The following is a 57,671-nucleotide window of genomic DNA, read 5'->3' on the forward strand; positions in this document are numbered from 1 at the left end:
GTGGACGGATTAAAGATGGTGCTTATAGAAGAAGCTAGCATCTTATCAAAAGATCGAGAAATCGGCTTATTGCTGGAAAATCTCACGAGGCAATCCAGGCACTTTAACACTTCTGTAGTTATAGTTTCCCAGAGCATAAACGATGTAAAAGAAAGATACGCTATATTTGAAAATAGCGTTCACAGCTTTATGTTTAGGACAAAGATAAAGCCCACTGCGAATACTGTCTTGTCTTCTGAAGATTATGATCTTTCCAAATTGGCTGGTGGCAAAGGTATGTCTTATTCAGAGTGCATCTACGTTTTTGGTGGGGCTTCTAAGAAGATATTGGTACCGAAAAGAGAACATCAACTTTATTAGTTCACAAAGCCCATATAAATAAGTTCGTTTGTCAGCTCTCCTGTTTTGTTGGTTTTCGTAAGAAATTCAGGACGCAGTTGATTCTTCATCCTTTACTGTTGTTAGCATTATACCAAGTATACCAAAAACTACAAGCACTATTGTGAACGAGTAAAGACCTATGTCGAACCAAGTGTCATACATAATCGACCAGCCTAAATAAAAGGCTACTCCTATAAAAAGCATTGCAAAACCAAGTACACGAATGAAATTTGGCATTAAGTTTCAAATCATAATCATAAATATATAGTTAAGCATCTCATTGTCCATTTTATTGACAATGTGCCATAAACCCCTATATTAGATCAGAAATTTTTCATTCGGGTATTTTTTCTATACTTATGTGGTTTCCATGTGGTATTTCGCCGTGTTAATCGAATTAAAGTTTAAATCATGTACAATGTTATTAAAGCAGAAGTTAAGGTGATCCCTTGGTTGTAATAGGATTAGATGTTGGATATGGAGACACTAAAGTAATTGGTATTGATGGAAAAAGAATAATATTCCCATCAAGGTGGGCAGTAACAGAAACTGAAAGCTGGGGAATAGGTGGCAAGATACCTGTACTGAGCACAGATGGTGGTCAAACCAAATTTATATACGGCAGGTATGCAAGTGGAAATAACATAAGAGTTCCGCAGGGAGATGGGCGATTAGCCAGTAAAGAGGCTTTTCCGCTCATAGCAGCTGCACTATGGGAATCAGGAATACACAACGACGGTAGTCCTGTTGACCTAGTGATAGGGAGCGGTACTCCGCTTGGTACCTTCGATCTTGAAGTTAAGGCAGCTAAGGAAGCTTTAGAGAATAAGATCCTAACAGTGACAGGTCCAGAGGGTGAAGTAAGGCAATACAACGTAACCAGATTGATAATGAGACCTCAGGGAGTTGGAGCTGCCCTTTACCTGTTAAACCAGGGAATAATAGAACAGCAGCCTGGATATGGTGTAGTGATCGATGTAGGTTCTAGGACAACAGATGTGCTCACCATAAACCTGATGGATATGGAACCAGTAGTAGAACTTTCGTTCAGCCTGCAGATAGGTGTAGGTGATGCTATATCTAACTTGTCAAGGAAAATTGCAAAGGAGACTGGCTTCGTTGTGCCGTTTGATCTAGCTCAGGAGGCCCTAAGCAAGCCGGTTATGTTCAGGCAGAAACAAGTTGGAGGCCCGGAAGTGGCAGGTCCAATTTTGGAGGATTTGGCTAACAGGATAATCGAGAACATAAGGTTGAACCTCCGGGGCGAAGTTGATAGGATAACATCTTTGATTCCTGTTGGAGGAGGTGCCAATCTTATAGGAGACAGGTTCGATGAGATAGCTCCTGGAACGACAGTAAGAATAAAGCCCGAAGACCTTCAGTTTGCCAATGCATTGGGATACAGAGATGCTGCCGAAAGATCGATGTAAGATAATGTATGACCGTAAGAATAGTACTGGATCTCTCCGATGATGAGAAAAGGATTATAGATCTTATTAGGGTACAGGGTGAAACATACGTAGACACAATAAAAAGAATAATAAATAATTATTTTGAATATCAACTGGTTAAGGAAGCTGTTGATAAATTATATGATAAATTAGGTGTGAACGAAAAAGAAAACAGAAAAAATGATGGGGATGAAAAACAAGTTTCTAAGGAAAAGGCTCAGGTGAAGATTCCAGTAAAGACCGGAAATCCGGTTGATGCTGATAAACTCGCAGAATTCAAGAAAAATTTAGAAAGCAGATGGCGTTAAAATCATACGCTAGAATACAGGTTAATAGACAATTATCTTCATTATTGTAGTTTAATGTCATATTTAATTCGGCTTTATAATTAACAATTTAAATAAGTATAAGATTCATTTTATCGTTTTTTAATAATTTCTGAAATCTTTTGCAGCCCAGCCGATTAGGCAGAATACGCATACTCCTTAGCTCAACCCAGTCAGTTATGTATAATGTAGATTAAGGTACGCTCTTTGAAATTCCCTTTTAAATCGTTTTGCTAAGGAATATCTTAAGCTCTGATATGCTGCAGTCGGGTGTTAATGTAAAAAACTAAGAAACACACAGAAACGATGATTAAACTATACTGCAGAATAACCTGTTGCAAGTACGTGAACTTTCGACTATGCTTTCAACGTAGTACGTCTGATCCATCATGAAAATTAGAAAACTCCTAGATATTAGTGTAGTGTTTTTTCGAAATACCAGTCGTAACAACAAAAGTTCTAAAAGTATTATAGCTAAGGAATCAAGCTGTAAAGAACTATTCTTAACTTTTGCATACCTTAATTAAGTTTAATAACTAGATTGTAATTAGGTCGATTAGTCATAAATATGTCTATAAAATCACATATGTGATTAAAATAAGAGAAAGATGCAGAATATTGGTGAGGTGGAAACATGGCAAAGATGTTGGTAATGGTAATAACTGGAAAGGAAAATATAAACACAGAGATGGTTGCATTCAATTTTGCAATTAACTCTGTTCAAAATGCGAAAGCCACAGTTGAGATGTTATTTCTCGGACGCGGTGTCGAAGCTATACTAAAGAATCAGAATAACTCTGATACATTTCTAGCTCAGATAAACAAGGCCAGGAGCCTTGGTATAAGGCTGACTGTTTGCAGTGTCAGTATGAAATCCCTTGGAATTGAAGATTCAATGATATTCGAAAACATAGAAAAGGTAATGGGTGGAGTCGAAACAAATGCGAAAATAGAAGAGGGCTATTCCGTCATTACCTTTTAGGTAGATAAAAATGGATATTACATTGCTACAATACATTTATTCAATAATTTCTGGAGTCTTGGTTGGATTCTCTTTGGGCCTTATAGGTGGAGGGGGATCTATACTCGCCATACCTCTACTAATATATTTTGTAGGAATAAGGGATCCTCATCTCGTAATAGGTACAACTGCACTTGCTGTTGGAATAAACGCATTAATAAATGTGTATAGTCATTTAAGGAAAAAGAATGTAAACTTCAAGATAGGCACTGCCTTTACCGTTTTCGGAGTAATTGGCGTCCTGATAGGAACTACCTTAGGACTCATAACGCCAGGGGGAGAACTTCTTTTCCTGTTCTCATTCTTAATGATAGCCATCGGATTGTACATGTTTCTTACAAAATGCAGGACATGCAAGAATTTTGATGCCTTGCCGAAGGATGATCCCCCTGATCCTCCCGATGATCCTGTCCACTTTTCAAATATCAGAAAGAAATTCGGACAGTTTAAGGTATATATATTCGGGCTGTTAGCGGGTTTTGCCTCAGGATACTTTGGTATAGGTGGGGGATTCCTTATAGTTCCTGCTCTCCTATATTCAGCTGATATAACTATGAATATAGCCGTAGGTACATCCCTTTTATCCGTTGGTACTTTCGGATTAGTTACAGCACTTAGGTATGGCATAGCTGGTGAGGTTCTTGTCCCTATTGCATTGCTCTATGTACTTGGTGGAATTTTCGGAGGATTTGCGGGTGCCCGTGTATCAACTTCGATGAAAAGATCTACGCTACGCAGGTTTTTCTCAATAATAATAGTTGTTGTGGGCATTTATATGGCAATCGAGTCCTATTCGGCAGCCATATAATTGTCCGGACATCTTTATTTTTCGTTATAATTTAGCGGGCTAACTTTATATAAGATTAGTGCCTATGGATAAGACTATAAAAAATGGAAACTGAAGATCATGCGTTTAGGATAGAGGACATATTTCCATTTCTAGATCCTTACGTATCCAAATGGTTTGACATTAACTATAGATCACTCACCGAACCTCAAAAATATGCTATTCCATTTATACACGAGGGCAGAAATGTACTGGTATCAAGCCCTACTGGCACTGGAAAGACATTGACTGCCTTTTTATCCATCATAAATGAGTTATTTATGCTAGCTAGGTCTGGAAAATTGGAGGACAAAATATACTGCGTATATATAAGTCCATTAAAAGCTCTAGCTAACGATGTTAATAAAAACCTTAGGGCGCCGCTAGAAGGCATATATAAAATTGCAGACGAAGACGGAATTAATTTACCAAAAATAAGGGTATCCGTTAGATCCGGTGATACCTCGGAGGGAGAGAGGCAAAAGATGGCAAGAAAGCCTCCCCACATACTCATTACCACGCCAGAATCATTTTCACTTACTCTATCCTCACCGAGAATGAGGGAAAATTTACGAGACGTTAAGTACGTAATAATTGACGAGATACACGAAATATCTTCTACAAAGAGAGGGAGCCTACTCTCCGCGAATATGGAAAGATTGGAGGCCCTGAGACCAGGCATACTTAGAATAGGGCTGTCGGCAACTCAATCGCCGATAGAAGAAATAGCGAAGTATCTTGTTGGATTTTCTGGTACGAGTTCGAGACCGTGTGAAATAGTAGAAGTTAAGGGGGAGAAATATCTAGACTTAAAGACAATTACCCCAGTACCAGATCTAACCAAGGTCAGCTATGAAGTAGCAAATGATCGGATGTACGATATAATAGCAGATCTTGTGAAGCAGTATAGAACAACACTCATATTTACCAACACTAGGAGTGGGACAGAACATGTAGCTTTAAGGCTCCGTAGCAGAGGAATTGAAAGCCTTGAAGCACACCATTCGTCTATGGGCAAAGAACAGAGAGTTGAAGTTGAAAATAAACTTAAAAATGGAGAACTTAAATGCGTCATAACATCTACCTCCTTGGAGCTAGGAGTAGACATAGGATACATAGATCTTGTTATACAGATAGGCAGTCCGAAATCAGTAAGCAAGGGCCTTCAGAGAATAGGCAGATCTGGCCACGGAATTAATGAGCTTTCTAAGGGCATATTTATCGTATTCAACTTAGACGATCTGGTTGAGTGCGCGGTTCTAACAAGAGCTGCCTATGATAGACATATAGATCGCGTTGATATACCTAAAAATCCTCTTGATGTACTGGCGCAGGTACTCGTAGGCATGGCAGTTGAAAGAGTATGGGATGCAAAAGAAGCCTATGAAGTGTTAAGGTCTTCTTATACCTTCCACACTCTATCATGGGATGATTACGTCCTAACACTTGAGTATCTCTCAGGAGAACTTGAAAATCTTGAGATCTATCCAAAAATATGGTTTGATAAGGAACAGAATTCGTTCGGAAAGAAAAAAAGTACAAGAATGATCTATTTCATGAACGTTGGTACAATTCCGGACGAGGCTAACTACAAGGCCATAAATGAAAAAGGTAAAAGTGTTGGAGAACTAAGCGATAAATTCGTTGAGAGACTAAAGCCCGGAGATGTTTTCGTATTGGGCGCAAGGACATACATATTTGAGAGAACAGTCAGGAACAGGGTGTATGTACGTTCAGTAACGGGAATGAAGCCCACCGTTCCATCTTGGACCGGCGAGATGCTCCCAAGAAGCTATGACCTTGGTGTGTTGATAGGGGAATTCAGGAAAACAGTCTCTAATATGTTAGAAAACGGTGAAGATCCGACTAGGATGTTGATTGAGAGATACCATGTTGATGAAAACGGTGCAAGAAGCATAATATCTTATATCAAAGCGCAGAAGCAGTTTTCAATTCCAACTGAAGATCACCTTTTTGTGGAAGGCCTGGAAGAACCAGATGGGGTATTCGGAGCAGTCTTTCACGTACCACTTGGGCGAAAGGTAAACGACGCGCTTTCCAGATCCTATGCTCTAGCTATATCCAATAAATATCAGACCAATACAAGGATAACGGTAACAGACGACGGCTTCATAATATACTCAGAAAATAAGATCCCGTTGGGCGAGGCTGTAAAATTAATAAACTCAGAAAATTTAGAGGATTACGTACGTAGGGCTATATCAAACACCGAGCTCTTCAAGCAGCGTTTCAGGCATTGCGCTGCAAGGTCATTGATGATACTTCGATCTTATAAGGGTTACGATATATCGGTTGCAAGGCAACAGCTTAGGAGTGATAAGCTGTTAAACGAACTTCAAAAGCATCAGGATTTCTCAATAATAAAGGAAACGTATAGAGAAATAATGGAAGATATTATGGATGTCCCAAGGGCCATAGAATACGTCAAGGACGTCATTGATCGCGGTGCTTATACGATAAGGCCTTATTCTCGTGAAACAAGTCCATTTTCTTATGGAATGATAATGGCCGGTTCCTCAGATATCGTTATGATGGAAGACCGTTCTAAAATGCTCAAGGAACTTCAGGGGCGCATGTTAGAAAAGATATATGGTACTACATCTATTGCCTTTCTTTTTGATAACCAGAAGAACGTCGATGAGTACTTCAAGAGGAAGATACCTAGAGTATACGATTTAGAATCGCTCGTAAGGTTTGCGAATCATTTCCCATATATTGATGTATTAAAGGAACGATTCAACTCACCTTATTCTTATGCTAATACCGATATTAAGAATATCGTTGAGAACGCAATTAATCTTGGACTAATTAAGTCTGTATACGTGAGGGGCGTACAGTGGTGTTCATTCGAAAATTATCCATACTTACGTTCGCTCTTCCGCAGGTCGTTGCAGCTGGAAAAGTCTGATTCTGAGGTGCTTTCGAAGATAGATGGCCAATCGTTTTCTGAGTTGAGAGACTTAACGAAGATGGGTGAAGAGGAACTTCGAAAAGTAATTGGGAGGCTTGAATCTGCGTTCCTCATTGAGAGGAAATTCAGGAATGGAATGACTATTTACGTAAAAAATGAGGACGATAGATACGTTTCACAAGAGGAAGCGCTCAGCAGGCTTTTAATTAAACTCCTGGGATCTTACGGGCCAAGCACGCTTGAGGAAATCGAAATAAAGATACCTTTCGATGAGGATACTATTAAATCCGCTCTAGACGCTTTAATCTCCTCAGGTCAAGTGGTTTATGATTACATAACTCCAGTTTACAGCAAACAGTACATGCTTTCGTCCGACATTGAGGCAATGACGAAAACAAAAGATGTAGTTCCATGGCGCTTCTCAAAAATAACGAAAAAAGTACAGAACATCGAACAATACTTTGATCTTTACGGATTCGCATTTGATGAGGGAAATATTATATCAAGGCTCCAAGAAAAAGGTGAAGTTTTCCTCGATCCAATGGTAAGAGCAGGCTATATCCTAAAAGGACATTTCATTAAGTCTAAAGTTACGTATATTTCGAGATGGTTGATCGATGTTCTCTATACTCTACGTGATCACGAAGTCAGCCAAAACGAAGAAGCGGTTCTCGAAGCCATAAAGTCTGGTTATACGGAGGAAAAAATATCAGAAAAACTAAACATGGAGAAGAGGATAGTAAGGCAAATTATACGATCATTAGAATATAAAATGATGGTTGGCAAATCAGATTCAGAATTAGTTATTACAGATGCAAGAGATATAGGCCGTGGAAAAGCCTTAGAAAAATTGATAGAGGCCTACGGCCCAATTACGCTTGAAGAGTTAAGAAAGTTTTTCTGGTTCAATCCAGATATTTCTTCTGTGGACAAAGAAAAAGTAAAGAGCATATTTTACAATGGGCAAAATTATTATTTTTCAGGAGAGAAACCAGATGACCAATGGGACGCAGTTTTGACGTTGAACGATCCAGTGAATATGTATATGCAAATATATACGGATAATATAGACTACAACAGGATACTACTAAGCAAAGGCAGGGAACTCGCCACTTTCTATTTAGAAGAAAGGGACGGGGTTTATTGGATCAGCAGCCTTTCTATGTATGGAGACGATGGCTTGGAGACTACAAGCGCTTTAAGACGATACTTTAATTCGAATCCGATTGTACTGCTGGATAGTTCATCGATCAAGAGTTATTCTCCCGATTTTTCTCCCCGTGGTAACGTTTTGTTGTTACCTGAAGGCGAAACGATAGCCTTGGACGAAAAAGAGATATTAAAATATTCATTTGAAAAGGTGAGAAAGCAGAACCGGAGCCATAGTACGTTATATGAGGCATTTTCATCCATTATATTCGGTCTCAGGGAATTTATTGAGGCCTTGAGATACGGACTGACCGAAACAAATGTGGAAAATTACTTTGATTCATCTCTGCTATACCTATTTAATGGGCCATACGACAAACAGGCATACGCTACAAGGGAATCGATATCAATTTACAGAAGCCTAAGATCATACCAACTGACGAAGGAAGAGCAGCAGGTAATAAAATTCATAATGGGCGTAGATTCAGCTACAGAACGGGAGATAGAACGTGGATGCGGTCTTGAATCTGCAGTTGTTAAGGCTGCAACTGATAGGCTCTTCAAATATCGGATCCTTGCCAGGAACTTTGAAAGGAAGTATTTCTATGTACAGGAAAGATATTCAACAAGGGACGCACTGAAAATAATAATAGACTATTCTATCAGATATTTTGGTTTCATAACGCCATCGCGGATGTCTACAATGATCGGCGTTCCAGAATCTGAGATCTATTCTATTGCTTCTTCTTTAAAAAATATAAAAAGGTTCTACAATGTCATCACCAGAGAGCTTTATTTCTCTTACTGGGATATAAGCGAACCATCAGAACACAGTAGCGAGGCGGTTCAGGAGGTAGTATCCGGAAAGGATATATTCGTCCTATTCTATTCCGATTATTTCAGGATGATCTTCGGCGGTTCCTTTGACCTCTTCCTGTACTCGGAAGGCGAATTTAGGCTAGCTGCAAACGTATCTAAGGTTGGGCATTACATGAAAATTAAGAAATATTACGGGAATGAGGATCATCTTAAATTACTTTCCACGAAATTGAAGGCGATGGGATATTCTCTAATCTCAAGAAAGGAGGGGGTCGATAGTGAAAGACAATATTCACAAAAACTCTAAATATCTAAATCAACGTTAAATTTATATATAGACTCCAAGTAACATAATGATGAAAGCTTTAATTGCATATGATGGCAGCGAAACAGCTGATTGTGCACTAGAATACGCTTTAAATTTCAGAAAGTCTATAGATAAATATTTTGTTATATATATAATTCCACAGATAATAGGAACGACACCAACGTACGATACATACGTTCCAGAATCAATGTTCGAAGATCAGAGGAAGAAAGGGGAAGAAATAATAGAAAGAGCTAAGAAACTAGTATCGAATGAGTCCGTTGACTTGGAATTTGAAATAGTCGATTCTGGTACCAAGACGGTAGCCCATAAGGCTGTAGAGGTTGCTGAAGAAAAAGGTGTCGATATTATAATAACCGGTTCTAGAAATCTTAAAGGATTATCTAAGATCATACTGGGTTCAGTCAGCTCTGAAATAATAAAGCTTAGCAGTGTTCCTGTACTGGTCTGCAGTACGAATGCTTGTAAGCTCAAATAACCTTTGTTTTGTTAGACAAAGCCATTCATTCTTAGTGAGAACTTTTTATATATCTATTTTATCAAGGTTCATGGGAAGCATTAGGCCGTTTAACGTTAAAAGAACAGCTGAGGAGATAGCAGAAAAATACCCAAGCCTCTTTACGGAGAAGTTTGAAGAAAATAAGCGTAAGCTTGAAAAAATGATGCCGGACGTTTCAAAGAGGACAATAAACATAATATCTGGATACTTAACCAGGTACGTAGTAAAGAAGAAGGAAAAAGCTGAGAGAGAAATTGAAGAAAACGCTGCAAGTTAAAAATGGGTAGACTTGAAAGCGAGAGTTTAAAAAAATTCATAGCTGAACATAGTAAAATTTTAGAAACAGACAATCTGAACGATATTATAGATAGGCTCGATAATGGCACTTTTTATATCGATCCAAGTCAAATCGCCAGTGATGGATTATACTCTTTTATATCAGAAATAAAGGATATACTCGCAGAACGTGAAATTTTGAAAGACAATCGGACTATTAAATATATGAAAATTGGCCTATCCTTTGAAATGACTCTGACCCTATGGAATGAAGAAATTTGCTACTATCGTTCCATGATAAAAGTAGGCAAGAAGATAAAATTTGTCAATTGCAGGGTAAATTTTACAAGGTATGGTGTAGAGGTAAGCCTGGGCGATAGGGGATTTATTGTCGATTAGGAAATAGGGCGTTTAATACAACACGTATAATCTTCATGAAAATGAGTAGGTGAAAATGTATTAATCGAATTGTAATTAAAGTATATGAATGATGTTTACATAGTTTCTGCAAAGAGGACGGCAATAGGTAAATTTGGCCGAAGTTTTTCAAAGATCCCCGCACCGCAACTAGGTGGTGCTGCTATTAAAGCCGTTATTGAAGATAGTGGCATTGATAAATCCGCGATCCAAGAGGTAATAATGGGAAATGTCATCCAAGCGGGTGTTGGGCAAAATCCTGCGGGGCAAGCAGCCCGTGCTGCCGGCCTTGCCGATGAAATAACGAAATATACTGTAAATGTTGTGTGTGCATCAGGCATGCTTGCTGTTGAAAGTGCTGCAAGGGAAATTAAGCTTGGGGAGCGAGAGATTGTGATTGCCGGTGGCATGGAGAACATGAGTAATGCTCCTTTTCTATTACCGTCAGATCTAAGATGGGGACCGAAGCATCTACTCCATAAAAATTATAAAATTGATGACGCAATGCTCGTAGACGGCTTGACAGACGCTTTCTATTTCGAGCATATGGGGGTGTCCGCTGAGAGGACAGCCAAGAAGTATGGAATAACAAGAGAAATGGCGGATGAATATTCTGTACAAAGTTACGAGAGAGCTATAAGGGCAACCAACACAGGGGAATTTTCCAAGGAGATAACCGTCTTTTCAAATCTGTCACAAGACGAAGGTATAAGGAAAACAACGATGGAGGATCTGGCTAAGCTGCCTCCAGCGTTTGATAAGAATGGCATACTTACTGCAGGAAACTCTGCGCAGCTATCCGATGGTGGTTCTGCTTTACTACTTGCATCTGAAAAGGCAATAAATGAATACGGTCTAAAACCAATAGCAAAGATTACAGGATACGAATCGGCATCGCTTGCTCCCCTTGACTTTGTTGAGGCGCCGATACCTGCTACTCGCAAGTTATTAGAGAGACAGGGCAAGTCCATAGATTATTATGACATAGTTGAGCATAACGAAGCATTCTCAATAGCATCCATAATAGTGAGGGATCAGTTGCATATAGACAACGAAAGGTTCAACGTCAACGGTGGTGCTGTAGCTATCGGGCATCCTATAGGGAACAGCGGTTCCAGGATAATTGTTACTCTTATAAATGCTCTAAAGGAAAGGCACATGAAGACTGGATTGGCTACCCTTTGCCATGGCGGCGGCGGGGCCCACACTTTAACACTAGAACTTGTAGACTGATATTTACTAGGTTTTATTCTTTTAATGAATTTAGAATAGAATAAACGTTTATTTCTCCTTGTCATAATCTTATATGCGGTATGACGTTGCAATAATCGGTGCTGGCATAGTCGGACTTTCTGCAGCTTTCCACCTATCAGAGGAAAATCCTGATCTGAAGATTTTGGTTTTAGACAAGTTCCATACATATGCCCAGGGAAACACTGGGAAAAGTGCAGCAGGCTTCAGAGACGTCTTTTCTTCCGACATAAGCTATAAACTCTCATCTTCTTCTATTAAGTTTTACGACCATGTACAAAATGCCCTCGGAATAGATCTTGGCATGCATTACGTTGGTTACCTGTTTCTTCTTGATGACGAAAAAAATGCCGGGGTACTGGAAAAGATCGGCAAGAAGACTTCTATATCGGAGGTAGATCTGGATTCTCTTAATGACATGGGCATATCTATAAAAGTGGATGAAGAGACAAAGAAAGTCATGGGTATAAGTGACATAAAGAGCGCGTACATTGGAAAGAATTGTGGTATAATGGAACCAGATAAGATTGCCGCGTTCTACTACAAGGAATGCCTAAAGAGGGGTGTAGAATTTCATTTCGATACGAACGTACAAAAGCTCAACCTTGAGCCAAAGGAACCACTTAACTTCCCAGGGGAGCCATTCATATGGCAGGACAAGTACATTAAGTCTGTGACGACTGACAAAGGTGATATTGAGGCCGATACCTTCGTACTTGCAACAGATGTCTGGACAAATTTTCTTACCGATAGGATAGGCGTAGACAGCCATATCAGGCCCAAGAAACGGCAGCTTTTCAAGATAAAGAACGAATTTATTGCTTCCGTAGTATCAAAAAGTTTCATCGGTACAGAATCATTCCCGTTCACCGTATTTCCGAAGGGAGTGTACATAAGACCAGCACCTTCGGAAAAGACTTTCTGGGCAGGAGTCGCAGATGACATTGGAAGAGATTTCAGCTTCTCAGAAGACCCAGAGGCAGAAGAACAGTTCTATACGTATAATGTATACCAGGTACTACAAGCCTACATGAAGCAGCTAAGCTCATCTTCTATTTCAGGTATGTGGGCAGGATACTATTCTTACAATACGATAGATGGAAATCCATACATTTTTAGATCATTAAACATGATCATCGCTACTGGAACCAGTGGGAGCGGAATAATGAAGGGAGATGCTATAGGACGTGTAGTCTCTTCTCTGTACAGGGGCAAGGATTTCACATATTTATATGGCGGGCATGGGATCAAGACCGAAGACCTAGGAGTTCATGCAAGACACGTAGATATGGAGGAGCTTGTGCTCTAAATCTATATAACATCTTTCTATAGAGTAATATCTTCTAATTTTGCTTTATACGAATATTTCATAAAATAAGGTTGGGAATAAGGTAAAATACATAAATATACATGCAGATGTACAAAAGAATAATTAGAGGTTTCCTATGGGTATCTCTGTGGCAAGCTCCAACAAACCAAACAACTATGACAGATATTTCAATATATACGGTGTTGTCATTGCAGCTGTGCTTGCAGCAATTGCGGCAATTGAAATCTTTGAAATTTTTGAACTTCCATTCGAAAAATATTTTGCTGGTATAGACATTGCATCCATATTTTCATTTACAACAAAAGTTGTATCAGATTCCAGTTATGTAGGCATATTTATACTAATGACTCTGGAAAGTATGTTTATACCAATACCAAGTGAGGTTATACTTCCTCTCTCAGGATTCCTTGTATACCAAGGCAGTTTCAATTTTGCAGTCGTTTTGGCTGACACTATAATAGCATCGATGGTTGGATCATTCATTGACTACTTTTTAGGATTATATCTCGGTCGGCCTATAATAGTAAAGATACTTTCTTACTTTTCCATCAGCGAGGATTCTCTCTCAAGGGCAGAAACATGGATAGATAAGATGGGATCTTTTTCTGTATTCCTGGCAAGGTTTATACCAGGCATAAGGAGCCTCATATCTTTGCCAGCAGGTATGTTGAAGATGAAGATGTGGTTGTTCGCACTTATGACTTTCCTGGGGTCATTTATATGGTCATTTTCTCTGATTTATTTGGGATATAGTGCCGGCCCATACTGGTCTGTGGCTGTCAAAAACTTCAGCGCGCTTTTGGATCAAATAATAATCGATGTAGTATTTCTGGCCTCACTTGCATACATTTTCTATTATATCTTCTTAAAAATTAAGAGACGCCAGCATGCTTTAGATTGACGTCTCATTCATGAATATCCTGTTTTTTGGCGTATCCTCAAGTATTGATTTCCCATAATCTGTAGTCTCCTTAAAAGGACGGCTGGCAATGAAATTCTTGAAGCTTTCAAGGCTCTCCCATTCCGTGAATATCATATATTGCTGTTTGTCATTAACATCTTGATACAACTTTACGTCTTTTATTCCGGAGCTTGAAGTTTTTAACATCTGCATTACCTGATTAAAGGTTCTCTCAAACTCCTCTTCGTGCCCTTTCTTTACCTTGTAGTAAAGCCCTACGTTTATCATACATAAGCATAGATTTATTATACTTTATTTTTTCTCGTTTTCGAATTTTTCTAATTATAATACCCCTATATTTGTAAAGGATGTAACATATTAATTGTTAGCATTATTCAGCATTGCAAAATAATATGTATATCAATGAGATATTGCATACATGCCATTTGAAAATGAGAATACTTATCTCCGTATGTCGGAGGCAGGAAAAGAGGCGGAGTTTCATAGGTTATACGAAGAAAGCCTGAAAGAAATAGAGGCGTATTTCAATAAGGAGTATCCAAACATAATAGATGGCGATGTTATAGAGTCTAAGAAAATAAAGGATATAAGCCCAATTGATGGGAAGGAGATAGCCACTTTCCAACTAGCATCGGATTCATCCGTAGATAAAGCTGTTGATATGCTGTACAAATCTTACAAGGCATGGTACAGCCTGGGGTATATGAAAAGGGCCTTGATATTCCTAAAGGCCGCAGATATGCTAAGTGAACAGAAGTTTAAGTTTGCAGCTATACTTACTTATGAAAACGGGAAGAACAGATACGAAGCTATTGGAGATGTGGATGAAGCAATAGACTTTATGAGATATTATGCCATGAATTTGATAGAAAACCAGGGTTTCATAAGGTTCACAGGAAAAGCCTATAGGAATGAAGAATCCATAAGCATTATGAAGCCGTACGGGGTATTTGGCGTTATCTCTCCATTCAACTTCTTTTCCATCGGAGTAGGCATGAGCTCAGCTCCCTTGGTGACCGGCAACGCCGTTATACTGAAACCTTCAAGTGATATACCTCTCTCCCTCTATCTCTGGGTTAGATTGATGCATGAGGCAGGCGTCCCGAAGAATGTGTTAGCGTTTGTATCAGGTTCAGGCGGCCTAGTAGGAAGGCATATAGTTGAGAACAAGAAGGTTGCAGGCATCGTGTTTACTGGGTCGAGGGATGTGGGTCTGGACATCCAGAGGAAATCCATAGACAACGGCCCGAAGGTAGTCATAACTGAAATGGGGGGAAAAGATGCTATAATAGTTTCCAACAAAGCCGATATGGACAAGGCTGTGGAAGGTGTTGTTAGAGCCGCATTTGGGTTTGCTGGGCAAAAGTGCAGTGCTTGTTCACTACTTTACGTACATAAGGACATATATGATGAATTTATGAAGAGGCTCAAGGCAAGGACAGAGGCCATTAAGCCAGACGATCCAAGGAAGAAGGATACATTCCTCAATCCTATAATAAATAAGGAAGCTTACGATAAGTTCATAAAATTAAAGCCTGAATTCAACAAGGGCAAGATACTTACGGGCGGCCACGAACTTAACAAACCTGGCTTCTATGTAGAACCAACAATAGTGACGGATCTGCCGAAGGATGCATACATAGCAAGGAATGAGATATTCCTTCCTGTTCTCAGCGTGTTCAAGTGCAATAGCATAGAAGAAGCTGTAGATGATATCAACAGCATGGACTACGGGCTCACCGGAGGTATATTCACGGAAGACCCGAAGGAGATACAGTATTACTTCGACAATATAGAGGTTGGGGTAATCTACGCTAACAGAAAGAGTGGCGGTTCCACTGGATCAATGGTTGGATCGCAGCCTTTTGTTGGGTGGAAACTGAGTGGCGTATCCGGCAAAGGAACAGGATCATTCTACTATCTACAGCAGTTCCTGAGAGAACAGTCGCAGACTATAGCCCACTGATTCTCTTAGGGAATATTTTAAACCACTTTTTTCTATTACCATCTGTTGTTTACTAAAAAATCCCCCATTTTGGTTACTCAAAACATAATAAACGCCATTGCAGGCTATATCGGTCTCTTTTTTATAACAAGGTATGTTGGGATAACAATATGGGGGTTCGTAGCCTTCGGCATGGGGTTTACCGGCATATTTTCCCTTGCCACTGAATTAGGCTTTAGTAGCGCATATACGAAGAGTATTTCAGAAGGGAAGGATGTAGAGGAAGCTACTAATACATTTTTTGCTGTAAAACTCGTACTTGCTGTTATATTCGTTATACTTGCCCTCTCCGCATTGTTTTTCTGGACGGACGTCCTTCATCGAGGCTTCCAGAATCCAGTTGAGTTTTGGGTAATAATAGCTCTGATACCCTATTACTTTTTTGGTACGCTGTTATCGATCCCAAAGTCATACTATTCGTCTACGTTTTCCTCGTATAGGCAGGTCCTGCCGTCAATCGTAGAGGCCATTTCCAGGAATGGTTTGTTTGTTGCTATCGGGGTCATATACGAATATAGGCTCTTCAGGTTTCCAGATGCAGATTTAGCTATAGTTATAGGTTCTGTATATTCGATCACTTATACAGTATACTATATTTATATGATGTACCTGGGCCGGCCATGGCACTTGGGCAGGCCGAATAAGGAGATGTTAAAATATTTTGCAATAATCGCTTTGCCTTTAGCAGCGTCCTCTGGCATATCTACGATAAACGGCAATATAGATAAAATAATCGTACAATTTTACTGGCACGCAGATGCAACGAGCGCTCTATATACATCACAGATTATAGGTACTTCACTAATATCATTCTCTGGTGCGATAAGCGGTTTCTTCGTGCCCGTTTTATCAAGAAAGGAAAAGAGTAAGGACATAATGTATGAAGCGCCTGACTTAGAGAGGTTTATTTCGTTGTTTATTCTTCCTTTCGTTATAGCGCTATCAGTATTTTCTGTGTATTTCTTAAATATCTTTAGCGCAGGCTATCGCCCTTACTACTTGATCCTCGTATTCGTTGCATTGGGCAATTATATAGGTATAATAACTGGACCCTATGTCAGTCAAATAATTGCCTCTGGAAAAACCTGGAATATTGCGAAAATAACCACGCCTTCGATAATAGCCAATATTGCACTTAACTTTATATTTGTGCCACCTTCGCTCTTTGGTTATACGCACCTATCTATGGGGTATACGGGTACAGCTTTTGCATCTCTTATTGTTGCGATCGGTGATTATATAGTGTATAAATACATTTATAGTAAAAATGTGATGCATATAGGATACCGCATTCTAAGACAGGCAATTCCTTCGTTTGCGGAAATTCTATACGGATACATTCTTCTTATGTATATCCATCCGTATTCCTTTTTTGTGCTGCTTTTAGTATCTTTAGCAGCTGTATTTATATTTTTCGGAATTTCAATAGCAATAGGAGAAATTACAAAGGATGAGTTTGTAGAATTCTTGACAAATCTAAATCCGCTGCTTATTCCCAAGAGAGTAAAAGAAGAAAGAGAGGCGGATTTAAGAAATAAAGGAGAAAAATGATAATATCTATTTCTTATCAGAAGTCCTAGAAACAACTTCCGCAATCGCTACATCGTTTTTGATTTTCTTTATTTTTACTTTAACAGTCTCTCCTTTTTTTGTTCCGGGTACGAATATTGTGAATCCTCTGAAAGATGCACGGCCCTCGCCTGAACTTCCCACTTCCGATATTTCTACCGTGTATTCCTTGCCCTCTTCTATGCCTTCCTCTTCTTTGAATTCTTTAACTGTATGTATGGGGTGCTGTGCGCCACACGCTTTGCACACAAGTAATGATACCCTACCAGACTTTTGTATCTCCGTGTCCAGCGATCCACATTCGTAGCACCTGACATATGTGTTAATGTATTCGTTCATCTTTTCTTGCAATTCCTCAAGCGTCACTTTTTTATTTATAATAAGCCTTCGGCCATTTTGGACTATGTTCGTTCCTAATTCTCTTGTGAGGAATTTTATTACTTGATCCGGGTCTCTGTTGATTATGTCAATTATATCCTGAAAATTTCGAATTATCGTGGCTTTTCCTTCCCTTATGATCTCTGGTTCTGGTATCTTAAGCCTATCTATATTCTTCGTTGAGCTTGATAAAACATCTTTAGCCTTCTCAAGAAGCTTGTCGTAGCTGTCAGTCATATTTGTATGAATGCAAAACACCAATATTAACGTCGTTACGCATGATCTAAAATCAATTATATCCATGTATGACATTAAAAATGTCACATGTCCGGTCAAGGTAGAAAAATTAAAATATAAATTAGTTTATACATTCAGGAGGCATGGAACTTGCTCAATAAGGACGTTAAGCTGACCTTGAGAATTTCAGAAGAAGAAATAAACGAAATCGATGAATTCTTAAATCTTAATCCCGAGTTCGGAAGCAGGTCAGAGTTTATAAGGCATGCTGTTATGCAGTACATCTCGAGCAAAAGAATATCTGTGGTTAAGGATGATCTACAAAAAACCCACGAAGGTTTAATTTTGGATGAAAATTCAAAACTTATTATAAAGACTGCCATAGAAAATGGATTCTTTAAAGATGAAAACGATCTAATCTCAGCAGTTTTGCGAGAGTCACTAGAACCGTTCGTCCTTAAGTTCGTTAAGAAAAAATCCAAGAACATGAGCGATTTGATGAAGGCGCTTGCATCCTTTGAAAATTTTAAACAAGCAGGCGCCACCGCACGAAAGGACGGGAGGTGAGGCTTATTCAAAGAAGATCAGTATTCAGAGAAGAAAGGTATATCGATCCTCCAACAGTTGCACACGAATACTATTCCTGCAGGACGAACGTCGTTGTTGTCTCGTTTGGTAATGCAGGATTCAGAATATTAAGAAAAATGAACCCTATAGATATTAGAAACGTTGAAAGCTATGCAGTGTTTAGAGGCACACCTGCCAGAAATTCCTACTATAACGGAAGCTTGAATGTAAAGGGAAGAGAAATTTCATTTGAAGTCTATTCCATAGAGAATATAAAGAACCCTTTTCTCAAATACTCAGCTAACCCCATAAAGATAATGGATGGGCTTACTGAAGAAGACGCTTTGTACGCAGCGCAGAAATTAAAGAGTACAGGAATATCGTTTGTACTTGTCAGCGGTTTTGGCGGTTCTTTCGCTCAATATGCTCATTCAAAATTCCTCGAAATATTAAACAAATCTGGTAGGGAGGCTTTGAGTATAATTGTCGTACCATCTTCTAAAGAGGGCAACAGAAGAGAGAAGGCCATAAGCGCAATAAACGATCTGCGAGCTACTGGCAATAACATAGTTGTCTTTGACAACGATAAATTCAGTTTTGGGTATAATTTTCAGAATATAATGGAAAAAATAGAAAAGGCGAATACAATGATAGCCAATCGCCTAGATGAATATATATCGGAGATATCCTTAAGCATAGACAGATTGAAATATGCCATAATATCTGGATAAATTTCCTTAAATTCCTTCTATATTGTATTCCTAAAAATATGGTTTAACATCCAAATTTATTATTTTACCTCCGAGAATACCGTTATTGTCTGAGCTCTTTCTATGCCAGGCATCTCTCGCAGTTTATCTAGGACAAAGTTTCCTATGGCTTCAGTTGATGATTCTCGTACCTTTATCAGCAGATCCCATTCCCCAGCGATTATATACACATTTTCTACCTCTTTAAACGTCGCTATCTTAGCTGCTAGATCCCTCTGTGAAATGCCATCCTTTGGCGTATAAGCCACAAGTATAAATGCAACTACAGGAATGCCGAGAGCCTTGTAGTCCGGTACTATTGTAAATTTCTTTATTATGCCACTCTTGATCATGTTCTGCATTCTCTCATATATCGTTACCCTCGGGATATCTAGTGTACGTGACATATCAGATATCTTGTCTCGGCCGTTTTCCATCAGGTAGTTAAGTATTTGGAGGTCTTTCTCATCCATATTTTATTATATCATAGATGTATTTAAGTTTAGTCATTATGTCTAATATGGCTTTTTGTATTTGACGTTAATTGACATATTGTTCTTTAGAAAGAGACAAAATTGATTAAGCATACTTTAATCTTCATTTTATGGAAGCAAAAGAAATAAGCGACCTTGTATATGAAGTGAATTCGCATTTAGAAAAGCCAGAACTGCAACGGGCATTGAAAATAGAGAGTTCTGTAAGATCTTATCTCTCCGATTACCTCAAAGGAAGAGGGTTTATTGAAGTCCCTCCAGTAATAATTTCAGTGCTTACAGATCCATTGAACCATCCGGTCTACGATCCTACGATCGACTATTATGGGTATAAATATTCGATCACTAAAAGCATGATATTCCACAAACATATTCTCACCAAGCACTTCGGCAAAATTTTTACCTTCTCTCCTAACATAAGGCTTGAAGAAGAAGACAAGGCAGAAACTGGAAGGCATTTATCCGAATTTACTCAGCTAGATCTCGAGATAAGGGATGCTACACGTGAAGATGTAATGTCATTAGGGGAGGAGATGATTGTTGAATTATTCTCAAAAATTAAAAAGACGCACTCCGATGACCTTAAGTTCTTTGGAAGAGATCTCCGTATTCCTAAGAAACCATTTGAAAGAATACGATATAAAGATGCAGAAAAAGAGTACGGAGGCGACTTCGAGAGTATACTCTCCAAAGAAAAGAAAGAACCTTTCTGGATAATAGATATCCCTTTGGAAAAAAGAGAATTTTATGACAGAGAAGACCCGCAGAGACCTGGTATACTAGTTGACATGGATCTGGTATACCCAGAAGGTTTCGGTGAAGCCCTGTCTGGAGGTGAGAGAGAGTATAAGCTGGATCGGATTATCGAAAGGATCCATAAAAAGAGGCAAACAGAAGAACAGTTCAAATGGTACATAGAATTTGCAAAAGACGGCCTATATCCTTCAGCTGGCTTTGGCATAGGCATTGAGAGGTTAACTAGGTACATATGCGGTCTCAGTAGAATAGAGGATGTACATCCATTTCCAAAGGTACCTGGAAAGCTTTCGCTATAAGCTATCCATCACACATAATTTTGTAGAATATTTTTAATGTAGAAATAGAATCGTTAAGAGAATATGTTTCGAATTTTTTTCTTTCATTTTTCCAAAGGTATTTTATTGCTTCCCCCTTTCCCATCCCATTGAGTGAAGGTATCATCTTTGCCTCAAGTTCACTTTTCCCAAGGTAAAGTGATATTGCATCCTCAAGCTTCATTATCTTGCCTGTCAAATTCTTGACTAAATACATAACGTCTAAAGTGTATGCAGAACCGAAGTATTCTCTGATATTCCAGAATTTGTAGTCTTTGAAGTTCCTTATCTTATAGGATATAAGAGGTATATCGTATCCTGTATGATTATATCCCAGTATTATTGCAGGTTTTACATTTCCCAGCAGTAAATCAAAATTCTGGAGAATAGTCTCCTCTTCCCCTTCAGATTCTGCCACAAACACATTGCAATTAAGATCTCCTGTACAATACGATATAGCAATTATATTTTCGTTGTTCAAAAACTTCCCGTCTTCTACAAGCGTCTCTATGTCGAATGATATTAACTCTGATTTCTTGATTTGTTTAACGAAAGCTCTTAAATTATCAGTGAGTTGAGACTGCACTGGATTTCGCCCTTTTCATATGACTTATGGATACTATCACGGCTGCAAGAAGGGAAGAAAGGCCCGATATAAGGAAGGATAAGCCTATCCCGTCTAAAAAGTCTGGTTTTACAGCATTAACTTGGGCTATCTTCACACCAAGGAATGCTGAGCTCAATGCTGATTCCGGAACTAATGCAGCGACTACTGAAAATACCATAGACATACCTATAACCGAACCTAAGTTAAGTATGACTGTCCTAAGGCCAGCAGCTGAACCTCTCTTATTTGGCGGGGCAGTAGACATAAGTATGGCATTGCTCGGTGTATAGAATATACCTATACCGAAACCAACCAGCGTAATGCCAATATAGAACGGAAGGGAAGCATCCCGTACGAAGAAGAGCATGAACGATCCGAAGAATGAAAGGAAGAGCCCTGCATAAATTAAGTGGTCTTCCATACCTTTGCGGTGGACTCTGCCCACGAAATATGATGCCAAACTCAAGGCCACAGCATAAGGCATTACCATCAAACTCGATGTTAAGGGACTCAATGATAGAGGCCCTTGAAGCATTATTATAGCTATAAGCAGTATCGAGTATCTAGTTATCGAGTTCAGGAAAGTTGAAATGGCTTGGACAGCAAACTCCCGGATCTTGAAAAGTGATATATCAATGAGGGAATTCTCAGATCTCCCTGTAAAATAGATGAATAGGATAAATGAAACTGCAATTGATATAATGTACGCAAGCCCAGAAAACGATATCCAATTGTTAGGCGGAGCAAAGGTCATGTATATTATTAGGAGAATGATGAATATCGAGAAGAATACGGATGGGAGCTTGGCAGCTTTTACCTGTCTCTTCTCTATGTCGTGTATTTTCAAAGACATAAAGTAGCCTGCTATACCGAACGGAACATTGAAGACAAAGACGTATCTCCAGTTAAGAACAGTGAGTATGCCGCCTACAAGCGGCCCGATTGCAGTGGCAAAACCTATTATTAAACTATTCGTGCCTATGGCCCATTTTAGCTCATCTTGCCTGAATGCATCAGCTATTATGGCTAAGCTATTTGAGAAGAGAAGAGAGCCACCGAGCCCCTGTATAGCCCTAGCGGCTATGAGCATGTCAATATTTATACTAGATGAGGCTAGCAGAGATCCTATTGTAAAAAATATGTATCCGAGCCCATACAGCTGTTTTCTTCCTATAAAATCAGAATACCTTCCAAATATTGGTGATCCGATAGTCATAACTAGGGGATAAATAACCAGCACCCAGATTATAAATAGAAATGTTGTGTGAAGGCTGATCATTATCGTTGGCAATGATATAAGAAGAGATGTACTGTTGATGACTGCAAGGAACGATCCTATGCTAGTAACTGATATTGCCAGTAGCTTATAAGCGCCATCCATCTATAGTTCTCCTTTATTATTCAGAGATTTCCGAATCTAGAGATTATATCAGATATACTATCCATATAGTCTTTAAATGCCCTAAGTATATCACGTGAAGTAACGACTCCGACCAGCTTGTTTTTTTCCATAACAGGGAGCCTTCTTATTCCGTTTTTGCTCATAATCTCCGCTACCTTGAAGGTTGGCGTATCAGGAGTTATAGAAATAATTGGTGAATTCATTATCTCCTCTACCCTTACATTCTTTGGGTTTAGGTCTTTGGATATGATCTTATTGATATAATCCCATTCTGTAACCATGCCTCTTATGCCTGTTTCATCCTCTACTATAAGAAAGCCAACGTGATCCTGAGCCATAACAACTGCCGCTTCATAAGCTGTCGTATCGGGCCTAAATGTCTTCGTATATTTTCTCATAATGTCCGAAGCGTAAAGTACCATGTTTCATAATCATTAAAGTCTATTTACAGATTTTTATAGTGAAAAAACCTGCATTTTTAGGAAAGAATAGTTAATCATAATGGGAATTAATTTTAAAGAATTCTTTGCGGATTTACCTTAAAATAAGTAAAAACGGATCGAAAATAACTTCATTCTAAATTATATACAATAAATAAGTACATAATTGTAGATACTCTAGATTCTAAGGTTGACCTGTACGTATATACTATACCGCTTATCTTGTAGAAATACCTACGAGGGGAAAAATATTCATACGTGAGACTTTAGCATATCGATAGAATAAACTGATTGATGATTCTCCAAGCCTGGAATTTTACATTGCATGCATTTTTTAAAAAAATGTGAAAGTTTCGTCCAATAACATAAGCTACTGTATACTTGCATTATAAAGTCCATTCGTTCTAACAAGAGATAGAAAATATTTAATATCATACCTCAATTATCGAATAGCCTTTTTAAAAGGAGTTGATATTATGAATCAGACTTTAGAAACTGGTACAACTACAGTTGGTATTACGCTAACAGATGCCGTAATCATGGCGACTGAAAGAAGAGTGACCATGGAGAACTTCATTATGCACAAGAACGGAAAAAAACTATTCCAAATAGACACTTATACTGGTATGACTATTGCAGGACTAGTTGGAGATGCACAGGTTCTTGTTAGATACATGAAGGCTGAACTTGAGCTTTACAGGTTGCAGAGAAGAGTAAATATGCCTATAGAGGCAGTTGCCACACTTCTATCGAATATGCTGAACCAAGTCAAGTATATGCCATATATGGTCCAATTGCTTGTTGGAGGGATAGATACTAGTCCTCATGTATTTTCTATCGATGCCGCAGGCGGTTCAGTTGAGGATATCTACGCCAGCACCGGTTCTGGATCTCCATTTGTTTATGGTGTACTGGAGAGCCAGTACAACGAAAAGCTATCCATAGATGAGGGTGTCGATCTCGTAATCAGGGCCATAAGCGCGGCTAAGCAAAGGGATTCGGCCTCCGGTGGCATGATTGACGTTGCCGTAATAACTAAAAAGGATGGCTACGTACAGCTGCCGACCGAGCAAATAGAGGCCAGAATCAAAAAGCTTGGTTTAATTTTATAAATATTTAATCGATTATTTTAAAGTTTAAAGGTGTACAAATTATGGGTTTTCGCGATTACCTGGCAGAGACCAGGCAAATATTTGATCGACTGTATCCAGACAATAAGATAACAGAGATAGACTATGAAGGCCCCACAATAGTCGTTTATACTAAAGATCCAGAATTATTTGCCAAGCGAGATGACCTTGCCAGGCAGATAGCGCAGGAGATAAGGCGGAGGATAGCTATAAGACCGGACCCTTCGATCCTTACGGCGGAGGATCAAGCTAGGGCAGAGATAGAAAAAATAATACCAAAGGAAGCTGGTCTTGAGGATATATACTTTGAAGGAGACACAGGAGAAGTAGTTATAGAAGTTGATGAACCATCCATAATAACTGCTAGGAATACTGAGTACGTACAAGAGATAAAGGCTAGGACACAATGGTCTCCTAGGATCGTCAGGGCCCCTCCAATGTATTCACACACCGTAAAGGAAATACGGGAATATATGAGGGACATCAAACAGGAGAGAAAGGAGTTTTTGCATAACCTTGGTGTAAAGCTCTCCGGGCCACCTCTTGTCGGCGAAACGTGGGTAAGATTGACAGCTCTTGGCGGCCACTCTGAAGTTGGCAGGAGTGCGACGCTCGTGTCTACCAAGAATTCAAAGGTTCTCATAGATTGCGGGATGATGAACGTCGGTCCAGACGCAGATCCGTGGGATGCTGCACCGTATCTATACGTTCCAGAGGTGCAGCCACTCAGCAGTATAGATGCAGTGATATTAACGCACGCGCACCTGGACCATTCGGGACTCCTTCCACTTCTCTTCAAGTACGGTTACGATGGTCCGGTATATATGACGCAGCCGACTAGAGATCTTGCAGTCCTCCTCCAGGATGATTATATAAAGGTAGCGAGAATGGAGGGCGGCAAGGTTCCGTACGAATCAAAGTATATACGTGAGGAGTTAAAACATACTATAACTCTCAGATACGGCGAAACTACGGATATAACAAGAGATATGCGGCTTACGTTTTATAATGCGGGCCATATACTTGGATCTGCATCCGTACATCTTCACATCGGTGACGGCTTATACAACGTAGTGCTCTCTGGTGACGTTAAGTTTGAGAAAACCTGGTTGTTCAATCCTGCCAACAACAAATTCCCTAGGGCAGAAACGTTTATGACCGAGTCGACTTATGGCGGTAGAGACGATTATTCCTTCACGAGAGAAGAAGCTACGGAAACTCTAGTGGATGTTATTAATAGGACACATGACAGAGGAGGATCGGTTCTTATTCCAGTCTTTGCGGTGGGAAGAAGCCAAGAAGTCATGATAGTTCTAGAAGACGCAATGCGAAACGGTAGGATCCCCCAGATGAACGTATACCTTGACGGAATGATAATGGAAGCTACAGCAATACATGCTGCTTATCCGGAATACCTCAACAAAGAATTGCGCGAGGCAATCATGGTTAGAAAGGAGAATCCCTTCCTAAGCCAAATATTTAAAAAAGTAGAGACAAGAGAGCAAAGGGAAGATATAGCTGAAGACCCAGAAAGCAAAGTTGTGTTGGCTACCTCAGGTATGATGAACGGTGGGCCGGTGATGGAGTATTTCAAAGCATGGGCAGGAAATCCAAAGCATACCCTTGTATTCGTAGGTTATCAGGCAGACGGTACAATGGGCAAGAGGATACAGAGTGGCGCTAAAGAAGTAACTATTAGCGAAGGCGGAAAAACCGTGACCTACCAAATCAATATGGACGTAGAGACAGCAGAAGGATTCTCTGGCCACTCCACAAAAAAACAGTTGTTAGCCTATATAGCTACTATGCAGCCAAAGCCGAAAAAGATTTTAGTTAATCACGGAGACAATGGAAAAACTGCAGAATTTGCCAGATTGGTGAGGCAAAGATTCAACATAGAAAGTTATGCCCTTAAAAATTTAGAAACGATAAGGTTGCTATGAATTTTCATTCCTTAATATTTATCGTTTACATCATAAATAATCTAGAGGCATAGCATTTTTACGAATCTATCGCCGAAACCTATATATATACACATCAAGATACACGCCTATGAACATAAAAACATTGGTAATTGCCGTCGCAATTTTTTCTGTAATCGGCTTTGCCATGACTAGCCTGGCTGCAACTTCAGCGCCAGCGAAGGATGTGGTAGCTGGAGATTATAAACTAGGCCTTGCAAATGGTCAGATAAACTATGTAAAGTATAACAATACTCTTATAATTTCTTATGGGTTCGTCAGCGGTTCTAATCTAAGCTCATATAATACGCCTATGTCCAAAGATTCCGGTTTTGGCATGCTATTTAACAATTCAGGTAACTTGAGCTATGCAAGCTTTGTAAACGGGAACAGCCTTGTTTTGGCTACTGCCGGCTCTGGAAGTGAATACATACAACTGAATTTCACATCTAATCTGACAGCTGCCAATTCAGATAGAGAATCCTTTATGGATCAGGATGTTGTATCAGCTTACTACTTGAACGTCGATGGCTACAACTTTACCGTAGTGTCTAACGGAAAAGTTACGAATAGTCACACGAATTATACATTCACAGTTCAGAGTAATCATTTCCCGTCATCAAATATCCTCTATGTATTAATAGTAAGCAATACAGGTGTCAACGGAATGTTCCAGCACTTCGAGCACATGCTACGCGGATACAAGTTCACCTACGATAAGACCACAGGCAACGTAACTGGAAGATACCTGTACTTCAACTTCTACCAAAGCAATGAGACTATACAAAATTTCTATGATAGGCTATCCGGGCTAAGGGTATTTAACAATGTAAGCGGCATGGGTAATGGGTCACTAAACTTTCCATTAACGTCTAGTGGGCCGTACGTCGGGAATATATTCTACTATGCTACATCGCCATACGCTTTGATGATCCACAACAACCCGACTCTGCAGTCTTCATTCATAGTAAAAAACGGTACAGTGATGTTTAATGTATCTAATGGCATTTCGCTCACGGAAAAGAATATAACTTTTAAAGCGAATGAAGAGTTTGAAGCAAATTCTGATGATATGGGTCTGGAACTGAACCAATCTGTATACGCTGGTACCTCCTTTGTATTCATGAACGCACCTCACTTCTATGCTATGATGACTTTTGTTAATGGCAACGTGTCAGTAAACAGTATGAATAATACTATAATATTCAAAACTAACAAGACTGGCTTTGTAAACTTTGTTTCGCCTCCAGGGCTTTCCAACGGAGTTAACAAAATGAAACCGATGCAGTACGCGTTAGAACGCGGTAAGCTGGGTCTTCAGATGGCCTTTGAAAAGGTTAATTCAACAATAAATAACTTTACCATAGCATACAATGCATCTGTTCACGCACTCGTGAAGTCTGTATCGTCTAACGGCATAGTCATAAACGTTAACTCATCTGAGACTTCAGGTACAGTCATCGCTGTTTACGTTACTAACAATGTGATAAACGCTTCGAGACTGATAGTAAAGTTCGATGGTTCTGCTGCGGTACAGGTATCCGCATCTGCACTCGTAAATGAAACCTCAACCACAACAGCCTACTATAATGTGACAGCTGACGGAAACGGATCCATGGTTCTAATTTACGTACCGCACTTCTCTGATCACACAATACAGATAGAACCTTACACGGCAGTACAGCAGTTCTCGTTGACGTATTACGCTGCTATAATAGTAGTTATAGTAGCCATAGTTGCGGCCATAGCTTACGTCTTTGTAAAACGCAAGAAATAATATTTTAATTTATAATTTTTTATTTAAATTATAAATTTACCGTCAGGAGATACTTTTTTCCAATCTTCTAAGAAACGAGTAAGGCCTTCATCGGTCTTTGGATGCTTTATCAGTAGTTTAAGTACGCTGAATGGTATCGTTACAACGTCTGCACCAATTATAGCTGCCCTCAGCACGTGAATTGGATTCCGCACAGAAGCGACAAGTATCTGTGTCTTTATGATGTAGTTGTTAAATATGGTCTTTATTTCGTCTATTATTTGCATCCCGTCTTGGCCTATATCGTCTAACCTTCCTACAAACGGAGACACATAAGTAGCCCCGCTCTTTGCTGCAAGAAGGGCCTGTATTGGATTAAAGACAAGGGTGCAGTTGGTTTCTATGTTTTCCTGGCTCAACTTTCTTATGGCTTTTAGGCCTTCGTCGGTCATCGGTATCTTTACAACTGCATTGTCGCCCAATGCGTGTATCTTCCTGGCCTCCTCGACCATGCCGTCTGATTTGGTGGAGACTACTTCGACGCTTACTGGGCCATCCACTATCTTCAGTATTTCCTTAATTATCTCTGCATATTTCTTGCTCCCGCCGGCTTCTTTTGATATAAGCGTGGGATTCGTTGTTACTCCATCAACAAGGCCTAGATCTATACCCTCCTTTATTTCGCTGATATTTGCAGTATCAAGAAATATTTTCATAGCTCTTTTCCTCCAAACTCTGGATAACATAGTCTATTATATCTTTAACATCCATGTGGAAATAGGAGAAAAGCTCCATAGCTTTTCCGGATTTTCCAAAAGTGTCACGCATACCGATCCTCTTCACAATAACTGGGTAGTTTTCGGAAACTACTTCGGAAACTCTGCTGCCGAGACCATTGTATATGGAGTGTTCCTCTGCGGTTATTATACGGCCGGTTTCTCTCGCTGCCTTTATTATGATATCTTTATCTATTGGCTTGACCGATGGCATGTTGATTATCCGTAAATCAATGCCCTTATCCTTTAAAGCGTTTGCAGCTTCTAGTGCCTTCGATACCATTATCCCATTTGCGATGACTGTTGCATCTGAGCCATCCTTTACAACATAGCCACGTCCAATCTTGAATTCGTAGCTTAAATCATTTATCACAGGGAATTTCTCCCTTGATAATCGGACGTAATGAGGATGTTTAATATTTTCTAAGTAATCGATTACACTTTTTGTCTCTACTGAATCGCTTGGGACAATTACGCTCATATTCGGGAGGCCAGACATTATCCCGACATCCTCGACGATTTGGTGCGTTGCTCCGTCCTCACCTACCGTTATGCCGCCGTGGGTTACTACAAATCTGACCGGCACATCGTTATAACATATAGATTGCCTTATTTGTTCATACGTTCTCATTAGGAATATTGCAAACGTTGAAACGAATGGCTTTTTACCGGAAATTGCAAGTCCAGCAGCTGTAGTGACCATTGACTGCTCTGATATACCCATGTTAAAGAACCTCTCTGGAAATTCCTTGGCAAAATACCCAGTTTTAGTTGATGAGGATAAATCAGCATCCAGGACAACTATATCCGGATCCTTTCTGCCGAGCTCAACAAGCTCTTTTCCATAAGTATCCCTTAAGCTCTCGGTTTTCATATCTGTTCACCAAGTTGCTTCATAGCTCTTTCAAAGAGCTCCTTAGACTCGGGCGGGCTTCCGTGGTACTTAGGGTTGTTCTCCATAAAATCTACCCCTTTACCTTTGACTGTATTTGCGATTATGAAGGTGGGTCTATCGGAATTTTTTGAAGCCTGTACAGCCTCATGTATTTGATCATAGTTATGTCCGTCGATTTCGATTACATTCCATCCAAAACTCTCGACCATGCTCTTTATGTCATGCATCGGCATTATGTCTTTTGTATAGCCGTCCAACTGTATGCCATTTTTATCCAATATAGCAGTTATGTTGTTGAGGTTATATTTATATCCAGCCATGAGCGATTCCCACACGTTCCCTTCCTCCATCTCTCCGTCTCCAAGAATCACGTAAACTCTGTATTGCATTCCATCAAGTCTTCCGGCTAGGGCCATCCCAACCCCTATTCCGAGTCCCTGCCCTAGAGAACCTGTGGAGACCTCAACACCAGGTACCTCCCTTGTTACGTGTCCTTCGAGGTGGGAATCTAGTTTCCTAAAACCTGAAAGATCGCTGACGGGGAAAAACCCGCGTATTGCTAATGTAGCGTAAAGGGCAGGAGATGCGTGCCCCTTGCTCAGAATTAATCTGTCTCTCTTTGGATCTTTAGGTTTATTTGGGTCAATATTCATCTCCTTAAAGTATAGCACAGTTAGAATGTCGGTCACACTCAAAGAACCACCTGGATGGCCACTCTGAGCATTGTAGACCATCCTGATTATCTCCCTCCTAATTTTGAGGGCTATATCGCTTAGGTCAATTTGGGTAGCTTCCATAATTATAACGGATGATCATAACATACCAATATATAAGCAAATATTTACGCAATAGTGAACTTTCTTGATCTTCAAAGGAAACACCGTATTTTGCTATATTACATCAATTCTATAACATTTTAAGACCACCGATTGAACGCTGAAGGTGATCTTAAATCGGATCTTTAAATAAAAATTCTTAGCCTATCCAGAGGTTATTGATGCCTTTGTTCCTCCGGTAATACAAAGAACACATCATGCCTAAGTTTCTCCTCATCCAGCGCGTTCAAAGGGTAGAATGGTGCCCTAGAATCGCCTGCGCTGTATCTCCTAAGTATTTTTATTAGAGAATAATAAGCTGACCAAGATCCATATTCATTAGCTATAGACAATACACTATTAATGTATTTCTGCAACTTGAACGATGCTTCAGCCTCAAACTTATCTGCTAGTTCTATGAAGGTCTTGGGCATAAAGTTTCCTGCAGCAGCAACAGATCCATCTACTCCACTCCTAAGTGCCTCATAGATACTATTGCTTGGGCCTGAAAGTATTATGAAGTCGTTGCCTAGATCCCTGTAGGAAAGCATGTGTGAAATATCAGCTATGGTATCTTTTACTCCAATTATATTTCCGCCTGCTTTGTTTATCTTTATCGCGAGAGAGGAATTAATATCGTAACCTGTGAATTTTGGATAATTGTATATGAAAGTTGGTATTATTTTTGAGATTTCGACGTAATACTTGATAAGCCATTCTTCGGGTATGCCTCCGAAATAGTATGGGGGCAGTGCAGATATGCCATATATTCCATTCTCTTTTGCCATTCTAGCAAGCTTAATGCTGTCTTCTAAGTTCATAGAACCAACCTGCATTATGGCCTTGTCGGCAAAATTAGATGAAAGTTTTATTAGATCCATTCGCTCGTTGATTGACAACGAAGGACCGAGGCCTGTTGTTCCGGATATAAAGACATAGTTTACGCCAACGGATAAAAGGGACATGCAGTGGTGGATAAATTTTTCCCCGTCTATCTTGCCTTCTTTGAATGGGGTGACAACTGGAACTATTTTAAGTTTCATATTTATCAAATCCAATCCTATGATAAATTATTTTCATTAGATATTTGATACTTCACCATATCCGACATGCGTTGATAGTGTAGTACCTAAAAATAAGCACTAATATGAGTTATGGATAAATAATTCTCATATTTTTTGGCTGCTTTTTTCTATAAAAAATTTAAACTATTTAAATACTTTTTCTTCTTCTAACCTGAAGTCAAGAGCATCTTTTTCGATATCTCTTCTAGACTCCCAGTAATCCGGATTAGTAAATTCCTTTAAGTACTCGTGCTGGATGATCATCTTCATGACCTCGCTACTCCCCGTCCAAATGAGGCCAAGCCTAGAATCCCTTAGCAAGCGCTCTATTGGATATACCGTTGTATATCCAATGCCCCCCATTATTTGCATGGCGTCATTGACTATCTTCCACATTGCCTCTGTAGAATGCAATTTTGCCATTGAAACAAGTTTTCTTGCATAGGATTGGGTTGTCTGTCCTTTCTCATAGAGATCAGCTGCCTTTGCTGCTGTATAAACAAGGGCTGAAGCTGACTGGAGTAGTGTAAGGCTCTCAGCCAACTTGAAGTTTATGCCCTCATGTTCAATTAGCTTAGATCCAAAAGCCTCTCTCTTTAGTGCGTAATCTGTGGCTACCTTCAATGCGGCGGTGCTTACGCCTAGCGATCCGGCAGCAGTGGTTAGCCTCTCAGGGATCATCATCCTATTGAATACTTCGTAGCCTCCGTTCAGCTCCCCTATTAGATTCTCCTCGGGCACCTCTGCATCCTTATATACGATCCTAGCAGTGCCTCCGCCCTTATTGCCCATAAGTCCGTATAGAGTCTCCACTTTTAAGCCAGGAGTGTCACGATCCACTATAAACGCACTGATGCCCCTTGTTCTAGATTTTGCATTAGGATCTGTTATGGCATATGTTACAAAAAAGTCAGCTCCTTTGCCCCCAACAATGAACCTTTTTTGCCCATTCAGTATATATTTGTTTCCTTTTTTTACAGCAGTTGTTTTCATCATTCCAAATAGATCCGATCCTCCTGAGGGTTCTGTGATTGCCTCAGCTCCATAAAGTTTTCCAGACGTGATGCCTTTTAGGTACTTTTCTTTCTGTTCATTCGTTCCATAACGATACATAGGTTCTCCTACGATAGTACCTAAAGAATACATGCAGCTGAGAGTGAATCCAAGGTAACCCATTTCCTCAACTGCGGAGGCCTCAGCGACCCAACTTGCACCTTTTCCTCCATACTCCTTTGGAAATCTGAGCCCAACAACTCCGTTTTTTGTTATGAAATCTATGAACTCTCTGGGAAAGGTCACTTCCTCTCTTTCAATCTTTCTTATCAGCTCGTGGGGTACTTCTTTCACAACTCTTCTACACAGATCTCTTATTTGTTTCTCTTCTTCGTTTAATAACATATCCTCCAATTCATTCACCTCCCAATAATTTTCTAAGCTCCTTCTTGTCGATCTTGCCTGTACCAGTTAACGGCATATTGTCTATTCTATAAAACTCATCGGGTATCCACCAACTCGATATCTTTCCGCTCTTTACTAAAGAATCGAACAAATCTTTTATATTGCGTACTAAATTGTCAAAGTCCTTATTAGATTTTACAAATGCTACAGGTCTTTCCACCCATTTATCATCCTTTCTAGGCACCACAGCTACCATTTCAACTCCAGGTACTCCTGATATGTAGCTTTCAAGCGTAGAGCTGGGAATAAATTCACCCCCACTCTTAATTAGGTCCTTGACACGATCGTCTATGCACAGATTGCCCATCTCATCGATATGCCCAGAATCACCAGGTCTAAACCAGCCTTCTACGTAAGCATTCTTTGTTTCAGTTTCGTCTGAAACATATCCATCAGGTAACCAAGGCGATCTGAAAAATATCTCAGGGGGAGCACCATCTGCTTTTACTATTTTTAACTCTGCCAAGGGTGATGGCGTTGAATATTTTGTTGAAATTTCGTATTTTCTTTCATCTTCAATTTTTCCATAGGCTTCGTTGATGGTTCCGATGGATGCGATCAATCCATCAGTAAAGCCATAAATAGAAGTCAATTCAATTTTCCTCTTTCTTGCTTCTTCAACTAGGCCGTTAGGTATGGGTGAACCTCCAATTAGAATTTTCATACCGGAAAGCACGGATTCATTATCGTTCGCCAATAGTGCATATAACATTGTTGGGACCATATTCATCCATGTTGCTTTTTCGGACTTAATTAATTTCAAAGTAGATATAGGATCAAATTTTCCTCCAAGAATGTACTTAGTTCCAATCATCGTTGATATAAACAAAGAACCCCATGACCATATATGATAGAATGGAATAAGAGGAAAAACTGTATCACCTGAATTAAGTCTTGCTAAGCCTTGGTAGGCGGAGAGAGAAGTAAGTATAGCCCATATAGCCGTTACAGTCTTTCTATGGGTATAACTGACAGCCTTTGGCATTCCGGTAGTTCCAGAAGTAAAAAGGATAGACATCTCTGTATCTTCGTCAAATTTAGGGGTAAAAACCTCTTCGCCATCATCTATGAGATCTTCGAACCGAGAAAAATCATCACTAGATACGTTAATTGTGAATATCTTTTTCTTGCTTAACAATCCTGCTTCAGCAAGTTTTTCAGCGATCGGAAGAAAGTCTTTTGATACTATTAATGCTTCGTCCCTCGCAGTTTTAATCGTTCTTGATATTTGTTCCAACGGAAGACGAACATTAATTGGATGAATGGACGATCCTGCAAAAGGTATCCCATACAAGGCTATGGCATACTCAATTGAATTCCAATCTAGAACTGCAATTCTCTTACCAGATAAATCACAGGAACTCAAGCCATTTGCAAGGCGAACGGAATCCTCAAAAAGTTCCTTGTAAGTGATCTTTCTCTGACCTTCGGTTAGGAACTCGTTAGGTTTTCTCAATAAGGTTTGATAAAATAATCTGTCAAGGGTCAGACCTGCGCCTTTGGCCATATTTATTATATTTAAATACTATACTTATTCCTTGTGTTATTATGGTTAATATAACATAATTATATGTATATGATCTATATTTATACGTCTTTCCCAAAAACTTCATTGCCTTTAATTTAAAATACAGACAATAAGCAGTTGTATTTAAATAATATTAAAAATATTTGTTAATTTCTGGCATTTCATTCAATTATTTTATCTACAATTTTATAATCTAATATTTTTCAGATATACAGGGAAATTAATATACTGCTATATTCGTCTATTTTCAGGAAAAAGCTATTTGCAATGTTTTTATCATTGTCATTTATAGTGTTGTTCCCGCTGTTAGTAGCTAAGTCATATATTAGTGAACATCACGTAATCAATGCAATAATAAAATCTGCGACTATTCTCCTTGAAACAAGCAGTAACGATAGTGTTAACTAGGCAGGCTATGCTGTTACTGGTATGAACATAACGAATGTTACCAGATCCTTTGTTGTAACCTATCTTGCATCAGTTATGTCATATCTTTGAACTGGTGGGAGCATCACTAATCGTGGAACCTGCTGCATTTACAAGCTTCAAATATGAGGTATTAACCATTGTTTCGTGACGGGCAACATGTGTAACATTCCTGGCTGGCATAGATAGATATAACAGCAACGTGGTTGAACAGGCAGACGGTTTGGTAGAATAGTATAAGTAGGGAGTTAGTTAAATTTTGTTGGGGAAGTCTGTGTTCCCCAAGCTAAAGGATTTGGGTTTTACTGCTTCCCCCGACCCCTAACTTACTCATAATTTCACATTGAACGGCAGCCAGAGATCATGAAAAACAATGCCACTGCCAACTATTGCATGAAGGAGTGTAGATATACTCAGAGATCCTATTCCAAATCCGATTATCATTCTCCATCTCATAAATGTAGCTGCACAAGGATGGAATAGAATTGAAGTTATGACATTTAGAATTATAAGTAAATAAACGAATTGTGTTATTTTCCTATAACAGACACTAAAGATAAAACTAATACCACTATGTTTACAGCTGAAACCCCCAGCCCAATGTAAAATGCGTAGCGCTTTGATCTCTTTTTACCACTATATAAGTTAATGTTTCCTGCATTACAGCTGCAACAGCGCCCAAATAAAGTGCAAATTCTAATGAATATTTGAATTCAATTTTACTGTACTGACCTATAAAAAGTTGGAGATTAAACCCGTGAATACCAAGATAGATAAGAGCTGCAATATTCTGAATTGTATCCTGTACAGACATAGCCACTAACATGAACAAAATTCCAGTGCCGATGGCTATTGGATCTCCTCTTGGATCAGCAACGTCGCGTAGCTTAACAACGTCACTCATTCAATTATTCAATTTTTAGGAAAGTCCTACTCTTTGGATGTCCGAAGATACATCCTCAACTACTACGGCGGTACCGTAGGCAACAATTTCAGTCATTACTTGGCCAATATCTGATGAATCGAACCTCAATTCTATGACAGCATTAGCACCAACCTGTTCAGCTGCATCTCTCAAGCGTTCCATTGCCGTATTTCTAGTGTCGGAAAGCATCTTTGAATATTCCTTTATTTCTCCACCAGCCAAGGATCTTAGCCCAGCCACAATATTTCCGCCAAGACCTCTACTCCTTACTGTTATACCCCATATTGTACCTATAATTCTGGTAATCTTCTTTCCTGGAATATAATTGGTTGTAACCATTATGATGTTATGTTCTTCATCCATTTAAATCACATTCTGTTCTAATATAAATTAGAACGTGTGCATCAACAAACAATTATATTAAAATTTTTCTTTTAAAAATAATATTTTCCAAGAAAGTCAGTTTTTTACACTATTTTACTACCTGGGTTAATTTCACCGACCTTTTTTAACTGCGGCTAAATCAGTTACTAATTAGATGTCTCATCGTAAATAATTTTCTCTTCCAACGCTATAATTTCTCTATTAATAGAATGATTATTATCTTGCAATCGCCTGGAACATGGGTCTTACGTTGTTGTCCATCTCCATTTAGAGTTGTTAACAGAATATATTTTATATAAATTAATAATTAAACTATTGGTATTTATCAGAAAGCGTATATGTATTTTCGGTGCATATAAGAACGGAAGGAGTATATAGGTGTAGTTAGGAATGGATGTCTCTGGCTTTGTCGAATGCCCGTTGACGTTTGGCTTCCTGCCATATTCTCCACATCTTTTGACTGCTTCACATCTTTACTTAACGCGACTTTAGTGTATCGTTTCGAACATGTGCGAAGACTTTTCTATGTGTTCGTAGTTACATTTACTTCTCTATCTGTAGTAATGGAAAAGGAATTACATTTCAATACTCTTAAAACAATAGTATGCGGATAATATCAGCTCATCCACATGCGGTACTCTTGCTTTTTGCCTTTTCTCATTATTTTCCTACAGGCTTTAACAAGTGAAACGCTTTATCGATTACATGCAAATAATAAGATGAAAGCAAATCGTATTTTTAATATCATTATAAACTTCCCTAGACGCAGAATTTGTTGATATAATATTCTTATAGATCATAATATCATCGTGAAATTACCCATTTCGGCAAATTCTTACATGATATTTTTTCAAATTATCGGATGTTAAGAAATTCTGTGCTATGGTCTTATAGGCATACAAAGATGCATACCTTTACTATACACGGATCTACTCGCGTTATTACATGATTTTTCATCATCTCACTCGAGGTATCGATCCCTTAAAAAATCAACAAAAATTGACAATATCATGTCCGGGAAATATTTATATAAAATAAAGAATTCCACGCATGGATTCGAAATAAGTAATGATGAGGGATGGAGTTCCCTATGATTGTCTCATTGAGACTGATAACTCCTGGACAGTAATTGATGCTTTAAGTATGTTACGACAGGAGTGATTGAAATGGTCTTTAATAGTATTTTATGGCCGGATAAGAAGGCCGAATCATTGTTTGATAGCGATCCTGATTTTTTTGCTGATCTCAATCTTGATATGATTATAGATGGAATAACTTCAGGCTATACAGATTATAATCTTAGGCCATTTTTTATCACAATGCCTAGGAGCTTAGATACAGTCAAATACAGGCAAGAGATCTTCAAGGATCTCCTAAATTCAGAAGTTTTTGCATTGATGAAGGATTTTTCAGAAAAAATGAATACCATCTATAAATGGGTTTCAACAGCTGATAGGCTTGGAGGCTATCAAAAGCAAGGATGGCTATTGGAAGCTGCTTTGTTTTACTTCAATACAATGGCGGACTTTTCATTGAAACTCGATAACTTGGATTTTAAGTCACAAGGTCTGTTAATGCTCAGAGAATATCTCAGAGAGTTAGTACATACAGACGCATTTATAGTGGCTTCAAGGGAGGCCAATACTGTAAAATCACTTTTATCTGCAATTAGATATGAGATGTTAATAGAATCTTCAAAGGTGACTATAAGGCGAGACAAGGGGAAGGATGACTACAACGAGATTGTTAAAAAATTGTTTGACAAATTCACAAATAGGAATGCCACGAGCAAAAGCCTGAAGCGTTTTTACGAAACCTCCATGAATCAAGTTGAAGCGGCAGTTTTGGAGCTTATTGCAAGATTATTTCCTGAAGAGTTCAAAGCGTTGTCTTCATTTTATGAGAATCACAAGAATTTCATCGATCCAACCACAGCTCAAATGTACCGGGAGCTACAGTTTTATTTGTCTTATATTGAGTATATTTCACCACTGGAGAAAACTGGACTAAAATTCTGTATACCTGAAGTAGGGACAGTTAGAGATATTTATTGTATAGAATGTTTTGACCTTGCCCTTGCCCAAAGGCTACTTCAGTCTGGATCCGTTGTAATTGCAAATGACTTCAGATTGTCCCGTAATGAAAATATCATTGTAGTGACAGGACCTAATAGTGGCGGTAAGACTACGTTTGCAAGATCAATTGGCCAGGTATTCTTTTTAGCTATGCTTGGTTTACCAATTCCGGGATCTAAGGCTAAGTTATTTCAAGTTGACAACATTTATACTCATTTCGAAAAATCAGAGGATCTTGAAAATCTAAGAGGAAAATTGGAAGACGATCTCATAAGAATGCGAAAAATACTTGATTCTGCCACGGAAAGGAGTCTGATCATAATTAACGAAATGCTCAGTTCTACAGCTTCGAAGGATGCAATTAGTATAGGAACAAAAATCATAGACCTTATAAATAAAAAGAATTCAATATGCGTTTATGTGACATTCTTCGAAGAACTTGCTAGGATAAGAGGTGTTATCAGTATGGTTAGTCAAGTTGATCCAATTGCACCAGAGATAAGAACATTTAGGGTTGTTAGAAGCGATCCGAACGGTCTTGCCTATGCTACTGCTATAGCAGAAAGGTATGGACTTACCTATAAAAAAATTATTGAGAGAGTGAGAAAATGAATGTAGATCTCCTTTTTAATGATACCGACGGAAGAGTTAATGAAAGCGTTCCTTGGAACAGCAATGATCTTGAAAAAGATCTCGATCTTGAAATTTTATATAATGTTATGGCTGGAAAGGACACATATGTTTTTGATGTATGCAGAAGAACTATACTCAATAGCGTCAATGATAAAAGTACAATAATATATCGCCAAGATGTATTGAAGGACGCAATTAGAAACCAAAACATAATTCGGAAAATTTATTCTACAATAGTAACTGCAGAATCAGAGGCAAAGAGGAGTTATTTCTGGATCAGCCGATCAAATCCTGAATTTGCCCTTCACGAATCAATATCAATTTTGAAAATATACTTAACTGCAATAGAAAATATCAGGGATGTTGGTAGAGAAGCGTTGCCTTTGCTTCATTCTAATGGCCTTAAGCAACTATTCACGATGATTATGCAAGAGTTTAACCATGAATACGTGGCTGAGGTGTTAAACCATCTGGAAATACTCCGTTTTCACAATGGTATATCTGTGCGTGGATCACTTGGCTTTGCAAATTCGTTAATAGGGTATAATCTGCTGATGCCGGATGCAAAGTCAAATAAAATTCTGGATAAGATATCTCTCATAAGAGAGCGCCACTATACTTACGTCCTTCCGGATAGGGATGAAATAGGGGCGCAGGAATTGGCAGATATGCGAGCTAAAAGTATACGGGAAACAGCGGCTATTTTAACCGAATCTGCACAAAACGTTTTGGCCTTTATAGATCGTATAAAAGAAGGCGTTGCATTTTATCTTGGCTGCCTCAATCTTCTTGATGAACTTACTAAAATTGGTGCACCTATTTCATTTCCTGTTCCAGAAAATAACGAAAATAATGGAATGTATTATACTGGCATTTACGATGTTGCGCTCTGCTTGAGAACTAAAACAGTTCCTGTTAGAAATTCACTGAGTGCAGAACATGACAGTATTATATTCATAACTGGTGCCAACAGAGGGGGAAAATCTACCCTTCTAAGGGCCATAGGACAGGCTCAACTGATGATGCAGTGTGGTATGTTTGTGGCAGCGGAATCATTCAGTGCATATATTGCAAGTGGTATCTTTACTCATTTTAAGAGAGAAGAAGATTCTGGCATGAGTATGGGAAAATTGGAGGAAGAAATGAATAGAATGAGCTTAATAATTGATCATATAAAGGCAGGAGGCAGGTTATTTTTAAATGAGTCGTTTTCATCAACAAACGTCAGGGAAGGATCCGAGATCGCCAAGCAGGTCATTAATGCCTTGCTGGACAGTGGAGTTAAAGTCATATTTGTTACTCATTTTAATGAGCTTGCAGAATCCTATCTCGGTAGTGTGTATAATCCGACATTTCTAAGAGCAGAAAGGCTTGATAACGGTAAACGTACTTTTAAGATACTGCAGGCAGATCCTATAACAACAAGTTTCGGGTATGACATATTTTTGAAAGTATTTGGAGAAAGCGCTAAAACATAAATACGCTGGTAGACGCAATGGGAAATAACGATAAATGTAATTTCAGTCTACTAAAAATCTTCGTTGTTTAGAACGTAGAGATTAAAATATTCAAAAATTTGATCAGCATAAAAAGGGATTTAATATAGTTGAAAATGATTTAAATGATTCCTTGAATAATTATAGAAAAATATGGTATTTTAAAATTAAGAATAATTATCACGCCTATAAATTTTATCCGTTTTGTATTTTTATATTTTGATTACCTGTACTTACCTTTAATGTGATTGACGAACCTTTTTTTGAATCTACCATTGAAACCTCAACATTATCTTTTTCCATAATAGAATTTATATTTGGCCTAGAATTTGGTGTGAATATTTTTGTGGCTCTTTCGACTCATCATTGACTTTAACAATTATAAATTTCATCGATTCCAATGATCTGACAGTAATAATATTAATTCAATAGTTTCTATTTAAAAAAATGCTACGTTTAACATTTGTATAAATAAAATACATTTTAACTCTCATGATTTATAAGCCAAAATAGTTTAATTGTTACGTTGATTAACTATAATTATACTGACAGTCCATGCCAAGGTAGAAAGTTGCGGCATTCAGAATGGCCTAATCGTTCCACTTGAATATATTAAAATAATTAAATACAAATGTCAATATTTCTGTAAACATCAAATTTTTCGTAAACGCCATTATTTCGCTGTAGCTTCATCGTCCACGCAATAAAATAAAGTTATTTTTTATGTAGAAAACTCAAAAATGATACAATTTTTGTCTCTTATCTTCGTTTTAGCAATTTTTGCCAACTAATTTTTTGTAATATTGTGAAATGCAACGTCTATGGAAAGTGAAAGGAACAAAATAGAGCACCCAGGAAATTCGGAATCGCAGACTCAACAAAAAATACTGGAAAGTTCTAAGGTTTTGATACCCGAATGGGCGTATACATTCCACGGACATAAATGCCCGTACATGCCTCTTGGTTACAGGGCCGGGCTTTATGCTATGAAATTGCTGAAGATAGATCGAGAAAAAGACCATAAAACGTTAATTTACTCAGAGATGAGCGAGAAAGATTTGAACGGTTGTTTTAATGACGGGTTACAGGCCGCTACTGGATGCACTTATGGTAAAGGGCTGTTGAACCTGCTTGGTTATGGAAAACTTGCATTGATACTATATCGTAAGGACAAAGGAGCAGTAAGGGTACACGTTAGGGACGAAATTATGGATGAACTCTCATCCCGTGCAACTGAGTTCTTCAGTCTCAGGAAAAGTGGTAAGGAACCCTCTGAGATACCTGATGAATTTATAGATCCAATAATAAATGATTGGATGCCTAGCCTTTCCGATGAACAGATGTTTGAATATAAGTTCATCAAGGATTTTCATCCCATACCTGCTAAGAAGAGTGGTGTAAAGAAGAAATGCGATCAATGCCACGAATACGTCTACGAGATCGATCTTGTGCCCTCAGAAGGAAAACTCATCTGCAAACCAGATTATTATAACGTGGATGAAAATCACCCAGTGAAATTTTAAATTACATTTTAGCAAAATTTGCTCTAATGTGCGGCGTTCATGAGTTTATGGTAAAGGTGTGATTATAATGAGGCCTATTCAAGAAATATCCGATAGATATAATGGATTTAACATTTTTAGACACGTGGAAACAGAAGTGCGAACTACTTATGCAATCAGAAAATTTAATGGTACAGTTATAAGCGATATATTTCATCGGGTCCCAAAAGACTATTCTGTTCGTGAGTTTTCTAGCAACTTATGCTACATTTTTCACAAGAAAACTATTGTAAAAATAGCGAGCAATGATTTTGCCGAATCTATGAGTGGAAATTATGTAAAAATATCAAATGGTAAAAATATGTACGCATCTTGCTATGAAATTTAAAAAAACAAAGGGAGATAGAGATGAGTCTATTTTTCTTAATTATATTTATTATAACCTGGATACTTTCTGCATTGTTTGCAACGGCAGGTGTAGGGGCTGCTAACACGCTAATACCCATATATTATTCCATGGGCATACCGTTTTCAATAGCAGCTGCAGCGGGACTTTTATTAAACGTATTTTCATTATCTTCAGCTACTGTAAACAACGGAAAAAGAGATAGGGTATTATGGAAATTAGGTATTATATTCTTAGCGCCCGCAGTTATCATGGCTCCCATGGGTGCACTTGTAGGAATTCATACTCCAAGGAAGGTATTACTCTGGATGTTTGTAATGTTCTTAGGATACACTTTATATAATTTGATAAGAGGAAAGGCGAAAGGAAACTCAGATAAATTTTCTGTTAATGCTAAAGGCTATGCTCTTGGTGTATTAGTAGGAGCTATTGCGGGATTTCTTGGTGGTTTACTAGGCGTAGGAGGAGGAATGATAATTTTACCTGTTTTAGCGCTAATAGAAAAAGATTATAAGAAAGTGTCAGCTACTGCAGGATTTATCGCTTTATTTAGTTCAGCAAGTGGTTTTACTAGTTACCTGTTCTTATTGAAGGGAATAAGTTACAATCTATGGCTGATAATATTGATAGGTGGAATTTTAGGAGGATTTACAGGATCATATTTAATGAACAAGATGAAGACAATTTACGTAAAATACACAATAATATTAATAATAGCGTTCGTACTGATAAAGATACTAGTGGGAATAATTTGAACATTAAAATTGCAAGATTATAGTCAAACCTTAATCCATTCATTTTTATATAGACGCCGTCTATCTACTTTCTTATATCCGTTGTCTTTGATGTTTAGCTTAATGCTTTCCCTCCCCTCCAAGCACCGTTCCTATCTTACATTGACCTGCGCAACAGAAGTGCCGCCATTCTGTAACTCTGCGCCATTTTGGTTGAAGTGAACGATTCTAAATCGATCTTCAATTTTTCGTCTGTTGTGAATTTTTCAGGCATAATCACCATCGACTTTCTAGATAGAGTGCAGTATTTTTGCAAAATCTTTTTTTAAATCTCTCCTCAATAATCTTTTTTTGAAGTTATTCAGCTGACATCCCTTTTAAAGTTTTATTTTAAATTACGTGCCCATGGCCTAGAGGAGGGATAAAGCATCTTCTATGATCGACTCTATCGTAGAGGTGAACTTTGACAACAAAAATTCCTTCTGGGAATAGGTCCTGAAGGAGAGATGCTAAGGCACTCTTGAACGTACATTGAACACTTACATAAAGCCCTAGAACGCATACCTCTTTTTCCTCAGCATGCCTAGGGCCACCCTCGGCGACCACGAAAAACTAATAGAAGCTTGCAAAGGCTACATCTTCCTGCACTACCGGTTGATCACAGAAGTATTGTTCAAAGAAGGCTTAAGATACATCGATATGATTCGTTTGTCTGTGGATGACTTCTACACCGATGCGGAAAAAATAATAGTGTGTACTTGGAAGAATGAGAAATATCGCGAAGTCCCGATAGTTCCTAGCGTTAAAGAGGTCTATTTGAAGTATCTCCCGTTTTAGACATATCTTAGTCGATAAGTCGAACAGGAATACGAAGGCATTGTTCAATAATCAGTACGGAGATCCCTTGATAGAGGAAGGTGAGCCTGAATACCATTTTCACCTCATAGAGCGAGAAGGTTATGCGGACGGTATTTATGGGAGAATGGGTTAAAGTCCGAACTGATACGTCGATTACTCTGCCATACGAGCATAGGCACGACGATGATCTATATAAAGCCGGAAGTCGCGGGTGCACCCTCGAAAGTACAGAAGTACGTGAAGAAGTTTTATTTTGTGAGGTCCCTGGACATGCGACTTCTCAGTTAGAAAGGTCTCAGTCTGCGTCCGATAGTACGCCCCGGACGGTGGTCGCTTACGAGCGTAACCGAATCCTTAATATTCTTCTATGGCATGGCTACTCGTGGGAACGAAAAAGTATGAGGACTTTGAAAAGAATGAAAGGGTCAATCGCTGGTATCTCAACGTAAGGGCCAGATCTCCCATCAGCGCCGATATCTGGAGAAGGTCCCTGCTCCGATATTGCACTATCAACAATACTACACCGGAGGGATTGCTTGACATGGCCCAGAAAGGAACCCTTAAGGACAACTTCCAGGACTTCACCATCCGAATGATTGCAGAGGGGAGAAGGGGTGCATATCTTGCCAAGGTAAAGGAAATACTTCACTCATGGATCCGCTTCAATGATATCGACTACAAGATCAGGATAAACATTCCGAATGAGCGCCTCAATGAAACCACGATGGACGAACGGGTCCCAACAAAAGAAGAACTGTCAAAGATCCTGAGAATGGGGACAGTGAGGTCAAGGGTTTCTGTTTCACTCATGGCGTTCTCGGGACTGAGGCCGGAAGTATTAGGAAATTATGAAGGGACGGACGGCCTCACTCTTGGGGATATTGAGGACCTGGACATAGACACGCTGACATTCAAGAATGTGCCGGCAAAGATCAACGTCCGCAACGGCCTGAGCAAGACAAGGCTAAAGTACTTCACATTCCTGGGGCAGGAAGGTTGCGGCTACCTGAAAGACTACCTGGATCACAGGAAGGCATCCGGTGAGATCCTGAAAAAAGAATCTGCGTTGCTTGCTCCGGACCCGGGGAATGTGCAGACTGCGCATGGCTTCCTGAGAACGGCCCTAATAGCGCGAGAAATAAGGAAGGCCATAAGGAATTCGAACTTATCAATGCGCCCCTATGTCCTTAGGGTCTATTTTGCAACTGCTCTTGATATTGCTGAATCCAAGGGATCTATCTCGCATCCCTGGCGCCAGTACATCATGGGGCACAAGGGCGACATCGAGGCCACGTATTCCACGAATAAGCGCCTGTTGCCCGAAACAATAGAAGGAATGAGATCGGCGTACCTGAAATGTACTAAGTTCTTTGAGACCGAGGAAAAGGGCATAAAAGAAGAAGACTACCAGAAGATGCTCAGGGATTCCGCCATTGACACATTAACGGGGGCATTCGGCATTACACTGACGGACGATCAGAAAGAGGAGCTGAGGAACCTTGACACTGCCGAATATCAGAAAAGGCTCGGAGAGATATTCAAGGACAGGAAGGCGGACCTCCTGAACAACGGCAATTCTCAAAAAGTGATCCCTTTCAAGGACGTGGAAAAATACATCGAACAGGGGTGGGAATACGTGAGGGATTTCCCGGGCAATAAAGCAATTGTGAGGCTGCCCTCTTGATTTAGTCAAGGGGTATTCCAATTTTAATCGTCCAAAGCGTCCAGCATTGAATGGAGAAGGCGAAAAATCCGATGCGCAGAGCGAAAATGAGGAAAATAAAAAAACAGGGGTAGCAAGGAGGTGTGGGAAGATTTCACCTGCGCTTGTTCCAGCCTCTAGCCTTGAGTCCATTTTCGTGGTCTATCTCCCGAAGTCTTGGGCCTTCAGGGCCTCTGTACTTCGCCTTCATATCTGCAGATATCCTTTCCCTGGACTCTTCAGGTATCTTGAAGCCTTCCGCCATGGTTCACCTCCTGATTCTATATAGACAACGAGCTACATAAATATTTTCGTGAGGCTCATTTTTTTCACTGCAGCCATCCTGGAGTGTATTGATCGTCGTCATCTACGTCTTCGATGTCATCTTCATCTTCATCCTGAGGGGGTGCTGTGTGAGCCCCGCTGATAGCCCCGTGTTGCTGTGGCTTCGCTTCTACAGAATTCCACGTAAACCGGTAACGCTCAAAGATCCGACGTATCAGCTGTTTACCGTGCTCATCGAAAGCGAAACTGTTGAGTATCGCCTTTTGAATTCTTTCGGTGCTTATTGCGATGGCGGATAAGACGGATTCCTTCACTCTTGCCCGAATTGTTTCCTCCATTGTGGCTAGTTCTTTTTCCAGCCGTTCCTTATACGCCAGGTCGCTGGCCTTCACGAAGGCATCCATTTCGAGTGCGAGCTTGTCATTGGCTTCGGCTTGGAGTATTTCACTCATTCTCTTGCCTTTCTCAAGGGCGTCTTTGACTATCTCCGGATATGTCATGCCACTCTTCTTGTAGTGGTCCAGAAACTCCTTAAAATCATTGCTGAGCAGGATTGATAATGTAACGTGCTTCTCACGGTATCTGTAGTAAGCCGGCGGGTACTTCTTTGTTTTATCGACCTTATCACTTCTCATTAGTGCTATATAATTCTGAAGTGGATATATAGTTTTGCATGCCTGCTATATTACACTATATTCTTATTTTATGCTCGCCATATAATTGGCGATATGCTTGATTCGTGCAACTAACGAAAATTGGCAAAAATGGCAAAACGGCTATTTCACTGGGTCTGTGTTAGAAAAACGAAATTTTCTCGGCAAAAATATAGGGGTTTTTCAGGGACTCAGGCATGCAAAATGTAAAACACGGTCTCTGTGTTGTAACTCTAAGCTTCTGCCTTTTTGTCATCTGCTGCCCCTATAGACAAACCATATTCCCTCTTTCCTGTACCCGAGATGGCCCAGGATGTAGCCTAATCTCATATACCGATCGTGATTAGGCACCATTTCAGCCGTCCTGATCCTGTCTCTCAGGATCACCAGTGGATAGGTCGCCTTCAAGAGTTGCATTAGATTATTTCGTTCGTCTTCATTCAGATGTTCAAGATCGTGCTGCTGAAGGAATATATCGATTGCGTCAGTGTTCAATTTCTCACACCTCCGTGTATGTCAGGTCAATTGGTTGACCTGGCTCTGTTAGAACGTATTTTGGTTCTATTTGCTCAATTTTACTGGGGTTTGAAAGTATGGCAATTCAGGATGTAAGATAATGGTTAACTTAAAGTCTCTTTGTAGAATGGATGCCGCATTGAAACTTGAAAAGGAGTTAAACGAAGAAGTCAATTCATGAAGGGAATCAGTAGAATTCATGAAAATGGCAGCTACTGATACATGCGAACTTCTTAACTTCTGGGACGCTAAAGGAATATTTGCAAAAGAGAAGGAATTCAATTTCCGTCAAGGGCAACGGCAAACCCCTGAATACTCTCCATATGGGGCCTAAAGGCTACTATTGTTGAGGCCAGAAAGCGTTCATGACCTTGTTTCAAAACACGTATGTTTTCACCTTAGCACGCATAGTGATTTTTGTTTCTTGAAATACGCCATCGCCAATCCATGACTTTCCTAAAAAAGTCAAAGAAAGGCGCTTTAGTATATTTCCAGCCATTCCGGTAAACTTTGTGTATTTGCCTAGTTTTTTAATGATCAAGTTAGTTAAACAGGTCTAATGGCCTTGACAGACAGGAAATGAAGTTTAAAACCAATAGTAAGTACCAGAAGAGATCTGATTTTAACGGATCCTCTAGAGCTATCTTGATAAATTCATCAAAAATCCACAACAGTATGAGAATAATGCTGAATTTATGAATATATGCCGTGGGCCGGCATTTACTCATAGGTTTAATGCCTGACAATTTTTATATACTTCCTTGGGACACAATTCCATGGATCAGGAGACAACGAACAAGGAGATAGGGAGGCTGGAAAATTCAGATATTCCCAGGGTGGTCAAGGACAAGATACGTGAGTTTGTAGATGACATACTACTTTCGGGCCTTTCACTGAACCGGCAGTATTTCTACGCAATCCGGCTGAGGCAGATAGCTTCGCTGATCCCTGATAAATTTCTTAACCCGTCAACTGCGGACATAAAGAGAGTCATGTCCACACTCATGTCGGGGAAGATCGGCAGGAGAATCAAGGGGAAAAACCACAGTAGTGTTTATTCTGACTGGTAAATCGAAAACTATAAGTCCACCCTGAAGAAGTTCTACGGCTGGCACCTCAAGGAGCAGAATCCGGAATGCGTTGCCTGGATAAGGCCAAACAATCACCCAAACAGAGATGTGAAACCGGACAACATGATAACTGAAACCGAGATGCAACGAATACTTACCGTATTGAAGAATCCAAGGGATCGGGCCTTTATTTCATCCCTGTATGATTCGGGGTGCAGGATTGAAGAACTGATCACACTAAAGAACAGGGACATATCTTTTGACCAGTACGGGTCATACTTTCAGTTACGGGAAAGACTTGTTACCGAAAGGTCAGGATTGTGGGCAGTTCAATTGCCATGCCCGTGTTCTTAACCCTGCTTGAGGGCATAAGAAATAATCCCGGAAGGCTGTGGAAATGCCGAATTCCTTTTCTAAATTAGTTGTGAATAAAATTAATGGTTAGCAGTATAGATGTGGGAATTCTGGAATAAAGGAGTGGTTAGGATACTATTTGTGTGTAACATCTTCAAGGATCAGCCATGCAAAGAGTTTCTATCTCGATAACCTTAATAACTTTCAAAGGCTTGTCTTTTGATTTCTTATGAAGTGCCCACTGTGTAATGCAGAAATGGACCAGAAACTTTTGAATGAATGGAATTATGGTAAGTTTAGGGTCTTCAGATACGAACGTCCTGAGTGTAAGGAGAAATTCAAGTACTACGTTTCAAATGATGGCAAGACTTTCACTATTCCCAAGGTTGAGTGAGTATGGCTGTTAAAAATTTGTTTGGAGTGGACTTTTGGGTCAACCAATTCAGGGAGCTTGGTTACCCAGTGAAACAGCAAGAGTTTCCGTTAAGCCTGTTAAAAGAACAGAAGATTATACCTCCTAAGACCACTCCTAAGAAGGTACTGAGGCTCTTCAACAATGACCTGTTAGACATTGTAGTAATAGAAGTAAATAATGATGAATTTTCCCGCGGGAGATGTGTTAGTATCGCAAGGTCATGGAAAAGAAACAATCTGCTCAGTCCAGTAATAGTTCTAACGAATTCTTCTGAATCTTATGTGTGTATAATACCCGGAGTAGGATATAACTCAGAGGCAAAAATTCTGTATCTTTCTGACGAACTGTATCATACTGACAAGATCGTGCTCAAGTCAATGAAGTATGTGGAAAACAATGTGGAATTATTGAAGCTGTATAACAGCGAATTTTTCCCATACCAGAAGGTCAGGGACGATTTCTTCTATCAATACAGAGACTTGTTTCAGGAGCTGTCGGACAAACTCACCCCATACTTGGAAGATCACACAAGATCGTTTGCTCAGAAGTTCTTGGGAAGGCTGATGTTCCTTTACTTCCTTCAGAAGAAGGGATGGCTCAAAGGAAACAAGAGGTTTGTCGATAACATTAAAGATTACTGGGAATTGAGCAACCTTTACTATAACGGTCTGAACACGGGGAAAATCGAGGGAATACCTTTCCTGAATGGCTCGCTCTTCGACAGGGAGGACTATCTGACAAGAGATAAGGAAGAGGAAATATCAGAAATATTGAACGAGGCTTTTCTGCGGGCCCGAAAATTCTTTGACGATTATAATTTCACTGTAGACGAAAGCGCTCCACTAGAAGTTGAGGTAAGCATAGATCCTGCGCTGATCGGAACCGTTTTTGAGAACCTTCTTCTGGAGAAGGAACGCGGGGAGAAGGGGACGTTCTACACTCCAAAGGATGAGATATCCTTCATCTGCAGGCGGGCTCTGGTTCGATATCTAGGGCTTCAGGACAGATATACTCCAGACAGCAGGAGCTTGCAGGATGGCATCGATCTGTACCTGGATGAACTGAGAAAGAGCAAGAAGTTAGACGAAATCAGGAACCTGAAAGAGCGGCTTCTTAAGGTGAGGGTTGTCGACCCTGCAGTTGGATCTGGAGGATTTCTGGTTGTGATGATGCAGGAAATCGTATCCATTGTCACAGAGGCTGATTCAATTGCAGGATGGATATCAGATCCGTATGAATACAAGAAGACTATATATGGAAATATTTACGGCTTTGACATAGAACCAGAAGCCGTTGAGATCGCCAGACTAAGGATGTGGCTATCCATGATTATTGACCTGGAAGTCCCGGTACCGTTGCCCAACCTTGATTTCAAGATCGTAGATATTCCGGATTCCCTTGAGCTTCAGAGTGTTCAGAAGAAGATAACACCAGAGATTGAGGAAGAAAGGGACCACGTCGAAAAACTGATTGAACAGTATTCCAACGAACACGATCATGAGAACAAGAAGTCCCTGAAAAAGCGCATAGAATCTCACACCGAGAATCTGAGAAAATACGGCCTGAATCCCGAGGTAATTGAGAGATACATGGTGAATCCCGCAGACATTGTTGTTATGAACCCTCCATACGTGAGGCAAGAATCAATTAAGCAGGAAAGGAAGAAATATTATGTTAGTACATACAAGTTAGACAAGAAATCAGACCTATACGTTTATTTTTTCATGAGGTCACTATGGTTACTAAAGCCAAATGGCTATGTGTCAGCAATAACATCTGACAAGTGGCTGGAAACCTCCTATGGTAAGAAACTCCAGGATTTCCTGAAGAGCAGGCTAATCGCCATCTACGGACAAAAGAACCGATCCTTTATGGCAGATATAAACACTGTCATATCGCTCTACGGCAACGACATGCAGAATGGACCAGTAGATTTCATCTACTTAGAGAGCTATGCTTCCAAGAGCGTTGTCAGGAGGGTTTCCATGGAGAGATCAGATCTTAAGCCAGGCAAGTGGTTCTACTTGCGTTCCCCTGAAATCTTCCTCAGAGAAATAATGCCGAAGCTAAACCACAAGCTTGGAGATTTCGCAGAGGTTAAACGTGGATTCACTACTGGCGCCAACGAATTCTTCTACATGAGAGATGTTTCCTCTCAATATGAGACAGATTATTTAGCTAATCCAAAGAAGTTTGAGGAATGGGGCGTAAGTGCGAAAAACGAGAAAGAACTTAAGGAACAAGGTCTCGTTTATATTGAGAATGAGGGTGGAGAGAGATTTGTAATAAACAGATCGGATACAAAGCCACTGGTTAGAACGACAAAGGATCTAAAGGGATACATAATTGACAAACCTGAAAGATTGTGTTTGTACACCAAAACTCCTGGAATTATGACCAAAAAGTACATTGAATGGGGAAGAAAACAACCTGTAAACATCAGGGGCCGAAAAGAACCCGTCATAGGCTATAACAACGTGCCATCAGTATCCGGAAGGAAAAACTGGTATTCTCTTAACGATCTTGAGCCTGCAAATATAATCTTGCCGATGTACGTAATGGATAGATTCTTCATCCCATGGTCTAAAGAACCAGTTGTCTGTGACAACACTTTCTATACGTTAAAGCCTAACGTAAGAGGGATAATAACATTTCTTAATTCCACCATATTTTACACAGCAATGGAATTATACCTGAGAAGGCTCGGTGGCGGTGTCGGTGAGGTCAAAGTGAATGATTATGAACAGATGCCTGTGCCGGATTTAAGCAAACTGGACTTAAGCAAGATTGACGTTTCATTGAATAGGGACGTAAAAAGATATTTCGAAGAGATTGGAACCGATGACAGGAAAAAACTGGACTCGGAAATACTGAATTTACTGGGTGTGAGTGATTTTCCAATAGATGAATTTTACAAAGAATTTATTGATCTTGTTGATGACCGTCTTATCAAGGCTGATAGAGGGCTGAAATCCCAGGAGGAGGACCATGACCAAGATAATTGACAACTCAAAGCAGAATTTGGCAGGCGTCCTTAGGCGCGAGATGAGCCATGTTGAGGAACTTGCCATAGCTTCGGCATACTTCAATCTTGAAGGGTACAGGAATATCCAGGAAGGATTGAAAAATAAGCCCCTAAAGCTACTTCTAGGTAGAGAGCCTTCTGAAAGCATAAAGTTTGAGGAGGAGGCCATAAAGAACCTTGAAAGTTATGACGAAGATTTCTATTCTGAGCAGAAAGACGTTTTTGCCAGTGAAGTTTTGAACAATGAGGACGATGTCAGCTACTTCTCAGCCTTGCACAATGCCGTTGAATTTTTCAAGAGGCCAGAAGTTGAGATAAGAAGGGTTAAGGGGAGGTTCTTCCACGGTAAGGCCTACATGGGCGCACGCACATCATTTTCTAATATGGTTAGTGGCTTTGCAATTGTTGGCTCAAGCAATTTTACAGGCGGCGGACTTTCGGGAAACAGGGAACTAAACATGCTGACAACAGACAGGGAAGGTGTGACTGAGCTCATAAAATGGTTTCTGGAACTTTGGAAGGAAGACCGTTCTGTTGATTTCAAAAATGAGTTCCTCCAGTTGCTTGAAAACTATGTCACAACACACAGTCCTTACGAGGTCCTGGCAAAAGCCCTTTACGAGGTATATGGCCCGCAGCTTGATGAAGCAAGAACAAACGGCCTCATGAAGACCCTGTTTCCTCATCAGGTCCTATCAACAATACAGGCATCAAGAATCCTCAAGACATACAACGGCGTAGTCATAGCTGATTCCACTGGGTTGGGCAAAACCAGGGTAGCAATTAACCTGGCTGTAATGGCGATAAACGACGGAAGGAATCCTCTCCTGATTGCGCCGAAGAGCGCTCTTGAAACAACATGGAAGGATGAGATGGACAAGACGCATGTCCATATCGATTCAAAAAGGTCTGAATACCTCTCACAACACCCGGATGAGGCAATAAAGGAAATTCAGGGTAAAGATTTCATAATAGTGGATGAGGCACATTATTTCAAGTCACCAGGGTCAAACAGATATAGTGTACTACGAGATCTTATGGCTGCAGGCCAAAAACAAATTGTTCTCCTAACTGCCACGCCAATCAACAACAGTCTTATGGATCTATATTCACTCCTGTCCCTCTATCTCAGGGATGATTCGATATCAGATATCAGCCCTTCTCTCAAGGGTTACTTTTCAATGCAGCAAAAGCTCTGGAGAAATGATGAACCTGTAGATATTGACGCAATACTGAGAAGATTTGTGGTTAGGACGTCTAGGGAACTTGCCAAAGTGCTAAGCGAGTCAAAATTGCATTTTCCAGTGAGGAAGCTGGATACTGACCCGGCAAATCGATATGCAACCGGAGTGGACTACGAAAAGATCGATGCGGAGTTTGACCGGTTGAGTTTCATCTACTATGAATATGCAATCGACAAACTGGGAAAAGTGCTGAGGCTCCCTGATGGTACCCCCATAGCTTCAGGGGTGCAAGACAAGAAGAGGAAATTCCTGAAGGACCTTGTTAAGATTCTGATGAGGATAAATTTTTTCAAACGCCTTGAGAGCAGTATCCAGGCATTCAGGAAAACCATGGAAACCTTACTAAATTATATAGAAAAGAGTATGGATTATGCAACACGTGAGGGTTATTTTATCCCGCCAAAGATGAGAGGGGTACTCACCGATATGTATGAGGATGATGAGGAGTGGGTTCCCCCTTCTCCAGATGAACTATTCTCTGGAAAGAATAGGGAAGTGCTGAAAAGATGCAAACTAAGCGGGGAGGAGAGGGAGGATTATGCTAAAAAATGTGAAATGGATATAAATGTTATCAAGGAGATACTTGGTCAGTTACCAGAAACAGATACAAAGCTGTCCCAGGTCATAGACAGAATCCAGCGGATTGAGCTGTCCGGAAAAAATGGCGTCATCCTGTTTACCCAGTACTTTGCCACTGCTGAGTATGTTTACAATCACATGAAGGAAAGAATAAAAGACAGGGTAATGCTGGCCACCGGATCCGTCTGTAGAGATAGATTCGGTGTTTCAAAAAGAGACAAGACTCCAGTTATAAGGGACTTCATGAAAAATGGCGGGATTCTGATAAGCACTGATGTTCTTAGTGAAAGCCAGAATCTTCAGAATGCACAGTATATCGTGAATTACGATTTCCCGTGGAACCCTGTGGTTCTGATTCAAAGAGCTGGTAGGATCGACAGGATAGGATCGGATTACGATGAAATTTTCATTATAAATGTGATGCCCATTAATGGAGATGAGGGTGATCCAAAGAGTCTGGCGCATTTTCTCAGCGTTATGAAGAAACTGTACAAGAGGATTGATCTCATCAGTGGTACCATAGGAATAGATTCAACAACTCTTGGAGAAGAGGCCTCTCCGAAAGATTTTGGAATACAGGAAGCCATTGCCAGAAACGATCCAAAGATACTCGATATACTTAAAGAAAAAATTCAACAGTTCTCAAAGGATCCTATTGAAACCCTTGCAGATATAATAAACAAGAAAACAGAGAAATGGCTGAGAGATTTGCCAATTGGAATAGGCGCCTATAAGCATTCAGACAGGGATGGGCTCTTCATTCTATTTCGCAACGGTGACGATTATCACTGGGTGCTAAAGTTTTTTGACGGGAATAAGGAAATCGTGCAAAATCCAAATGAGATTATAAGCAAATTACTCGAAGGCGAAACGGAAAACAGGGGGGAAACCATTGAATACAAGGCACTCATGGGGAATTTCAAGGAGCTCAAGTTCTGGCTGAAGAATAAACTTGAAGAAGAGCAGAAGATCCAAGAAGTACAACAGGGTAGAAAGGTCAGGGCATCAAAACAGGAGCAGGAAATATCTGCTGCACTTCAGAGCATGGGTGATGAGGGGATCTCTCTTTCAGCCAAGTTTAATGCCGCACGTGCTAAACAGACCGTGGTAACCACACTTTACAATGCTATGAAGCGTGGAGGCCTTCTGGAAAAAGCCCGTGAAGTGCTTAACGCCTACGAAAGTACTGGCAAAGAAGATATAAACGAACCCGCAGATTTAGAAATAGACCTAAGGAGAGTGTGCTGGTGCCTCCTGAAGAAGGATATGTAACCTATCAACCGATACAATATGCTGAGCCTGTTCGTTACCTTTGCATCTTTTCTAAAGATTCATATTTGTTGCATTGAAATCTACAGGCAATATTATCTCGGAAAAGGCGCAAAGGTATTGTCTTCAATAGTTCTTATGAAATACTGACAATCTTGTAAAAACTTCAACCATTCATTAATGTCAGAATGTTTTTTGATAATCTCAGGTTTTGAGTGCATAACTTCATTTCGCATATTCTTTATAAACTCAATTCTGGAATCTTCGAGGTTGACGAATTTCTCAAAATGTGCTTTCTCGTTGGCATCCAGATTGGGCTTCATGATTTCTCTGAACAAAATCAGTTCCTCATCAAAGTCGAGTTCGTCAAACAAGTCAGTTTCTGTCTGTGATCTCTTCTTATTTTCGAATCGACCCTCGGCCCGATCAATTTTTATGTCTGCTCCAGGAGATTTTTTCAAATCGGTTAAGAATTTTTCACCAAAATCCAGTTTGTAAGGATTTTTAAACCTTACAAAATTTCGTATTGCTATTTCACAAAAAGCAATTTGTGTATGGATACCTATTGAAGCCAATGGGTTGTTTAGGTCCGAGTAATGCACAATTCGATTTATGCTATTCCCATTAAGAATGAAGAAGAAATCTCTCTCAGAGAAAAAAAATAACTAAGGGTTTCAAAAATACCGGTTGGCTCAGAGAGTATGTATTCAGGCGTAACCTAGATTTCTTTATCATAATTTGTATCATAAAAGTTATCGATTTCCCCCTTCTTTTTAATTGGAACCCTGTCGAAACCTCTGCTTGCATGAACCTTCATTGCTTCATCAAGGGTTTCGGCCGTTACTAGTATTATGTTTCCATATCAGAAGATCATTGACGCAATGAAGAAGGCTGAGAAATGTAAGGACAGGAAGATGGATGAACTGCAGGAAGAGAATAAAAAGCTGAAGGAGCAGCTTGATGAATATAAGAAGAGACATCCCCCAGAACATAGGCGAGAAGAACGGGAAGTCCTATGAGATCATGCCACCGCCTGCGGAAAAGTAGAAACCCGGACAGAAGAAGTGCCACAGAGTTTTCTTCTGAAAGTCACCTGACCGCATAGATCATATTGCCAGGATACCGTTGCACAGGTGCCCCATCTGCCCATCGAAACTGAGCCGAATTCAGGAGATACGTTAACGCATCATAGAGGATATACCTGTACCCAGGACAATAGTTAAGAGATACCTCATAGAGAGGAGATACTGCAAACACTGCAACATGATGGTTGAAACTCCCGTGGATGATGAACTTCCAAATGCCCGTCTGTCCATAAGGACAATGCTTGCTGTCATGTACCTAAAGATTGACATTAGGATGAGCGAGGAGAACGTATCCGCAACAATGAATGATATGTTCGGCATAACAATATCCGAGGGTGAGGTCTCCGACATCCTGAAATCACTAGCAGAGGCTTTCAGTGACAGATATGAGGAACTAATGAAAACAATACAGGAATCCACATACAGGCACATGGATTCCACATCACGGAGAAATGACGGAAGGAACGAAAACCTCTGAACATTTGTCACAAGGGGTGAAGCAACATTCCGTATTGACCGGTCAAATGGACATGATGTTCACCTTGAAATTCTGGGAAAACACAACGGCACTGACATCCATGACAGGCATTCAGCCTTTGAAACCCTGGAAAAGGAGACTGGCAACGATCAGCAGTACTACTGGTCTCATATCATATCGGATGCAAAGGAATTGAAGAAGTTCTATGGTGATGATGGGAACAGGATACTGAGATCACTGAGACGGTTCTATCATGAGGCAAAACAGGTTACATGGCAGTGGCACCATGGAAGATGTTGAGAATCTATACAACAAGCTTGTATTCCTCCTTGATTATGATTACGAACACACCAAATCCAGGAAGTTTGTTGACAACCTCCTCAAGCGCAGGAAGGAATGGTTATTCAGCTTCGTTGTTCACAAGGATGTTGAACCTACAAACAACAGGGCAGAAAGGGCACTTAAGCCTTCAGTCATATACACAAAGACAAATGGAGGAACAAGATCGGAAACAGGGGACAGGACATATGAAAAACTGACATCTGTTTCGTATACATCCAGACTCTGGAAAAGCAACATAGTCAAGGATGGACAACCGGAGATAAGGAAGTGGATGGGGAAAAAGTACATGAAAAAGATAGAGGGGAGGCTTGATAAATCAATGAAAAGGAGAGGTCAAGCTTCAGAAGACTAACCTCTTACTCACTACGAAATAGTTTTTATAT

General features: G+C 39.7%; 55 protein-coding genes (1 of these 55 cut by a window edge). 36 read left to right on the plus strand and 19 right to left on the minus strand.

All coding sequences use genetic code 11. From position 1 onward, the window contains the following. Positions 1-360 carry the end of an ATP-binding protein gene (locus tag TVG_RS03360; RefSeq protein WP_048053946.1) on the plus strand. Its footprint begins 1,650 nt before the window's first position, so only the last 360 of its 2,010 coding nucleotides appear in the window; its start codon lies beyond the left edge, outside the window; its stop codon occupies positions 358-360. A 66-nt stretch (positions 361-426) separates the two neighbouring features. Here TVG_RS03360 and TVG_RS03365 read toward each other — a convergent pair whose 3' ends face one another. Then, a complete protein-coding gene (locus TVG_RS03365) occupies positions 427-618 on the minus strand; it encodes a hypothetical protein (protein WP_010916898.1) in 192 nt (63 codons plus the stop codon). A 212-nt stretch (positions 619-830) separates the two neighbouring features. Here TVG_RS03365 and TVG_RS03370 point away from each other — a divergent pair, with 212 nt between their 5' ends. From TVG_RS03370 to TVG_RS03420, 11 genes are all read left to right on the plus strand, one after another. After that, complete coding sequence (locus tag TVG_RS03370; protein WP_010916899.1) at positions 831-1,811, plus strand: actin-like protein; 981 nt, start codon at positions 831-833, stop codon at positions 1,809-1,811. A gap of 8 nt (positions 1,812-1,819) precedes the next feature. Continuing rightward, positions 1,820-2,140 (plus strand): hypothetical protein, encoded by a 321-nt coding sequence (locus TVG_RS03375; protein WP_010916900.1) that lies wholly within the window; start codon positions 1,820-1,822, stop codon positions 2,138-2,140. Between the two features lie 652 nt (positions 2,141-2,792). Continuing rightward, positions 2,793-3,140 (plus strand): DsrE family protein, encoded by a 348-nt coding sequence (locus tag TVG_RS03380; RefSeq protein ID WP_010916901.1) that lies wholly within the window; start codon positions 2,793-2,795, stop codon positions 3,138-3,140. 10 nt (positions 3,141-3,150) lie between these two features. Then, the gene (locus TVG_RS03385) at positions 3,151-3,987 is read left to right on the plus strand and encodes a sulfite exporter TauE/SafE family protein (protein WP_010916902.1); all 837 of its coding nucleotides are present in this window, start codon (positions 3,151-3,153) and stop codon (positions 3,985-3,987) included. 83 nt (positions 3,988-4,070) lie between these two features. Next, positions 4,071-9,212 (plus strand): ATP-dependent helicase, encoded by a 5,142-nt coding sequence (locus TVG_RS03390; RefSeq protein WP_010916903.1) that lies wholly within the window; start codon positions 4,071-4,073, stop codon positions 9,210-9,212. A 49-nt stretch (positions 9,213-9,261) separates the two neighbouring features. Further along, entirely contained in the window at positions 9,262-9,711 is a 450-nt protein-coding gene (locus tag TVG_RS03395) for a universal stress protein (RefSeq protein ID WP_048053947.1), read from the plus strand. Positions 9,712-9,781: 70 nt separating this feature from the next. Beyond that, the gene (locus TVG_RS03400) at positions 9,782-10,009 is read left to right on the plus strand and encodes a 30S ribosomal protein S17e (RefSeq protein WP_010916905.1); all 228 of its coding nucleotides are present in this window, start codon (positions 9,782-9,784) and stop codon (positions 10,007-10,009) included. 2 nt (positions 10,010-10,011) lie between these two features. Beyond that, complete coding sequence (locus tag TVG_RS03405; protein ID WP_010916906.1) at positions 10,012-10,407, plus strand: hypothetical protein; 396 nt, start codon at positions 10,012-10,014, stop codon at positions 10,405-10,407. A gap of 84 nt (positions 10,408-10,491) precedes the next feature. Further along, a complete protein-coding gene (locus tag TVG_RS03410) occupies positions 10,492-11,658 on the plus strand; it encodes an acetyl-CoA C-acetyltransferase (RefSeq protein WP_010916907.1) in 1,167 nt (388 codons plus the stop codon). Between the two features lie 73 nt (positions 11,659-11,731). Next, positions 11,732-12,985, plus strand: a complete 1,254-nt coding sequence (locus tag TVG_RS03415; protein WP_010916908.1) for an NAD(P)/FAD-dependent oxidoreductase — start codon at positions 11,732-11,734, stop codon at positions 12,983-12,985. 148 nt (positions 12,986-13,133) lie between these two features. Continuing rightward, positions 13,134-13,907 carry a DedA family protein gene (locus TVG_RS03420; protein WP_241760315.1) on the plus strand — a complete coding sequence of 258 codons (774 nt, stop codon included), beginning with the start codon at positions 13,134-13,136 and terminating at the stop codon, positions 13,905-13,907. Here the strand turns inward: TVG_RS03420 and TVG_RS03425 are convergent. Then, positions 13,899-14,195: an antibiotic biosynthesis monooxygenase family protein gene (locus TVG_RS03425; protein ID WP_010916910.1), complete on the minus strand. Its 297-nt coding sequence runs from the start codon at positions 14,193-14,195 to the stop codon at positions 13,899-13,901. The two genes, TVG_RS03420 and TVG_RS03425, sit on opposite strands and share 9 nt — an antisense overlap. A 151-nt stretch (positions 14,196-14,346) precedes the next feature. On the opposite strand from TVG_RS03425, the gene TVG_RS03430 reads away from it, so the two are divergent. Together TVG_RS03430 and TVG_RS03435 are read left to right on the plus strand one after the other, a co-directional pair. Further along, a complete protein-coding gene (locus tag TVG_RS03430) occupies positions 14,347-15,894 on the plus strand; it encodes an aldehyde dehydrogenase family protein (RefSeq protein WP_010916911.1) in 1,548 nt (515 codons plus the stop codon). A 45-nt stretch (positions 15,895-15,939) separates the two neighbouring features. After that, positions 15,940-17,484: an oligosaccharide flippase family protein gene (locus TVG_RS03435; RefSeq protein ID WP_010916912.1), complete on the plus strand. Its 1,545-nt coding sequence runs from the start codon at positions 15,940-15,942 to the stop codon at positions 17,482-17,484. 6 nt (positions 17,485-17,490) lie between these two features. Here TVG_RS03435 and TVG_RS03440 read toward each other — a convergent pair whose 3' ends face one another. After that, complete coding sequence (locus tag TVG_RS03440) at positions 17,491-18,117, minus strand: translation initiation factor IF-2 subunit beta (RefSeq protein WP_010916913.1); 627 nt, start codon at positions 18,115-18,117, stop codon at positions 17,491-17,493. A 150-nt stretch (positions 18,118-18,267) separates the two neighbouring features. Here TVG_RS03440 and TVG_RS03445 point away from each other — a divergent pair, with 150 nt between their 5' ends. Both TVG_RS03445 and TVG_RS03450 read left to right on the plus strand, forming a co-directional pair. Further along, positions 18,268-18,684, plus strand: a complete 417-nt coding sequence (locus tag TVG_RS03445) for a ribbon-helix-helix domain-containing protein (RefSeq protein WP_010916914.1) — start codon at positions 18,268-18,270, stop codon at positions 18,682-18,684. Next, positions 18,681-19,415 carry a cell division GTPase gene (locus TVG_RS03450; RefSeq protein WP_010916915.1) on the plus strand — a complete coding sequence of 245 codons (735 nt, stop codon included), beginning with the start codon at positions 18,681-18,683 and terminating at the stop codon, positions 19,413-19,415. The genes TVG_RS03445 and TVG_RS03450 overlap by 4 nt, the downstream gene beginning before the upstream one ends. Positions 19,416-19,474: 59 nt before the next feature. Here the strand turns inward: TVG_RS03450 and TVG_RS03455 are convergent, their stop codons facing one another. Next, positions 19,475-19,906 (minus strand): Lrp/AsnC family transcriptional regulator, encoded by a 432-nt coding sequence (locus TVG_RS03455; protein WP_010916916.1) that lies wholly within the window; start codon positions 19,904-19,906, stop codon positions 19,475-19,477. A gap of 131 nt (positions 19,907-20,037) precedes the next feature. Between TVG_RS03455 and TVG_RS03460 the strand changes: the two genes are divergently transcribed. After that, positions 20,038-20,982: an asparagine synthetase A gene (locus TVG_RS03460; RefSeq protein ID WP_010916917.1), complete on the plus strand. Its 945-nt coding sequence runs from the start codon at positions 20,038-20,040 to the stop codon at positions 20,980-20,982. A 1-nt stretch (position 20,983) separates the two neighbouring features. Here TVG_RS03460 and TVG_RS03465 read toward each other — a convergent pair whose 3' ends face one another. From TVG_RS03465 to TVG_RS03475, 3 genes are read right to left on the minus strand one after another with little or no spacing between them, the layout of a single operon-like run. After that, positions 20,984-21,586 carry a 3'-5' exonuclease gene (locus tag TVG_RS03465; RefSeq protein ID WP_010916918.1) on the minus strand — a complete coding sequence of 201 codons (603 nt, stop codon included), beginning with the start codon at positions 21,584-21,586 and terminating at the stop codon, positions 20,984-20,986. Continuing rightward, on the minus strand, positions 21,567-22,988 hold the full coding sequence (locus TVG_RS03470; RefSeq protein ID WP_010916919.1) for an MFS transporter: 1,422 nt from the start codon (positions 22,986-22,988) through the stop codon (positions 21,567-21,569). The genes TVG_RS03465 and TVG_RS03470 overlap by 20 nt, the downstream gene beginning before the upstream one ends. A gap of 20 nt (positions 22,989-23,008) precedes the next feature. After that, a complete protein-coding gene (locus TVG_RS03475) occupies positions 23,009-23,431 on the minus strand; it encodes a CBS domain-containing protein (RefSeq protein ID WP_010916920.1) in 423 nt (140 codons plus the stop codon). A 494-nt stretch (positions 23,432-23,925) separates the two neighbouring features. Between TVG_RS03475 and psmB the strand changes: the two genes are divergently transcribed. From psmB to TVG_RS03490, 3 genes are all read left to right on the plus strand, one after another. Then, positions 23,926-24,561, plus strand: coding sequence for an archaeal proteasome endopeptidase complex subunit beta (gene psmB / locus TVG_RS03480; RefSeq protein WP_010916921.1), 636 nt, complete (start codon positions 23,926-23,928; stop codon positions 24,559-24,561). A gap of 41 nt (positions 24,562-24,602) precedes the next feature. Further along, positions 24,603-26,522, plus strand: a complete 1,920-nt coding sequence (locus TVG_RS03485; protein ID WP_010916922.1) for a beta-CASP ribonuclease aCPSF1 — start codon at positions 24,603-24,605, stop codon at positions 26,520-26,522. A 109-nt stretch (positions 26,523-26,631) separates the two neighbouring features. Then, positions 26,632-28,317: a hypothetical protein gene (locus TVG_RS03490; protein ID WP_010916923.1), complete on the plus strand. Its 1,686-nt coding sequence runs from the start codon at positions 26,632-26,634 to the stop codon at positions 28,315-28,317. A 23-nt stretch (positions 28,318-28,340) separates the two neighbouring features. Here TVG_RS03490 and fsa read toward each other — a convergent pair whose 3' ends face one another. The 8 genes from fsa to TVG_RS03530 form a co-directional block, all read right to left on the minus strand. Further along, a complete protein-coding gene (fsa, locus tag TVG_RS03495; protein WP_010916924.1) occupies positions 28,341-29,012 on the minus strand; it encodes a fructose-6-phosphate aldolase in 672 nt (223 codons plus the stop codon). Beyond that, positions 28,996-29,946 carry a transketolase family protein gene (locus TVG_RS03500; RefSeq protein ID WP_010916925.1) on the minus strand — a complete coding sequence of 317 codons (951 nt, stop codon included), beginning with the start codon at positions 29,944-29,946 and terminating at the stop codon, positions 28,996-28,998. The genes fsa and TVG_RS03500 overlap by 17 nt, the downstream gene beginning before the upstream one ends. Further along, positions 29,943-30,764, minus strand: coding sequence for a transketolase (locus TVG_RS03505; protein WP_010916926.1), 822 nt, complete (start codon positions 30,762-30,764; stop codon positions 29,943-29,945). The genes TVG_RS03500 and TVG_RS03505 overlap by 4 nt, the downstream gene beginning before the upstream one ends. A 194-nt stretch (positions 30,765-30,958) precedes the next feature. After that, complete coding sequence (locus TVG_RS03510) at positions 30,959-31,825, minus strand: dihydrodipicolinate synthase family protein (protein WP_010916927.1); 867 nt, start codon at positions 31,823-31,825, stop codon at positions 30,959-30,961. A gap of 165 nt (positions 31,826-31,990) precedes the next feature. Beyond that, positions 31,991-33,244, minus strand: coding sequence for an acyl-CoA dehydrogenase family protein (locus TVG_RS03515; protein WP_010916928.1), 1,254 nt, complete (start codon positions 33,242-33,244; stop codon positions 31,991-31,993). A 10-nt stretch (positions 33,245-33,254) separates the two neighbouring features. Further along, complete coding sequence (locus tag TVG_RS03520) at positions 33,255-34,811, minus strand: AMP-binding protein (protein ID WP_010916929.1); 1,557 nt, start codon at positions 34,809-34,811, stop codon at positions 33,255-33,257. A 1,024-nt stretch (positions 34,812-35,835) separates the two neighbouring features. Beyond that, positions 35,836-36,162, minus strand: coding sequence for a hypothetical protein (locus TVG_RS03525; protein WP_048053948.1), 327 nt, complete (start codon positions 36,160-36,162; stop codon positions 35,836-35,838). Positions 36,163-36,177: 15 nt separating this feature from the next. After that, complete coding sequence (locus TVG_RS03530) at positions 36,178-36,546, minus strand: YbjQ family protein (RefSeq protein ID WP_010916931.1); 369 nt, start codon at positions 36,544-36,546, stop codon at positions 36,178-36,180. Between the two features lie 1,232 nt (positions 36,547-37,778). On the opposite strand from TVG_RS03530, the gene TVG_RS03535 reads away from it, so the two are divergent. From TVG_RS03535 to TVG_RS03565, 7 genes are all read left to right on the plus strand, one after another. Beyond that, on the plus strand, positions 37,779-39,254 hold the full coding sequence (locus TVG_RS03535; protein ID WP_162009532.1) for a MutS-related protein: 1,476 nt from the start codon (positions 37,779-37,781) through the stop codon (positions 39,252-39,254). Further along, a complete protein-coding gene (locus TVG_RS03540; RefSeq protein ID WP_010916933.1) occupies positions 39,251-40,753 on the plus strand; it encodes a MutS-related protein in 1,503 nt (500 codons plus the stop codon). The genes TVG_RS03535 and TVG_RS03540 overlap by 4 nt, the downstream gene beginning before the upstream one ends. Before the next feature lie 839 nt (positions 40,754-41,592). Next, entirely contained in the window at positions 41,593-42,294 is a 702-nt protein-coding gene (locus TVG_RS03545; RefSeq protein ID WP_156769062.1) for an FmdE family protein, read from the plus strand. A 387-nt stretch (positions 42,295-42,681) separates the two neighbouring features. Next, positions 42,682-43,434 carry a sulfite exporter TauE/SafE family protein gene (locus TVG_RS03555; RefSeq protein ID WP_010916935.1) on the plus strand — a complete coding sequence of 251 codons (753 nt, stop codon included), beginning with the start codon at positions 42,682-42,684 and terminating at the stop codon, positions 43,432-43,434. A gap of 558 nt (positions 43,435-43,992) precedes the next feature. Then, the gene (locus TVG_RS03560; protein ID WP_048053950.1) at positions 43,993-44,250 is read left to right on the plus strand and encodes a tyrosine-type recombinase/integrase; all 258 of its coding nucleotides are present in this window, start codon (positions 43,993-43,995) and stop codon (positions 44,248-44,250) included. 90 nt (positions 44,251-44,340) lie between these two features. Beyond that, the gene (locus tag TVG_RS08955) at positions 44,341-44,559 is read left to right on the plus strand and encodes a tyrosine-type recombinase/integrase (protein WP_083755831.1); all 219 of its coding nucleotides are present in this window, start codon (positions 44,341-44,343) and stop codon (positions 44,557-44,559) included. 94 nt (positions 44,560-44,653) lie between these two features. Beyond that, positions 44,654-45,955 carry a site-specific integrase gene (locus tag TVG_RS03565; protein WP_241760316.1) on the plus strand — a complete coding sequence of 434 codons (1,302 nt, stop codon included), beginning with the start codon at positions 44,654-44,656 and terminating at the stop codon, positions 45,953-45,955. A 133-nt stretch (positions 45,956-46,088) separates the two neighbouring features. On the opposite strand, the gene TVG_RS08465 is transcribed toward TVG_RS03565, so the two are convergent. The 3 genes from TVG_RS08465 to TVG_RS03575 form a co-directional block, all read right to left on the minus strand. Next, positions 46,089-46,238, minus strand: a complete 150-nt coding sequence (locus tag TVG_RS08465; protein WP_156769063.1) for a hypothetical protein — start codon at positions 46,236-46,238, stop codon at positions 46,089-46,091. 64 nt (positions 46,239-46,302) lie between these two features. Next, positions 46,303-46,893 (minus strand): hypothetical protein, encoded by a 591-nt coding sequence (locus TVG_RS03570; RefSeq protein WP_010916937.1) that lies wholly within the window; start codon positions 46,891-46,893, stop codon positions 46,303-46,305. A 270-nt stretch (positions 46,894-47,163) separates the two neighbouring features. Then, the gene (locus TVG_RS03575; protein ID WP_048053951.1) at positions 47,164-47,406 is read right to left on the minus strand and encodes a hypothetical protein; all 243 of its coding nucleotides are present in this window, start codon (positions 47,404-47,406) and stop codon (positions 47,164-47,166) included. Positions 47,407-47,626: 220 nt separating this feature from the next. Here TVG_RS03575 and TVG_RS08885 point away from each other — a divergent pair, with 220 nt between their 5' ends. From TVG_RS08885 to TVG_RS03590, 6 genes are all read left to right on the plus strand, one after another. Continuing rightward, on the plus strand, positions 47,627-47,761 hold the full coding sequence (locus tag TVG_RS08885; RefSeq protein ID WP_277770633.1) for a hypothetical protein: 135 nt from the start codon (positions 47,627-47,629) through the stop codon (positions 47,759-47,761). Between the two features lie 442 nt (positions 47,762-48,203). Beyond that, entirely contained in the window at positions 48,204-48,497 is a 294-nt protein-coding gene (locus TVG_RS03580; protein ID WP_048053952.1) for a hypothetical protein, read from the plus strand. A 123-nt stretch (positions 48,498-48,620) separates the two neighbouring features. Then, a complete protein-coding gene (locus TVG_RS08315; protein ID WP_156769064.1) occupies positions 48,621-48,851 on the plus strand; it encodes a tyrosine-type recombinase/integrase in 231 nt (76 codons plus the stop codon). A gap of 256 nt (positions 48,852-49,107) precedes the next feature. After that, a complete protein-coding gene (locus TVG_RS08470; protein WP_156769065.1) occupies positions 49,108-49,245 on the plus strand; it encodes a hypothetical protein in 138 nt (45 codons plus the stop codon). A 2-nt stretch (positions 49,246-49,247) separates the two neighbouring features. Continuing rightward, positions 49,248-52,271: a class I SAM-dependent DNA methyltransferase gene (locus TVG_RS03585; protein ID WP_010916939.1), complete on the plus strand. Its 3,024-nt coding sequence runs from the start codon at positions 49,248-49,250 to the stop codon at positions 52,269-52,271. Beyond that, positions 52,255-55,386 carry a helicase-related protein gene (locus tag TVG_RS03590; RefSeq protein ID WP_010916940.1) on the plus strand — a complete coding sequence of 1,044 codons (3,132 nt, stop codon included), beginning with the start codon at positions 52,255-52,257 and terminating at the stop codon, positions 55,384-55,386. Before TVG_RS03585 ends, TVG_RS03590 begins: the two co-directional genes overlap by 17 nt. A gap of 92 nt (positions 55,387-55,478) precedes the next feature. Here TVG_RS03590 and TVG_RS03595 read toward each other — a convergent pair whose 3' ends face one another. Next, positions 55,479-55,958 (minus strand): hypothetical protein, encoded by a 480-nt coding sequence (locus TVG_RS03595; RefSeq protein ID WP_048053953.1) that lies wholly within the window; start codon positions 55,956-55,958, stop codon positions 55,479-55,481. Positions 55,959-56,234: 276 nt separating this feature from the next. Between TVG_RS03595 and TVG_RS08475 the strand changes: the two genes are divergently transcribed. From TVG_RS08475 to TVG_RS03605, 3 genes are all read left to right on the plus strand, one after another. Then, entirely contained in the window at positions 56,235-56,402 is a 168-nt protein-coding gene (locus TVG_RS08475) for a hypothetical protein (protein WP_156769066.1), read from the plus strand. A gap of 262 nt (positions 56,403-56,664) precedes the next feature. Further along, positions 56,665-56,946, plus strand: coding sequence for an IS66 family transposase (locus tag TVG_RS03600; protein WP_162009533.1), 282 nt, complete (start codon positions 56,665-56,667; stop codon positions 56,944-56,946). 286 nt (positions 56,947-57,232) lie between these two features. Next, on the plus strand, positions 57,233-57,640 hold the full coding sequence (locus TVG_RS03605) for an IS66 family transposase (protein ID WP_162009534.1): 408 nt from the start codon (positions 57,233-57,235) through the stop codon (positions 57,638-57,640). The last annotated feature ends 31 nt before the right edge of the window (positions 57,641-57,671 follow it).

Source organism: Thermoplasma volcanium GSS1 (assembly GCF_000011185.1).
Taxonomy (GTDB): Archaea; Thermoplasmatota; Thermoplasmata; order Thermoplasmatales; family Thermoplasmataceae; genus Thermoplasma; species Thermoplasma volcanium.

Coding starts and splice junctions, on each gene's coding strand:
- TVG_RS03405 (WP_010916906.1), top strand. CDS start 10,012: ATGGGTAGACTTGAAAGCGAGAGTTTAAAAAAATTCATAGCTGAACAT.
- TVG_RS03540 (WP_010916933.1), top strand. CDS start 39,251: ATGAATGTAGATCTCCTTTTTAATGATACCGACGGAAGAGTTAATGAA.
- TVG_RS03505 (WP_010916926.1), bottom strand. CDS start 30,764: ATGGAAGCTACCCAAATTGACCTAAGCGATATAGCCCTCAAAATTAGG.
- TVG_RS03415 (WP_010916908.1), top strand. CDS start 11,732: ATGCGGTATGACGTTGCAATAATCGGTGCTGGCATAGTCGGACTTTCT.
- TVG_RS03520 (WP_010916929.1), bottom strand. CDS start 34,811: ATGGCCAAAGGCGCAGGTCTGACCCTTGACAGATTATTTTATCAAACC.
- TVG_RS03460 (WP_010916917.1), top strand. CDS start 20,038: ATGGAAGCAAAAGAAATAAGCGACCTTGTATATGAAGTGAATTCGCAT.
- TVG_RS03560 (WP_048053950.1), top strand. CDS start 43,993: ATGCCTAGGGCCACCCTCGGCGACCACGAAAAACTAATAGAAGCTTGC.
- TVG_RS03375 (WP_010916900.1), top strand. CDS start 1,820: ATGACCGTAAGAATAGTACTGGATCTCTCCGATGATGAGAAAAGGATT.
- TVG_RS03605 (WP_162009534.1), top strand. CDS start 57,233: ATGGAAGATGTTGAGAATCTATACAACAAGCTTGTATTCCTCCTTGAT.
- TVG_RS03580 (WP_048053952.1), top strand. CDS start 48,204: ATGGATCAGGAGACAACGAACAAGGAGATAGGGAGGCTGGAAAATTCA.
- TVG_RS03395 (WP_048053947.1), top strand. CDS start 9,262: ATGAAAGCTTTAATTGCATATGATGGCAGCGAAACAGCTGATTGTGCA.
- TVG_RS08470 (WP_156769065.1), top strand. CDS start 49,108: ATGGACCAGAAACTTTTGAATGAATGGAATTATGGTAAGTTTAGGGTC.
- TVG_RS03365 (WP_010916898.1), bottom strand. CDS start 618: ATGCCAAATTTCATTCGTGTACTTGGTTTTGCAATGCTTTTTATAGGA.
- TVG_RS08315 (WP_156769064.1), top strand. CDS start 48,621: ATGATAACTGAAACCGAGATGCAACGAATACTTACCGTATTGAAGAAT.
- psmB (WP_010916921.1), top strand. CDS start 23,926: ATGAATCAGACTTTAGAAACTGGTACAACTACAGTTGGTATTACGCTA.
- TVG_RS08475 (WP_156769066.1), top strand. CDS start 56,235: ATGTTTCCATATCAGAAGATCATTGACGCAATGAAGAAGGCTGAGAAA.
- TVG_RS08465 (WP_156769063.1), bottom strand. CDS start 46,238: ATGGCGGAAGGCTTCAAGATACCTGAAGAGTCCAGGGAAAGGATATCT.
- TVG_RS03525 (WP_048053948.1), bottom strand. CDS start 36,162: ATGAGTGACGTTGTTAAGCTACGCGACGTTGCTGATCCAAGAGGAGAT.
- TVG_RS03425 (WP_010916910.1), bottom strand. CDS start 14,195: ATGATAAACGTAGGGCTTTACTACAAGGTAAAGAAAGGGCACGAAGAG.
- TVG_RS03530 (WP_010916931.1), bottom strand. CDS start 36,546: ATGGATGAAGAACATAACATCATAATGGTTACAACCAATTATATTCCA.
- TVG_RS08885 (WP_277770633.1), top strand. CDS start 47,627: ATGAAAATGGCAGCTACTGATACATGCGAACTTCTTAACTTCTGGGAC.
- TVG_RS03380 (WP_010916901.1), top strand. CDS start 2,793: ATGGCAAAGATGTTGGTAATGGTAATAACTGGAAAGGAAAATATAAAC.
- TVG_RS03440 (WP_010916913.1), bottom strand. CDS start 18,117: ATGACTGACAGCTACGACAAGCTTCTTGAGAAGGCTAAAGATGTTTTA.
- TVG_RS03490 (WP_010916923.1), top strand. CDS start 26,632: ATGAACATAAAAACATTGGTAATTGCCGTCGCAATTTTTTCTGTAATC.
- TVG_RS03555 (WP_010916935.1), top strand. CDS start 42,682: ATGAGTCTATTTTTCTTAATTATATTTATTATAACCTGGATACTTTCT.
- TVG_RS03410 (WP_010916907.1), top strand. CDS start 10,492: ATGAATGATGTTTACATAGTTTCTGCAAAGAGGACGGCAATAGGTAAA.
- TVG_RS03545 (WP_156769062.1), top strand. CDS start 41,593: ATGGAAAGTGAAAGGAACAAAATAGAGCACCCAGGAAATTCGGAATCG.
- TVG_RS03455 (WP_010916916.1), bottom strand. CDS start 19,906: ATGGATGAGAAAGACCTCCAAATACTTAACTACCTGATGGAAAACGGC.
- TVG_RS03515 (WP_010916928.1), bottom strand. CDS start 33,244: ATGTTATTAAACGAAGAAGAGAAACAAATAAGAGATCTGTGTAGAAGA.
- TVG_RS03585 (WP_010916939.1), top strand. CDS start 49,248: ATGGCTGTTAAAAATTTGTTTGGAGTGGACTTTTGGGTCAACCAATTC.
- TVG_RS03570 (WP_010916937.1), bottom strand. CDS start 46,893: ATGAGAAGTGATAAGGTCGATAAAACAAAGAAGTACCCGCCGGCTTAC.
- TVG_RS03500 (WP_010916925.1), bottom strand. CDS start 29,946: ATGAAAACCGAGAGCTTAAGGGATACTTATGGAAAAGAGCTTGTTGAG.
- TVG_RS03400 (WP_010916905.1), top strand. CDS start 9,782: ATGGGAAGCATTAGGCCGTTTAACGTTAAAAGAACAGCTGAGGAGATA.
- TVG_RS03475 (WP_010916920.1), bottom strand. CDS start 23,431: ATGGTACTTTACGCTTCGGACATTATGAGAAAATATACGAAGACATTT.
- TVG_RS03470 (WP_010916919.1), bottom strand. CDS start 22,988: ATGGATGGCGCTTATAAGCTACTGGCAATATCAGTTACTAGCATAGGA.
- TVG_RS03430 (WP_010916911.1), top strand. CDS start 14,347: ATGCCATTTGAAAATGAGAATACTTATCTCCGTATGTCGGAGGCAGGA.
- TVG_RS03510 (WP_010916927.1), bottom strand. CDS start 31,825: ATGAAACTTAAAATAGTTCCAGTTGTCACCCCATTCAAAGAAGGCAAG.
- TVG_RS03590 (WP_010916940.1), top strand. CDS start 52,255: ATGACCAAGATAATTGACAACTCAAAGCAGAATTTGGCAGGCGTCCTT.
- TVG_RS03390 (WP_010916903.1), top strand. CDS start 4,071: ATGGAAACTGAAGATCATGCGTTTAGGATAGAGGACATATTTCCATTT.
- TVG_RS03385 (WP_010916902.1), top strand. CDS start 3,151: ATGGATATTACATTGCTACAATACATTTATTCAATAATTTCTGGAGTC.
- TVG_RS03485 (WP_010916922.1), top strand. CDS start 24,603: ATGGGTTTTCGCGATTACCTGGCAGAGACCAGGCAAATATTTGATCGA.
- fsa (WP_010916924.1), bottom strand. CDS start 29,012: ATGAAAATATTTCTTGATACTGCAAATATCAGCGAAATAAAGGAGGGT.